Origin of the sequence: Microbacterium sp. 22195, assembly GCF_052056515.1 — a bacterium.
In the GTDB taxonomy this organism is placed as follows: Bacteria; Actinomycetota; Actinomycetes; order Actinomycetales; family Microbacteriaceae; genus Microbacterium.
Genome location: NZ_JBQEPE010000006.1, coordinates 1 through 56,055, shown reverse-complemented (window position 1 = coordinate 56,055; position 56,055 = coordinate 1). Strand labels below are relative to the sequence as shown.

The 56,055-nt window shown below is 70.4% G+C and carries 54 protein-coding genes (1 of these 54 only partly in view); 33 read left to right on the top strand and 21 right to left on the bottom strand.

Annotated elements, in window-relative coordinates:
• A protein-coding gene (locus ACTJJ4_RS15925; RefSeq protein ID WP_440944221.1) for a MarR family winged helix-turn-helix transcriptional regulator crosses the window boundary here: on the bottom strand, positions 1-238 show its start. It extends 287 nt beyond the left edge of the window; only the first 238 of its 525 coding nucleotides appear in the window; the start codon lies at positions 236-238; its stop codon lies off the left edge, out of view.
• 111 nt (positions 239-349) lie between these two features.
• Between ACTJJ4_RS15925 and idi the strand changes: the two genes are divergently transcribed.
• From idi to ACTJJ4_RS15885, 8 genes are read left to right on the top strand one after another with little or no spacing between them, the layout of a single operon-like run.
• Entirely contained in the window at positions 350-886 is a 537-nt protein-coding gene (gene idi, locus ACTJJ4_RS15920; protein ID WP_440944324.1) for an isopentenyl-diphosphate Delta-isomerase, read from the top strand.
• Positions 879-1,943 (top strand): polyprenyl synthetase family protein, encoded by a 1,065-nt coding sequence (locus ACTJJ4_RS15915; protein ID WP_440944220.1) that lies wholly within the window; start codon positions 879-881, stop codon positions 1,941-1,943. The genes idi and ACTJJ4_RS15915 overlap by 8 nt, the downstream gene beginning before the upstream one ends.
• A complete protein-coding gene (locus ACTJJ4_RS15910) occupies positions 1,940-2,818 on the top strand; it encodes a phytoene/squalene synthase family protein (RefSeq protein WP_440944219.1) in 879 nt (292 codons plus the stop codon). The genes ACTJJ4_RS15915 and ACTJJ4_RS15910 overlap by 4 nt, the downstream gene beginning before the upstream one ends.
• On the top strand, positions 2,815-4,383 hold the full coding sequence (gene crtI, locus ACTJJ4_RS15905; protein ID WP_440944218.1) for a phytoene desaturase family protein: 1,569 nt from the start codon (positions 2,815-2,817) through the stop codon (positions 4,381-4,383). Before ACTJJ4_RS15910 ends, crtI begins: the two co-directional genes overlap by 4 nt.
• Positions 4,380-4,703, top strand: a complete 324-nt coding sequence (locus ACTJJ4_RS15900) for a lycopene cyclase domain-containing protein (RefSeq protein ID WP_440944217.1) — start codon at positions 4,380-4,382, stop codon at positions 4,701-4,703. Before crtI ends, ACTJJ4_RS15900 begins: the two co-directional genes overlap by 4 nt.
• Entirely contained in the window at positions 4,700-5,035 is a 336-nt protein-coding gene (locus ACTJJ4_RS15895; protein WP_440944216.1) for a lycopene cyclase domain-containing protein, read from the top strand. Before ACTJJ4_RS15900 ends, ACTJJ4_RS15895 begins: the two co-directional genes overlap by 4 nt.
• Positions 5,028-5,918 carry a prenyltransferase gene (locus ACTJJ4_RS15890; RefSeq protein ID WP_440944215.1) on the top strand — a complete coding sequence of 297 codons (891 nt, stop codon included), beginning with the start codon at positions 5,028-5,030 and terminating at the stop codon, positions 5,916-5,918. Before ACTJJ4_RS15895 ends, ACTJJ4_RS15890 begins: the two co-directional genes overlap by 8 nt.
• The gene (locus tag ACTJJ4_RS15885; protein WP_440944214.1) at positions 5,915-7,405 is read left to right on the top strand and encodes an SDR family oxidoreductase; all 1,491 of its coding nucleotides are present in this window, start codon (positions 5,915-5,917) and stop codon (positions 7,403-7,405) included. The genes ACTJJ4_RS15890 and ACTJJ4_RS15885 overlap by 4 nt, the downstream gene beginning before the upstream one ends.
• Here ACTJJ4_RS15885 and ACTJJ4_RS15880 read toward each other — a convergent pair.
• From ACTJJ4_RS15880 to ACTJJ4_RS15840, 9 genes are all read right to left on the bottom strand, one after another.
• Positions 7,392-8,312 (bottom strand): N-acetylglucosamine kinase, encoded by a 921-nt coding sequence (locus ACTJJ4_RS15880; protein ID WP_440944213.1) that lies wholly within the window; start codon positions 8,310-8,312, stop codon positions 7,392-7,394. The genes ACTJJ4_RS15885 and ACTJJ4_RS15880 overlap by 14 nt on opposite strands.
• Positions 8,313-8,516: 204 nt before the next feature.
• Positions 8,517-9,647 carry a hypothetical protein gene (locus tag ACTJJ4_RS15875; protein ID WP_440944212.1) on the bottom strand — a complete coding sequence of 377 codons (1,131 nt, stop codon included), beginning with the start codon at positions 9,645-9,647 and terminating at the stop codon, positions 8,517-8,519.
• Complete coding sequence (locus ACTJJ4_RS15870) at positions 9,641-10,456, bottom strand: hypothetical protein (protein ID WP_440944211.1); 816 nt, start codon at positions 10,454-10,456, stop codon at positions 9,641-9,643. Before ACTJJ4_RS15870 ends, ACTJJ4_RS15875 begins: the two co-directional genes overlap by 7 nt.
• Positions 10,453-11,583 carry a VWA domain-containing protein gene (locus tag ACTJJ4_RS15865; protein WP_440944210.1) on the bottom strand — a complete coding sequence of 377 codons (1,131 nt, stop codon included), beginning with the start codon at positions 11,581-11,583 and terminating at the stop codon, positions 10,453-10,455. The genes ACTJJ4_RS15870 and ACTJJ4_RS15865 overlap by 4 nt, the downstream gene beginning before the upstream one ends.
• Complete coding sequence (locus tag ACTJJ4_RS15860) at positions 11,580-12,566, bottom strand: VWA domain-containing protein (RefSeq protein WP_440944209.1); 987 nt, start codon at positions 12,564-12,566, stop codon at positions 11,580-11,582. The genes ACTJJ4_RS15865 and ACTJJ4_RS15860 overlap by 4 nt, the downstream gene beginning before the upstream one ends.
• 11 nt (positions 12,567-12,577) lie before the next feature.
• The gene (locus tag ACTJJ4_RS15855) at positions 12,578-13,066 is read right to left on the bottom strand and encodes a hypothetical protein (RefSeq protein WP_440944208.1); all 489 of its coding nucleotides are present in this window, start codon (positions 13,064-13,066) and stop codon (positions 12,578-12,580) included.
• The gene (locus ACTJJ4_RS15850) at positions 13,053-13,970 is read right to left on the bottom strand and encodes a DUF58 domain-containing protein (protein WP_440944207.1); all 918 of its coding nucleotides are present in this window, start codon (positions 13,968-13,970) and stop codon (positions 13,053-13,055) included. Before ACTJJ4_RS15850 ends, ACTJJ4_RS15855 begins: the two co-directional genes overlap by 14 nt.
• A 49-nt stretch (positions 13,971-14,019) precedes the next feature.
• A complete protein-coding gene (locus ACTJJ4_RS15845; RefSeq protein ID WP_440944206.1) occupies positions 14,020-15,252 on the bottom strand; it encodes an AAA family ATPase in 1,233 nt (410 codons plus the stop codon).
• Between the two features lie 126 nt (positions 15,253-15,378).
• A complete protein-coding gene (locus ACTJJ4_RS15840; RefSeq protein ID WP_440944205.1) occupies positions 15,379-16,272 on the bottom strand; it encodes a hypothetical protein in 894 nt (297 codons plus the stop codon).
• Between the two features lie 78 nt (positions 16,273-16,350).
• On the opposite strand from ACTJJ4_RS15840, the gene ACTJJ4_RS15835 reads away from it, so the two are divergent.
• Entirely contained in the window at positions 16,351-17,373 is a 1,023-nt protein-coding gene (locus ACTJJ4_RS15835) for a DUF2804 domain-containing protein (RefSeq protein WP_440944204.1), read from the top strand.
• Positions 17,374-17,382: 9 nt separating this feature from the next.
• Here the strand turns inward: ACTJJ4_RS15835 and ACTJJ4_RS15830 are convergent, their stop codons facing one another.
• Positions 17,383-18,105, bottom strand: a complete 723-nt coding sequence (locus tag ACTJJ4_RS15830) for a Pr6Pr family membrane protein (RefSeq protein ID WP_440944203.1) — start codon at positions 18,103-18,105, stop codon at positions 17,383-17,385.
• A gap of 84 nt (positions 18,106-18,189) precedes the next feature.
• On the bottom strand, positions 18,190-19,128 hold the full coding sequence (locus tag ACTJJ4_RS15825; RefSeq protein WP_440944202.1) for a DMT family transporter: 939 nt from the start codon (positions 19,126-19,128) through the stop codon (positions 18,190-18,192).
• A 198-nt stretch (positions 19,129-19,326) separates the two neighbouring features.
• Between ACTJJ4_RS15825 and ACTJJ4_RS15820 the strand changes: the two genes are divergently transcribed.
• On the top strand, positions 19,327-21,489 hold the full coding sequence (locus ACTJJ4_RS15820; RefSeq protein WP_440944201.1) for an adenylate/guanylate cyclase domain-containing protein: 2,163 nt from the start codon (positions 19,327-19,329) through the stop codon (positions 21,487-21,489).
• Position 21,490: 1 nt separating this feature from the next.
• The gene (locus tag ACTJJ4_RS15815) at positions 21,491-22,912 is read left to right on the top strand and encodes a mechanosensitive ion channel domain-containing protein (RefSeq protein WP_440944200.1); all 1,422 of its coding nucleotides are present in this window, start codon (positions 21,491-21,493) and stop codon (positions 22,910-22,912) included.
• A gap of 42 nt (positions 22,913-22,954) precedes the next feature.
• On the opposite strand, the gene ACTJJ4_RS15810 is transcribed toward ACTJJ4_RS15815, so the two are convergent.
• Positions 22,955-24,418, bottom strand: a complete 1,464-nt coding sequence (locus ACTJJ4_RS15810; RefSeq protein WP_440944199.1) for an MSCRAMM family protein — start codon at positions 24,416-24,418, stop codon at positions 22,955-22,957.
• 156 nt (positions 24,419-24,574) lie between these two features.
• On the opposite strand from ACTJJ4_RS15810, the gene ACTJJ4_RS15805 reads away from it, so the two are divergent.
• The 8 genes from ACTJJ4_RS15805 (at position 24,575) to ACTJJ4_RS15770 (ending at position 32,498) form a co-directional block, all read left to right on the top strand.
• Entirely contained in the window at positions 24,575-25,861 is a 1,287-nt protein-coding gene (locus ACTJJ4_RS15805) for an adenylosuccinate synthase (protein ID WP_285631180.1), read from the top strand.
• 132 nt (positions 25,862-25,993) lie between these two features.
• Positions 25,994-27,094, top strand: coding sequence for a lactonase family protein (locus ACTJJ4_RS15800; protein ID WP_440944198.1), 1,101 nt, complete (start codon positions 25,994-25,996; stop codon positions 27,092-27,094).
• Positions 27,095-27,336: 242 nt separating this feature from the next.
• Positions 27,337-28,734 carry a dihydrolipoyl dehydrogenase family protein gene (locus tag ACTJJ4_RS15795; protein WP_440944197.1) on the top strand — a complete coding sequence of 466 codons (1,398 nt, stop codon included), beginning with the start codon at positions 27,337-27,339 and terminating at the stop codon, positions 28,732-28,734.
• A 227-nt stretch (positions 28,735-28,961) separates the two neighbouring features.
• A complete protein-coding gene (locus ACTJJ4_RS15790; protein ID WP_440944196.1) occupies positions 28,962-29,264 on the top strand; it encodes a DUF427 domain-containing protein in 303 nt (100 codons plus the stop codon).
• Between the two features lie 10 nt (positions 29,265-29,274).
• Positions 29,275-30,093: an ABC transporter ATP-binding protein gene (locus tag ACTJJ4_RS15785; protein WP_440944195.1), complete on the top strand. Its 819-nt coding sequence runs from the start codon at positions 29,275-29,277 to the stop codon at positions 30,091-30,093.
• Between the two features lies 1 nt (position 30,094).
• Complete coding sequence (locus ACTJJ4_RS15780; RefSeq protein ID WP_440944194.1) at positions 30,095-30,793, top strand: ABC transporter permease; 699 nt, start codon at positions 30,095-30,097, stop codon at positions 30,791-30,793.
• On the top strand, positions 30,790-31,530 hold the full coding sequence (locus ACTJJ4_RS15775; RefSeq protein WP_440944193.1) for an ABC transporter permease: 741 nt from the start codon (positions 30,790-30,792) through the stop codon (positions 31,528-31,530). Before ACTJJ4_RS15780 ends, ACTJJ4_RS15775 begins: the two co-directional genes overlap by 4 nt.
• Positions 31,531-31,577: 47 nt before the next feature.
• Complete coding sequence (locus ACTJJ4_RS15770; protein ID WP_440944192.1) at positions 31,578-32,498, top strand: ABC transporter substrate-binding protein; 921 nt, start codon at positions 31,578-31,580, stop codon at positions 32,496-32,498.
• Between the two features lie 24 nt (positions 32,499-32,522).
• Here the strand turns inward: ACTJJ4_RS15770 and ACTJJ4_RS15765 are convergent, their stop codons facing one another.
• Positions 32,523-33,701, bottom strand: coding sequence for an AI-2E family transporter (locus tag ACTJJ4_RS15765; protein WP_440944191.1), 1,179 nt, complete (start codon positions 33,699-33,701; stop codon positions 32,523-32,525).
• A 145-nt stretch (positions 33,702-33,846) separates the two neighbouring features.
• Between ACTJJ4_RS15765 and ACTJJ4_RS15760 the strand changes: the two genes are divergently transcribed.
• The 6 genes from ACTJJ4_RS15760 to ACTJJ4_RS15735 all read left to right on the top strand — a co-directional run bounded on the left by ACTJJ4_RS15760 (position 33,847) and on the right by ACTJJ4_RS15735 (position 39,204).
• On the top strand, positions 33,847-34,143 hold the full coding sequence (locus ACTJJ4_RS15760) for a chorismate mutase (protein ID WP_285631202.1): 297 nt from the start codon (positions 33,847-33,849) through the stop codon (positions 34,141-34,143).
• A 185-nt stretch (positions 34,144-34,328) separates the two neighbouring features.
• Complete coding sequence (locus ACTJJ4_RS15755) at positions 34,329-35,228, top strand: SIS domain-containing protein (RefSeq protein ID WP_440944190.1); 900 nt, start codon at positions 34,329-34,331, stop codon at positions 35,226-35,228.
• A gap of 8 nt (positions 35,229-35,236) precedes the next feature.
• Positions 35,237-36,223, top strand: a complete 987-nt coding sequence (locus ACTJJ4_RS15750) for an ROK family protein (RefSeq protein ID WP_440944189.1) — start codon at positions 35,237-35,239, stop codon at positions 36,221-36,223.
• Between the two features lie 121 nt (positions 36,224-36,344).
• Entirely contained in the window at positions 36,345-37,556 is a 1,212-nt protein-coding gene (locus tag ACTJJ4_RS15745; RefSeq protein ID WP_440944188.1) for a 1-phosphofructokinase family hexose kinase, read from the top strand.
• On the top strand, positions 37,553-38,422 hold the full coding sequence (locus tag ACTJJ4_RS15740) for a class II fructose-bisphosphate aldolase (protein WP_440944187.1): 870 nt from the start codon (positions 37,553-37,555) through the stop codon (positions 38,420-38,422). Before ACTJJ4_RS15745 ends, ACTJJ4_RS15740 begins: the two co-directional genes overlap by 4 nt.
• 5 nt (positions 38,423-38,427) lie before the next feature.
• Entirely contained in the window at positions 38,428-39,204 is a 777-nt protein-coding gene (locus ACTJJ4_RS15735; RefSeq protein WP_440944323.1) for a DeoR/GlpR family DNA-binding transcription regulator, read from the top strand.
• 46 nt (positions 39,205-39,250) lie between these two features.
• On the opposite strand, the gene ACTJJ4_RS15730 is transcribed toward ACTJJ4_RS15735, so the two are convergent.
• A complete protein-coding gene (locus ACTJJ4_RS15730; protein ID WP_440944186.1) occupies positions 39,251-39,751 on the bottom strand; it encodes an Lrp/AsnC family transcriptional regulator in 501 nt (166 codons plus the stop codon).
• Between the two features lie 172 nt (positions 39,752-39,923).
• Between ACTJJ4_RS15730 and ACTJJ4_RS15725 the strand changes: the two genes are divergently transcribed.
• Positions 39,924-41,147: an NAD(P)/FAD-dependent oxidoreductase gene (locus ACTJJ4_RS15725; RefSeq protein ID WP_440944185.1), complete on the top strand. Its 1,224-nt coding sequence runs from the start codon at positions 39,924-39,926 to the stop codon at positions 41,145-41,147.
• Positions 41,148-41,323: 176 nt separating this feature from the next.
• On the opposite strand, the gene ACTJJ4_RS15720 is transcribed toward ACTJJ4_RS15725, so the two are convergent.
• The 4 genes from ACTJJ4_RS15720 to ACTJJ4_RS15705 form a co-directional block, all read right to left on the bottom strand.
• A complete protein-coding gene (locus ACTJJ4_RS15720) occupies positions 41,324-43,756 on the bottom strand; it encodes a polysaccharide lyase 8 family protein (protein ID WP_440944184.1) in 2,433 nt (810 codons plus the stop codon).
• 149 nt (positions 43,757-43,905) lie between these two features.
• On the bottom strand, positions 43,906-44,709 hold the full coding sequence (locus ACTJJ4_RS15715; RefSeq protein ID WP_440944183.1) for a MerR family transcriptional regulator: 804 nt from the start codon (positions 44,707-44,709) through the stop codon (positions 43,906-43,908).
• A gap of 60 nt (positions 44,710-44,769) precedes the next feature.
• The gene (locus ACTJJ4_RS15710) at positions 44,770-45,918 is read right to left on the bottom strand and encodes an NERD domain-containing protein (RefSeq protein WP_440944182.1); all 1,149 of its coding nucleotides are present in this window, start codon (positions 45,916-45,918) and stop codon (positions 44,770-44,772) included.
• 49 nt (positions 45,919-45,967) lie between these two features.
• Positions 45,968-47,263 (bottom strand): MFS transporter, encoded by a 1,296-nt coding sequence (locus ACTJJ4_RS15705; RefSeq protein ID WP_440944181.1) that lies wholly within the window; start codon positions 47,261-47,263, stop codon positions 45,968-45,970.
• Between the two features lie 73 nt (positions 47,264-47,336).
• Here ACTJJ4_RS15705 and ACTJJ4_RS15700 point away from each other — a divergent pair, with 73 nt between their 5' ends.
• The gene (locus ACTJJ4_RS15700) at positions 47,337-47,951 is read left to right on the top strand and encodes an ArsR/SmtB family transcription factor (protein ID WP_440944180.1); all 615 of its coding nucleotides are present in this window, start codon (positions 47,337-47,339) and stop codon (positions 47,949-47,951) included.
• Positions 47,952-47,970: 19 nt separating this feature from the next.
• Here ACTJJ4_RS15700 and ACTJJ4_RS15695 read toward each other — a convergent pair whose 3' ends face one another.
• On the bottom strand, positions 47,971-48,432 hold the full coding sequence (locus tag ACTJJ4_RS15695) for an SRPBCC family protein (protein WP_440944179.1): 462 nt from the start codon (positions 48,430-48,432) through the stop codon (positions 47,971-47,973).
• A gap of 16 nt (positions 48,433-48,448) precedes the next feature.
• Here ACTJJ4_RS15695 and ACTJJ4_RS15690 point away from each other — a divergent pair, with 16 nt between their 5' ends.
• Positions 48,449-48,772, top strand: a complete 324-nt coding sequence (locus tag ACTJJ4_RS15690; protein WP_440944178.1) for an ArsR/SmtB family transcription factor — start codon at positions 48,449-48,451, stop codon at positions 48,770-48,772.
• Between the two features lie 175 nt (positions 48,773-48,947).
• On the opposite strand, the gene ACTJJ4_RS15685 is transcribed toward ACTJJ4_RS15690, so the two are convergent.
• A complete protein-coding gene (locus ACTJJ4_RS15685) occupies positions 48,948-50,843 on the bottom strand; it encodes a DUF5107 domain-containing protein (protein ID WP_440944177.1) in 1,896 nt (631 codons plus the stop codon).
• A 164-nt stretch (positions 50,844-51,007) separates the two neighbouring features.
• Between ACTJJ4_RS15685 and ACTJJ4_RS15680 the strand changes: the two genes are divergently transcribed.
• The 5 genes from ACTJJ4_RS15680 to ACTJJ4_RS15660 all read left to right on the top strand — a co-directional run bounded on the left by ACTJJ4_RS15680 (position 51,008) and on the right by ACTJJ4_RS15660 (position 55,952).
• On the top strand, positions 51,008-51,259 hold the full coding sequence (locus ACTJJ4_RS15680) for a DUF4242 domain-containing protein (protein ID WP_285631246.1): 252 nt from the start codon (positions 51,008-51,010) through the stop codon (positions 51,257-51,259).
• 22 nt (positions 51,260-51,281) lie between these two features.
• Positions 51,282-52,400: a class I SAM-dependent methyltransferase gene (locus tag ACTJJ4_RS15675; protein WP_440944176.1), complete on the top strand. Its 1,119-nt coding sequence runs from the start codon at positions 51,282-51,284 to the stop codon at positions 52,398-52,400.
• Positions 52,401-52,751: 351 nt separating this feature from the next.
• Positions 52,752-54,062, top strand: coding sequence for a quaternary amine ABC transporter ATP-binding protein (locus ACTJJ4_RS15670; RefSeq protein WP_440944175.1), 1,311 nt, complete (start codon positions 52,752-52,754; stop codon positions 54,060-54,062).
• The gene (locus tag ACTJJ4_RS15665) at positions 54,062-54,985 is read left to right on the top strand and encodes an ABC transporter permease (protein ID WP_440944174.1); all 924 of its coding nucleotides are present in this window, start codon (positions 54,062-54,064) and stop codon (positions 54,983-54,985) included. Before ACTJJ4_RS15670 ends, ACTJJ4_RS15665 begins: the two co-directional genes overlap by 1 nt.
• 49 nt (positions 54,986-55,034) lie before the next feature.
• Complete coding sequence (locus ACTJJ4_RS15660; protein WP_440944173.1) at positions 55,035-55,952, top strand: glycine betaine ABC transporter substrate-binding protein; 918 nt, start codon at positions 55,035-55,037, stop codon at positions 55,950-55,952.
• The last annotated feature ends 103 nt before the right edge of the window (positions 55,953-56,055 follow it).

The following is a 56,055-nucleotide window of genomic DNA, read 5'->3' as shown; positions in this document are numbered from 1 at the left end:
CGTGGGCGATGTCCTTGGGCGTGACGAGCATGCCCTGCTCGGTCGCGCGGATGATCATGCGGATCGCCCGCATGTCGCTCTCGTTGAGCTTCATGTAGCGCTTGGAGGCCTCGGACAGCTCCCGTGCGGCGGTCTGCCATCGTCGCAGCGCCTCGAGCACGCGGAAGCATGAGTCGACCTCGTCCTGCGACATGCCTGAGCGGTCGATCAGGTCGGAGTCCGGCGAGAAGTAGTGCATGAGTGCCATTCTGTGCGATTCCATCCCGGCGCGTGCGTCGGCTCAGCCTACCTGTTACGCTCGGCATAACTCTTTCCTGGCTAACGAAATCGAGGTGACGAGGTGGACGAGATGGTCGTGCTCGTGGACGCGAGCGGTGCGCCGGTCGGGGAGATGCCGAAGCGGAGCGTGCACGGAACGTCGACGCCGCGGCATCTGGCGTTCTCCTGCCACCTCATCGACGCGCGCGGCCGGCTGCTCGTCACTAGGCGCGCGCTGGTCAAGGGGACGTGGCCGGGCGTGTGGACCAACGCCCTGTGCGGGCACCCCCTCCCGGGCGAGGCGATGGAGGATGCCGTGCGCCGCCGCGCCTGGTTCGAGCTCGGAGCGGAGATCAGTGGCGTCACGTGCGTCCTGCCCGATTTCGGCTACACGGCCCGCGATGCGTCGGGCATCCAGGAGAACGAGCACTGCCCGGTCTTCATCGCCGAGGTGGTCAGCCCGCTCGTCCCGCATCCCGAGGAGGTGGACGAGGTGGCGTGGACGACGGCCGGCGAGCTGAGCGCCGCCACCTCCGCGGCGCCGTGGGCGTTCAGCCCCTGGCTGGTCGCTCATCTCCCCGCCCTCGCTCCGGACCTCGTCGAGGCCACGGGGAGGCGTCATGCCTGAGCCGGCCGCCGACATCGGCCGCCGCACCGACGTCTTCGAGGTGCGACTGAGCGAGATCCTCACGAGGCGCTCGGAGCGCTCGCACGCGTTCTCCGCTCCGTACGCGGAGCTGTGGGAGTCGCTCGCGAGGATGGCCGCCGGCGGCAAGCGGATCCGCCCGCGCATGCTGATGGACGCCCACGAGGCGCTCGGCGGCACCGACCGGCGAAGCGCGCTGGACGCGGCCTGCGCGATGGAGCTCCTGCACCTCGCCCTCGTCATCCACGACGACGTGATCGACCGCGACCTGGTGCGGCGCGGCGAGATGAACATCACCGGACGGTTCGCGGCCGACGCGGTCGTCCGCGGAGCATCGGCCGAGGCCGCACGCGCATGGGGCGAGGCGTCGTCGCTGCTCGCCGGAGACCTCGTCCTGACAGCGGCGCACTCCCTGCTCGCACGACTGGACATCGCTCAGGATCGGCGCGAGGCGATCCTGGACGTGTTCGACGACGCGGTGTTCGAGAGCGCGGCCGGCGAGCACGACGACGTCTGGCTGAGTCTGCACCTGGAGGAGATCTCGCCGCGGGAAGTGCTGGAGATGGCCGATCGGAAGACGGCGTCCTACTCCTTCGCCGCACCGCTGCTGATCGCGGCGATCCTCGCCGGTGCCGGCCGGGACCTGATCGCCGAGCTGAGCACCATCGCCCGGCGGATCGGCGTCGTCTATCAGCTGCGAGACGACGTGCTCGGCCTGTTCGGCGATGAGCGGCAGACGGGCAAGTCGGCGCTCAGCGACCTGCGCGCGGGCAAGGAGACGTTGCTGGTCGCCTATGCCAGGTCCGATCCGGCATGGGCCGCCGTCGGCGCGCTCTTCGGCGATGCCGACCTCAGCGTGGGCGACGCTCAGCTCATCCGGAGCGTGATCGAGGAGTCCGGGGCGCCCATCTTCGTCGAGTCGATGATCGCGGAGCGGTGCGACGAGGTGGACCGGCTGGTCCGGGCATCCGGCCTGCCCGAGGCACTCCGCGAACAGCTCCTCGACCTGACCAGGGCCTGCGTCTCGAGGAACTCGTGAACGGCCTGGACCTCTACAACGAGACGGCCCAGGCGAGCGCGGCCGTCGTCATCCGCCGCTACTCGACCTCGTTCAACTGGGCCAGCCGCCTCTTCGACGCGCCGGTGCGGGAGCACATCGCCCGGATCTACGCGCTGGTGCGCCTGGCGGACGAGCTCGTCGACGGCCCCGCCGAGACAGCCGGGCTGGACACCCGGATGCGGGGGACGCTGCTCGACGAGCTGGAGGCCGAGACCGGACGCGCGCTGCGGATCGGCTTCAGCGCGAACCTGGTGGTGCACGCTTTCGCCCTGACCGCGCGGGAGCACGGCTTCGGCACCGACCTGAGCGGTCCGTTCTTCGCGTCGATGCGGCGGGATCTCGGCGAGGGGACGTGGGATGCCGTCGCGCTGGACGAGTACATCCACGGCTCCGCCGAGGTCGTCGGGCTGATGTGCCTGGCGGTGTTCGAGTCGCGCCGCACCCGCGGAGGAGCCCCGTCCCGCAGCGACGAGGAGAACGGCATCCTGCAGGAGGGGGCTCGGCGGCTGGGGGCCGCGTTCCAGAAGGTCAACTTCCTGCGGGACTACGCCGACGACCGCGGAGAGCTCGGCCGCACGTACTTCGCGGAGACCGCCGACGGTCTCACCGAGGACGCCAAGCACCGGATCGTCGCGTCGATCAGAGCCGACCTTCGCGCCGCCGACCGGGCCGTGCCGTTGCTCGACCGCGCCGCACGCGCGTCGGTGTGGGCCGCGCAGGCCATGTTCCGAGAGCTCACGGACCGCATCGAGGCGACACCGGCGGAGGTGCTCGCGGTCACGCGCGTCCGCGTGCCCGACACGGTCAAGGCCGGCATCCTGGTGCGGGCGCTGGCCATGAAGGCATCACGATGAGTGCGTCCCGGGTCGTCGTCATCGGAGGGGGAGTGAGCGGACTCGCGACCGCGTGCCTGCTCGCCCGCGACGGGCACAGCGTCACGCTGCTCGAGAGGAGCGGAGAGCTCGGCGGACGTGCCGGGGCGTGGGAGCAGGACGGCTTCGCCTTCGACACGGGCCCGTCCTGGTACCTGATGCCGGAGGTGTTCGACCACTTCTACCGGATGATGGGCAGCGAGACCGCCGAGCAGCTCGACCTGGTGCCGCTCGAACCGGGGTACCGCGTCTACGGCGAGGCATCCGCCTCCCCGACCGCCGGCGTCACCGCGGCGATCGACGTCCCGGCGGGCGCCGACAGGATCGCGGCCCTGTTCGAGGGCCGCGAGCCCGGGTCGGGCGAACGGGTGCGCCGCTACCTGGCATCCGCGACGCGCACGTACCGCGCGGCGGTCTCCTCGTTCCTCTACAACCCGTTCTCCTCCTGGCGCAGCTTCACCTCGCCGGCGGTGCTGCGGGCGGCGCCCGCCGTGGCGCCGCTGCTGATCCGCTCGCTGTGGTCGTTCATCGCCCGACGGTTCCGCGATCCGATGCTGCGCAAGATCCTCGGCTACCCCGCCGTGTTCCTGGGCACATCGCCGTTCGACGCCCCGGCGCTCTACCACCTGATGAGCCACATGGATCTCGTCGACGGCGTGCGGTACCCGCTCGGCGGATTCCGCGCGTTCGTGACCTCGCTGACCGCGCTGGCGAGGGAGGCGGGCGTCGAGATCCGCACCGGCAGCGACGTCGTGCGGATCGTCAGCGAGCAGGGGCGTGCGCGCGCCGTCGAGTTCGAGCAGGAGGGCCGGAGGCAGCGGCTGGATGCCGACATCATCGTCTCCGCGATCGACGAGCACCACACCGAGACCGTGCTGCTCGCCCCCGAGGACCGGTCCTACCGTCCCGGTCGGTGGCGTCGGCAGGTGACCGGTCCGAGCGCCGTGCTGGTGCTGCTCGGCATCCGCGGCGAGCTGCCGCAGCTGCCCCACCACACGCTGCTCTTCTCGGACGACTGGCGCGAGAACTTCGATGCGATCTTCGGCGCCACCCCGCGCGTGCCCCGCCCGCCGTCGATCTACGTCTGCAGACCCAGCGCGACGGACGACTCAGTCGCGCCCGCCGATGCGGAGAACGTCTTCGTGCTGGTGCCGCTGCCGCCCGACCCGACGATCGGTCGTGGCGGGCTCGGTCGCGCGGGCGACGCGCAGGTGACTCGGATCGCGGATGCCGCGGTCGCGCAGATCGCTCGCTGGGCGGGCATCCCCGACCTCGAATCGCGGATCGTCGTCCGGCGCACGATCGGACCGGCCGACTTCGAGTCGGACTTCAACACGTTCCGAGGCAGTGCGCTGGGACCGGCCCACACACTGAGGCAGAGCGCGTTCCTGCGCGGCGTCACGCGCTCGCGCAAGGTGTCGGGTCTGTTCTACGCCGGCGCGACGTCGGTTCCCGGGGTCGGGCTGCCCATGTGCCTGATCAGCGCGGAGCTCGTGCTCAAGCACGTGCGGGGCGACCACTCGGCGGGCCCGTCGGAGGTGCGATGAGTCTCGTGTACGCGGCCGCGCTCGTGCTCAGCGGGGCATGCCTGGTGCTGCTCGACCTGCGCTTCGCGCTGGTGATGCGTCGGCGGCCCGCCGCCGCGGCGATCGCGCTCGTCGCGGGGCTGGCCTTCTTCATCGCCTGGGATGCCGCGGGGATCGCGCTCGGGGTGTTCCGCCACGTGGACTCGCACTGGGCGAGCGGGATGCTGCTGGCGCCGGAGTTCCCGGTCGAGGAGCTGCTGTTTCTGCTCTTCCTCAGTTATCTGACGCTGATCCTGCTGAGCGGGTGGCGGCGCTGGAGCGAGAGCAGGGCCCGGCGATGACCTATCTGCTCCTGTCTGCGCCCTTCGTCGTGGCGGCGCTCGTCCTGTTCGGGATCGGCGCTGCGCACGCGGGATACCGGCGCGATCTGCGGCGGTATCTGTCCGCGTGGGGTGCGAGCACGGCCGTGCTGCTGGTGCTCACGGCCGTGTTCGACAACATCATGATCGCGGCGGGGTTCTTCGACTATCGCGAAGGCGGGATCTCGGGCGTCCGCATCGTGCTGATGCCGGTCGAGGACCTGCTGTATCCGATCGCGGGAGCGCTGCTGCTCAGCGGCGTCTGGCAGCTGCTGGACGCCGCGCGCGAGCCGGGAGGACGCTCCGATGCCTGATCGCCCCTCCGCTGTGCGCACCCTGTTCGTGGCATCCCGGCCGCTGAGCTGGATCAACACCGCATTCCCGTTCGCCGCGGCCTACGTCCTCACCACCGGGCGGATCGACACCGCACTCGTGATCGGCACGCTGTTCTTCCTGGTGCCGTACAACCTCACGATGTACGGCGTGAACGACGTGTTCGACCATGAGTCCGATCTCGCCAACCCCCGCAAGGGCGGCGCCGAGGGCGCCAAGCTGCCTCTCGCGATGCATCCCCTCACCCTGTGGTCCTCGGCGGTGCTCACGGGGATCTTCGTCGTGGTGCTGGCAGTTCTCGGCGCCGAGCGCCCGCTGTCGTGGCTCGTGCTCGCGATCAGCGTCTTCGCGGTGCTGGCCTATTCGGTGCCGCGGCTGCGGTTCAAGGAGATCCCGGTCCTCGACTCCATCACCTCGAGCACGCACTTCGTCACCCCGGCGCTGTACGCCTTCGCTCTGGCCGGCACGACCATGACGCCGCCGCTGATCCTCACGATGGTCGCGTTCTTCTGCTGGGGCATGGCCAGTCACGCGTTCGGCGCCGTGCAGGACATCGTCCCCGACCGTGAGGCCGGGATCGGCTCCATCGCGACCGTGCTCGGCGCCGCACGCACGGTGCGGATCGCGATCCTGCTGTGGGTGCTCGCCGGGGTGCTCATGCTGTTCGCGCCGTGGCCGGCGTCGTTCGCGGCGCTCGCCGCCGTGCCGTACATCGTCATCGTCGCCCCCTTCGCGCGGGTGGACGACGCGCACTCCGGTTCGGCGAACCGGGCCTGGCGCCGGTTCCTCGCGATCAACTACGCGGTCGGCTTCGCGGTGACGATGCTGCTGATCCTGTGCGCCACGGAAGGGCTGTTCGCATGACCCGTGTACTCGTCACAGGCGCCACCGGCTACATCGGCGGTCGTCTGGTCCCCCAGCTGCTGGACGCCGGTCACGAGGTGAGCGTGTTCGTCCGCTCGGCGTGGAAGCTCCGCGATGTGCCGTGGCGCGCCCGGGTGAAGGTCTTCTCGGGCGACCTTGCGGATCCGATCGCGACCCGACGCGCCATGGCCGGCATCGAGGTCGCCTTCCACCTGGTGCACTCGATGAGCTCGGGGCGCGGGTTCCGTGCCGTGGAGAGGCAGGGCGCCGAGACGTTCGCGGATGCCGCCGCCGCATCCGGCGTGGGCCGCGTGGTCTACCTGGGCGGCCTGCACCCTCGCACCGGCGGCCTGTCCGAGCACCTCGCCTCGCGCGCGGAGGTGGGGAAGGTGCTGCTGGAGGCGCCGGTGCCCGCGATCGTCTTCCAGGCGGGGATCGTGATCGGCTCCGGCTCGGCGTCGTTCGAGATGATCCGGCACCTGACCGAGGTGCTGCCGTACATGCCCGCGCCCCGCTGGGTGCGGAACAGGGTGCAGCCGATCGCCGTGCGCGACGTGCTGCGGTACCTCGTGCGGTCGGTGGATGCGCCGGGGGATCTGAACCGGACGTTCGACATCGGCGGACCCGACATCCTGCGGTACGGGCAGATGATGAACGGGTATGCGGTCGAGGCGGGCCTGCCGCAGCGGCACATCGCCGCTCTGCCCGTGCTGACCCCCTGGCTCGCGTCGCAGTGGGTCAGTCTGGTCAGTCCCATCCCCCGCCAGATCGCCGTGCCGATCATCGCCTCGCTGCAGAACGACTGCGTCATGAGCGAGCACGACATCGACGACGTCATCCCGCCGCCCGCGGAGGGGCTGCTGCCGTACCGCACCGCCGTGCGTCTCGCCCTCCGGCGCGAGGCCGACGGCGAGGTGGAGACCAGCTGGCAGAGCGCGACGGTTCCCGGTGCACCGAGCGACCCCCTGCCGAGTGATCCGGATTGGGCGGGGCACACCGTCTTCACCGACCTTCGCGAACGCAGGAGCGGCAGCTCGCCGGAGGCCGTCTGGCGCGTGATCGAGGCGATCGGCGGGGAGAGGGGCTGGCACTCCTTCCCGTTGGCGTGGGCGGCCAGGGGCTGGATCGACCGCCTCGTCGGCGGGGTGGGCATGCGCCGCGGGCGCCGGCATCCGTCCCGCGTGAACAGCGGCGACGTCATCGACGTCTGGCGCGTGGAGTCGGTGGAGCGGGGACGGATGCTGCGACTGCGCGCGGAGATGAGGATGCCGGGGCGCGGCTGGCTGGAGCTGGGGGTCGAGCCGGATCCGGCCGGCGGCAGCGTGTACCGGCAGCGGGCGATCTACTTCCCGAAGGGGCTCAGCGGGCGGCTCTACTGGCTGGTGCTGCTGCCCTTCCACGGCATCATCTTCAACGGCATGGCGCGCAGCATCCTGCACGAGGCCGAACGCAGCGAAGCCGCCGCCCCGGGACTCAGCCCCGGCTGAGGTCCGCGAAGCGCTCGCGGAGCGGATGCTGCGCCCCGAGCCCCGCGAGCGAGACCGCGCCGTCGAGTCCCGAGCCGGCCGGCGGCACGAAACGGGCATCAGGGCGCTCGGCGCGCACCGCGTCGGCGAACGCCGCGCGGATCAGGTCCGAGCCGAACACGCCGCCGACGGCGCCGACGGCGGCGTCGTCCGGGGCATCGGTCACGCGCAGCGCGGTGGTGACGGCCAGGGCCAGTTCGGCCGCCGCCGCGCGGCAGATGCCGCCCGCGACCTCGTCGCCGGTGGCGGCGAGCAGCGCGGTGGGAGCGGCGAAGGATGCCACGGTGCGCACGCGGTCCTCGGATGCCTGCAGTGCCGTGTACGCGGAGTCGAGGTCGGGCCAGCGGTCCTGCACCACGGCGGTCAGCGCGGTGGCGGGACCGCGCCCGTCGTAGGCGCGCATCACAGCATCCAATGCCGAGCGCCCGATCCAGTACCCGCTGCCGGCGTCTCCCATGATGTAGCCCCAACCGTCGACGCGGGTGGAGTGCTCGGGGCCGACGCCCAGGGTGACGACGCCCGTGCCGGCCGCGACCACCGCGCCGTACCTGTCGCCGAGCACGCCCAGGAACGAGGTGACCGAATCGTGGGTCACGACCACGCGGCGCACGCCGCCGAGGGCGGGGTGCGCGAGCAGGGCGGATGCCTCGGCATCCGCGTCCGTGAGTCCGGAGACCCCGAAGGTGATGGTGTCGGCGGAACCGCCGGCGGACGCCACGACCTCGGCCAGCTGCGGCAGCAGCGGGCGGTCGGTGAGCACGCCGGGGAACAGCGCATCCGTCGCCGTGCCGTCGGCGCGGATCAGCCGGGTCTTGATGCCGGTCTGCCCGGCGTCGATCGCGAGCAGCGCGCGATGTTCCTGTGACAAGACGTGTCCTCTCGTGGCGGGTCCCGTGCCAGCGTAGGACATCGGCTGGGTGGGATGTCCGCCGAAGTCAAGCCCCGCTGATCGACGTGATGCCGTCACATTCCGCAGTGCTTGTCCCGATCCGCTGCCGTTCAGCACGAATGCCTCCGCAGATCGGGACACCCTCCGCAGATCGGGACCCCTCGGTTCGCCGCCGCGCCGCGCTCAGAACCCGGGGTAGTCCTTCAGCTTCTGCTCGTACGCGGCGCGGTCCTTCTCCTGCAGCACCTGGCGCGCGAAGACGACCAGCTGCACGCCCTCGAGGGGCTCGCCGCTCTGCTGCTTGAAGGCCTCGCGCTGGGTGCGGAAGTCCCCGGTCTGGTCCTTCGACAGGTCGTACACGTAGGTGTAGAACCGCAGCGGATCCGGATAGGTGTCGGAGTAGTACTCCCAGGTGTGCTGGCGCTCGGGGTCGTCGGACCCGTAGAGCTTGGTGAGCATGTCGTTCGAGATGCCCATCACGCCCGGCTCGTTCAGTGCGTACAGATCCGACATGCTGTTCTCGGCGAGAACCTGGTTCACGACCCGCATCACGTCGCGCTTGCGACGGGTGTCCTGCACGGGCTGCTCGGTGGTCCACACCGTGGAGGTGTACTTCTGCAGCATCGACTCTCCGCCGTAGCCGTTGCGCTCCGGGCTCACGTCGACCTCGCCGGTCTGCACCCAGGTGAACCCGAACTGCTGCGTGAGACGCTCGCGCACCTCGGCCATGAGCTGGTCGCCCTGCGCCTGCACCTCCTCCAGCGACGGGTTGTCCAGAGCCTGCCGCTCGGGCACGCCCTTGATGCCGGGGTACGCCTCCTCGTGCTTCTGCTTGTCCGACTTCGTGCCGCCGTAGGCGTGTGTGGCCGCCGAGCGCAGAGCGCCCATCGCGCCGACCGTCGCGACGTTGAAGACCAGCGTCACCGCCAGGGCGACGACGCCCAGCGTCCGTCCGCGCGCGGTGAACAGCGCGGCGACGATCACGCCGAGCACCACGAACTGCACCACGATCATGGACGCCCCGTACAGGGCATCCGTGCCGCCGGCGCCCATCATCAGCAGCATGACCAGCACGAACAGACCCGTCGCCGTGATCGCGACCAGGCCCAGGGCGTTCACGCCCTTCTTCCCGGCCGGCGGTGACGCCGTGTAGACCACGTCGCCGGATGCTGCGTTCGAGCCAGCAGAGTTCAGACCGGCCGCGGCGTCCAGCCCGGTCGACGTGCGGCGCGCGCCGTGATAGCCGCCGGGCGGTGGCAGCGGCGGTGCGCCCTCGGCGCCGCCGGTGTACCTGCTGCGCTGCTGCTCTACCACGGCTTGTCCGTCCCGTTGCCGGAGCCCTCTTGGTCGCCGCCGGTCTGGTTCTCGCGGTCCTGGGCGCCCTCGTTGAGCTTCTTCTCGATCTCGTCGAGGTCCCCCTGCGAGGGCTGGTCCTGCGGCTGCTCGCTCTCTTCGGGCTGCGGCTGCGGGTCCTGATCCGGCTTCTGCTGCTGCTGGCTCTGCTGCTGCTTCTCCTGCTGACGCTGCTGGTTCTGATCCAGCGTGTCCTTCATGTCGCGGTTCTGGTCGGGCGACTGGTTCTGCGCCTCGTCGCTGCTGCACTCCTTCGGGGTCTCCGCCGTGATCTGCAGCGCCTCGCCGTAGAACTGCGCGGCCTTCGCGGCGTCGCCCTTCGCCTGCGCGGCGTCGCCCTGCCGCTCCACCACCAGCGACAGGTTGATCCGCACGTAGCAGACGTCCAGCCCCTGGGCGAGGGGAAGCGCGCGCTCCAGCTCGGTGCGGGCCTGGGGCAGCTTCTCGGCGCCGGCCAGCGCGGTGCCGATGTTGTACGGCGCCTTGAACTGCTCGAACCAGTTCAGGAAGTCCTGCCCGCGTGCGGCCGACTCCGACTCCGCGTATCCGCCGGTGACGAACGCGCTGATCGACTGGTGCGCGAACGCGTACATGCTCAGCAGCTTGCCGACGAACAGCAGCGCGGCGAGTGTGAGCGGCAGGGTGCCGATCGTGACCCAGCGGCGGATGCTGCGCCTGCGGCGGTTCGCGGCCAGGAGCGCCGCCGCGGCATCGGCGGGCGTCGGGTTCGCGGGGGTCTCCGCCGGAGCCTCAACTGTGAGAGCGGTCATGAGGCTCCCTCCTCTGCAGGCCCTTCGTCTCGCTTCGCTCGCTCAGGAGCCGATGAAGCACGCGGCGGGACGGATGCTCCGGTTCCTGAGCGAGGAGCGGAGCGACGAGACGAAGGGCGCGCGGGCCGATCCGCCAGCCCGCGCAGGCGGGTGACCAGCATCGTCGCGCGGGCGAGCTCGACGCCGATCAGCGCGACCAGCACGAGCGCGAGCACCCAGTACAGCTCGATCACGTTCCCCACCTCGCCGGAGGCGGCGTAGTCGGTCGTGGTGGTCGGCGCCTTCGGCAGGGCGATCTCGGCATCCGCCGTGCGGTGCTGGTACTCCACGCCCAGCTGCTCGCCGATCCGACGCAGGTTGGCCTCGTCGATCACCGACTTGGCGCGCTCACCCTGGTACTCGATGTAGTCGCCGCCCTGGCCGTTCGCGCCCGCCCGGCCGGTGGTCTTCTTCATCGGCCCGCCCTCGGCGGTGCCGTAGCCGAGCACGGCGCCGCCGTCGACGTACTTCGCGCTGCTCGCGAAGGACTCCGGATCGCTGGATGTCGTCTGCTCGCCGTCGCCGAGGTAGAAGACCATGCGGCTGCGGTCGGGCGACGACTTCGCCGCCGCCGAGAGGGTGTCGGCCAGCATCCGGTTCGCGATGCTGATCGACGAGCCCCGGGACTGGTCGGTGATCTCGGGGAGCATGACGTCGAGCGAGGACATCAGCGCGGTGGCATCCGTCGTCAGCGGCAGGCGCAGCTGCGCCGCCGCGTCGAAGCTGATCAGGGAGAACCGCGCGCCCGGGTACTCGGAGACGATCGACTGCACGTCGGCCCGCACGCCGGTCAGGCGCGGCTTGTCGCCGTCCCAGTCCTCGGCGATGATGCTGGCCGTGGTGTCGACGACGATCACGATGTCGGTGTCCGTCGCCAGGGTCTGCGAGGTGCCGCCGGGGATGCCGGGGCGCAGCAGCATGGCGAACACGACGACGATCATGCCCAGGCGCAATGCCCAGATCGGGCGGCCGGGGGTGCCCGGAGCGCCCTTCTTGGGACCCTTGATGAGGGCACGGATGACGAGCGCCGCCGGCGCTGCGAGCAGCAGCACGAGCAGGACCGGATGCAGGACGGGCTGGAGGATCACAGGCGCACCCTCCACAGCAGCACGAGGAAGCCGAGGATCGAGACCAGCGTGAGCGCGATCGCCAGGTTGGGGCTGTCCACGCGCACCACCTGCGCCTGGCCCTTCAGCGCCGTCGCCTCCTGCTTCTGGATCTCGGCGATGATGTCGCCGACCGTGGTCGTGTCGCGCAGCGCGTAGGACCTGCCGCCGGTCAGCGCCGCGGCGTTCTCCAGCTGCGCGCTGACCTCGGCATCCTTGCCCTGCACCGGGTTGAGGGCGAACACGCGCACCTTCTTCGACTTCGCGTACTGCGCGGCCTCCTCGATGGTGAGGATCGACGCGCCGGCCAGCTCGTTGTCGGTGGCGAGGATCACCGAACGGCTGCGGTCGTCCTCGGCGTGGTCGAAGCGCATGGTGCAGGCGGCGAGCCCGTCGCCGATCAGCGAGGCGCCGGGCCCGTTCAGCGTTCCCACCCAGTGCTCGGGCGTCTCGTCGTTGTAGTCGAAGCTGGTGCGGATGCGCTGCAGCTGCTCCTTCACGAACGGGTAGTCGTCGGTGAGGGGGAACACCTGCACGGGCGAGCTGTTGAAGATCGTCAGCCCGATGCGCTCGCCCTTGAAGCCCTTCAGCAACTCCTCGAACACGCTCAGCACCTCGACGTCGACGTCCGACATCGAGCCGGAGACGTCGAGGCACAGCATGATGTCACGGCTGTTGTTGATGGGCTGGATGGTCTTGGCGGCCATGGGCCGCGCGGCGACCACCCCGCCCAGCAGCACGGCGATCGCGCCGACGATGAGAATGCCCGAGAGCAGGCTCATGCGACGGCGGACGGATGCCCGGAACGACGGCAGGCTGCGCAGCCGCTCCGCGCGGGAGACCAGCGCGGCCGGTGCGCTCTCGGCGCGCTCCCGGCCGCGAAGGCCGAGCAGCACGCCCACGGCGGCGGCGACGAGCAGCACGCCGAGCGCGACGAGGATCATCCACGGTGTGTTCAGTTCCATGTCTGAACCTCTCAGTGCCAGCTTCTGACGACTTTGCGCGCCGCCTCGGCGCCGTACCGCGGATCGATCGCCGGCCCGCGCTGGAAGATGCTCGGGTAGTAGTGCCGGCGGATGGCATCGATCAGTGCCGGATCGACCCCGCGGGCGACCAGATCGTCGAGCGCGAGCACGGGGGCTTCCAGGCCGGAGTAGTCGTTCACGAAGCCTCGCACGAGCCGGCTCAGCTCGAGGTTCGCCTGCTTCGGAGGCATATTCCCGGACCGGTATGCATCTTCGATGCGCTGCACTTCGGCGAGGTACTCGGTGCGCAGCTGCGTGAGCACGTCGGCCGTCGGAGGCGTGTAGGAGGGGGCACCGTGCAGTGTGATGCTGTGCTTCGGCCGGGTGAGGAACCACAGCAGCCAGGCGGCGACACCGAGCAGAAGCAGGATGCCGATCGCGAGCAGGATCCAGCCCCAGCCGTACTGCACGGGCGGATAGAGGTCGTCAGGCGCGGGCATGCGACCTCCTGTTCAGCATCGTCAGCAGGGTCGCGACCGCGGTGTCCTGCCCGCCGAACTCGGCGTGCGTGATCTCGTGGCGGCGCAGCACCTCGTCGCGGTGCGCGGTGTCCGCCTCCTCGAGGGCTGCCAGCTCCGCCATCACCTCGGCGTCGCCGTGCACGAAGTCGGGGATGCCCCAGCCGCTGTCCACATCGCGACGGTGACCGGGAGCCGTGCGGGCGAGGCTCGGATCGACGGCGCGGTCGAACGCGCTCGCGCGCCCGCTGCCGGCGACCACGATCTCGGCATCCCGCACCGTCAGCCACAGCACGTCGTGCTGCACCTTGAGCCGGCGCAGCAGCCGGTCGGTGTCATCCGACATCGGCGTCTCATCGGTGACGATCACGACGATGGAGCGTCGCGAGATGTTGCGCGCCGTGTAGCGGAGCAGGGCGTCCCGGTCGCTCGGGGCGTCGCTGTCGTCGATGGCCTGGCGGATGGTGCGCAGGGCGTGCTCGAGCGCCCCCTCGGTGCCGCCAGGGGGCAGCCGGCGCACGCGGGCCGAGTCGCCGTAGATGATCGAGAAGTCATCGCCGTGGCGAACGGTGAGGAAGCCGAGGGCGCCGGTCAGCAGCACCACCAGATCGCGCTTGGACCGCTCGTCCTCGGCGAGGGCCTTCATGCCGCGACCGGAATCCACCAGGAACAGCACGGTGTGCATGCGCGTCGCCTTGGTGCGCTTGATGAGCGGCTCGCCCTGCTTGGCCGTGGCACGCCAGTCGATGTCGCGCACCTGATCGCCGAACTCGTACGGACGCAGGTCCTCGAAGTCGAGGCTGCGCCCGCGCAGCAGCGATGCGTATGCGCCGTCGAGCGCGTGCATCGACTTCTGCGATGAGCGGATGAAGAGCTTGCTCTTCACCTGGGTGATCAGACTGGCCAAAGCTTGGGTCCCTGAGCGTGACGAGCGGTTAGGGGGTGGGCACCGACGCGAAGATCTGGTCGATGATCTCCTCGCTGCGGATGCCCTCGGCATCCGCTTCGAAGGTGAGCAGCACGCGGTGACGCAGCACCAGGTGGCGCAGGGCGCGGATGTCCTCGGGCAGCACGTGCGTGCGGCCGTTCAGCAGCGCCAGCGCGCGGGATGCCTGCAGGAACGCGATGCTCGCGCGGGGGCTCGCACCGTACTTGATGAACCGGGCGCGCTCCTCGCCGATGTACGGCCCCGGGTTCCGCGTGACGTACGCGAGCTGCACGATGTAGTTGCGGATCGCCGGGTCGATGTAGACCCGCGAGGCGATGTCCTGCAGGTCCTGCACGTCCTCGAGCGAGATCACGCCGGGCACGTGCCGGTCGGGGTTGAGCACGCCGGAGTCGATGCGTCCGAGGATCTCGAACTCCTCGGCCGGGCTCGGGTACTCCACGATCTCCTTGAGCAGGAAGCGGTCCATCTGCGCCTCGGGCAGCTCGTAGGTGCCCTCCTGCTCGATGGGGTTCTGCGTCGCGATCACGAGGAACGGCTTCGGCAGTGCGTGGATCTCACCGCCGATGGTGGTCTGCCGCTCCTGCATCGCCTCGAGCATGGCCGACTGGGTCTTGGCGCTGGAGCGGTTGATCTCGTCGAGCAGTACGAAGTTGGCGTGCACCGGTCCCAGCACGGTGCGGAAGGTGCCGGTCGCGGCGTCGTAGATCTGGCTGCCGGTGATGTCGCTGGGCAGCAGGTCGGGGGTGCACTGGATGCGCTTGAAGCTGGCCTTCACGGTGTCGGCGAGCGTGCTGGCCGCCGTGGTCTTGGCGAGTCCGGGCACGGACTCCAGCAGGATGTGCCCGCCCGCGATCAGCGAGATGAGCAGGCTGCTGCGCAGCCGGTCCTGGCCGACCATCTTGGTGGAGTACGAGTCGGAGATGACCTTCAGGATGCGCTGCGCCCGGGCGAGCTCCTCGGGGGTCGCGTTCGCCTGGGGGGCCTGCGCTGCCGAGCCGGGGCGGTCCCCCGAAGGCACGGGGGCTCCCGAGTCCGTCGACGGGGTGGGGAGCGGCGGCCGCGGCGGGGCGGATGGACGCGTCGCGTCGACGGCATCCGCGTCCCAGTGCGCATCAGCGGAGCCCGCCGAGGCGGTCGGCGCGGATGCGATCGGCGCAGCCGGCGCGGGCGGAGGCGGGGGCGCGGACGAAGCGGCGCCGGGAACCGGGAAGTCGGTCATCTGTCATCTCCTCGTGCGTCGAGAGATCGACGACGACCGCTGATCCCCCCGGTACAGGGTAACCGGCGACGGCGACGTCGTCTGTGCGCCTGCTCCGACCGAGACCCGCATCGAGGCCCCGCCGCCTCAGATCGAGTCGCGGCGGGCCTGGATCGCGGCGCCAGCGGTGCCGTCGGAGTACGACGCGCCGATCATCGGGTTGCTCAGACCCAGCAGCGAGGCGCCGACGACGAGCGATGCGCGGCCTCCGCTGTCGAAGGTGACCGTTCCGGCGGGCAGGCCCCCGTAGGTCACGGCCGCCTTCGCCCCGGGCTGGCCGGACAGCGAGAGCGTGTAGCTCGCCAGCAGCTTGAGGCCCAGGATGTTCAGGGCGTAGTTCGGGGTGATCCCGGTGAACGCCAGCGGCTTCGGCGCCGCAGGGGGCACCGGGGCGGGCGGGGTCGGGTCCGACGGAACCGGGTTGGTCGGTATCGTCGGGCCGGGGTTCGTCGGGCCCGGATTCGCGGGGCCAGGATCGGCCGGCCCGGGGTCGGATGCACCCGGACCGGGGGCGGACGAGCCGGGGCCGGATGCCGGAGGAGCCCCGCCCGCGTCGACCGGCGCGCCCGCGGAGCCGTCAGCCGGGGCATCCGGGTCCGTCGGCGTGCTCGGGTCAGCGGCCGCGCCCGCATCCGCGGCATCCGCCTGACCTTCGTGCTCGTCGTCGGCGACGGCGGGAACGCCTCGCTCGGCGAGCAGGGAGGTCGTGCCGTGCCTGTTCGCGGCGGCATCCGCCGTGACGTTCGCGCCGACCCCGGAGGTGAGGATCCCGACGGTCGTGGCGGCCAGGCCGATCACGGCGATGAACGCGAAACCGGCGATCAGCAGGCCGCGGTGCACCGTCGCGCCCTCCTGGGGCGCGTGCGCGATCGGCGTCGCGGCGGGCAGACCCGCGGGAGCGGCGGCACGCGCATCGCGGCGGAGCGGATGGGCGGCACGGGCCCACAGCTCGGCCGTCGCCTCACTCCAGTCGTCCGTCATCGCTCACCCCCCGACCACTCCGGTCGACTTCCAGTATGCCTGCTGGCATCCTGGGATCACAGGACAGAAGGGGGCGCCGTGCCCGGGAACCGCCTCGATGAGCGCGAGCTCACCGCACCCGTCGTGCTCACCCGCCCGGACGGGACGCTGAACCCGGATGCCGTGGGATGGGCGCGCTCGCCCCTCGTGGACACCTCGGGCATCGCGCGGGACGGCATCCGCTTCGCGGGCCGCAACAAGCGCTGGGAGTACTGGGGCATCACCACCCCGACGCATGTGATCGGCATGACGGTGTCGTCCATCGACTACGCCGCCGTGCACGAGGTGTGGGTGCTCGACCGGGCCACCGAGCGCACCTGGCATCGGTCCGTCACCGCCATCCCTGCGCGTGGCGTGACCCTTCCGCCGAGCGCCGAGCAGGGCCCGAGCCGGGCCCGCGCGAAGGACCTCTCGATCGACATCGACGAGCTGCCGGAGGGCACCCGGCTGCACGCCCGCATCCCCGGCGTCGAGATCGACGTGATCGCCCAGCTGCCCGAAGGCCATGAGCGTCTGGCCGTGGTGGTGCCGTGGAGCAGCACCCGGTTCCAGTACACAGTCAAGGACGTCGCGCGGCCGGCATCGGGAACCCTCACGATCGACGGCGCGGAGCACGTGCTCCCCGAGGGCGAGTCCTGGGCCGTGCTCGACCACGGGCGCGGCCGCTGGCCGTACGACATCCGCTGGAACTGGGGAGCCGGCTCCGGCAGGTCCGGCGATCGTGTGATCGGCATCCAGGTCGGAGCGAAGTGGACCGACGGCACCGGGTCGACCGAGAACGCCTTCGTCGTCGACGGACGGCTGCACAAGATCAGCGTCGAGCTCGACTGGCAGTACGACATCGCGGACTGGCATCGCCCCTGGCGGATCACCGGCGGCGGGCTGGATGCCGTGTTCGCACCCGCCTACGACAAGCAGACGCGCACGAACCTCGGCATCCTCTCCTCCTCCACCGACCAGTGCTTCGGCGACTGGTCGGGAACTTTCCGCACCGACGACGGCGAGGTCATCGCGTTCGAGGGGATCTTCGGCTGGGCCGAAGAGGTGCACAACCGCTGGTGAGCGGGGGCCTCAGACCGTGGCCGACTCCGGCTCGGACTCGACGACGGATGCAGCGCGCTTCCGCGCGACCCACACCACGCCCGCGCCCACCGCGATGATCGCGACCGCGATGCCGACGATGTAGCCCGCCACGCCCAGATAGCCGCCCGGGGTGACGTTCGGGTTCAGGAACGGATAGGGGTACCAGTACGGGTCGCCGGTGGCGGGCGCGATGATCAGGTTCGCGCGCACCAGCGTGTAGATCGCCCACGCGATCGGGAACGCGGCGATGGTCCAGAGCGTGCCCCAGGACAGCATCCGGCGCTTCGGCGCGAACAGCACGTCGACCAGCAGGAACAGCGGGATGACGACGTGCAGCACCTCGTTCGACCAGCCCAGGGTCGAGCCCTGCGGAAGGGGGATGCCTCGCAGCAGCAGGTTGTAGACGATGCCGGTGACGATCATGTACGTCGCGACGCATGCGAGGGTCACGGCCAGCCAGCGCGGTTCCTGCGCGGCGTCGCGGCCCTTCGTCCACGCCCAGATCGCGGCGATTGCGAGGAGGACGGCGGCTCCCAGGTTGGAGAGGATGGTGAAGAAGCTGAAGAAGTTCACGGCGACCGTCGGCAGGTGCCCGCCCCACTCGGTCTTCGCGTTCACCGCGATGCTCAGCGTCAGCGCGAGCTGTCCGATGATCGCAGCGAAGCCCAGGGCGGACGCCGCGATGCGGGCCCACGGCCACCAGGTCGTCATTGCTCCTGCGGTGCGCATTGTTCCTCCGAGGCTCTCGATCCCCCGACGCTCACTGTAGCGACGGGAAGCGGAAAGACGCGGTCATCAGCTCACGCGCCGCCGCCACCTCATCCGGGTCACGAGGACGCCGAGCAGGCACAGCGCGCCGCCGAGCAGCATGAGCGGCGTCGGCACCTCGCCGAGGATCAGCCAGGAGAGCAGGATCGCGATCGCCGGGACGACGTAGGTGGTGGCGGAGGTCTGCCCGGCGGTGCTGCGCTGCAGCACGTACGCCCAGGTGGTGAAGGCGACCGCGGTGGGGAAGATGCCGAGATAGACGACCCAGAGAGTGGCGTCGAGCGGCGCGGTCTGCACGGCGTGGATCATGCTCCCGGTCCACGGCAGCAGAGCGACCGTGCCCGCGGCCGCACCGAAGAAGGTGAGCGTGGTGGAGTCCGCCCCCGCGCTGAGCAGGTGCTTCTGCAGCAGGGTGCATCCGGCGTACATGACGGCGGCGAGCAGGGCCAGCAGCAGCCCGGTGACGTCGAGACCGGCGTCCGTGTGCGAGGTCATGCCGATCAGCACCACGCCCAGGAACGCGAGCGGCGCGCCGATGATCAGCGGCTTCGGGAAGCCCTCGCGCAGGAACAGTCCGCTGAAGACGACCACCATGAGCGGGGCGAGGTTCACGACCATCGCGGCGGTGCCGGCGTCGAGCGTGCGCTCCGCGGCGTTCAGGGCGAGGTTGTAGACGCAGAACCAGCCCACGCCCCAGACGGCCACGAGGAGAAGGTGCCTGCGGGCGGGGACGCGGATGCCACGTCGCAACGCGATCACGCCGAGCGCGAGCGTGCCGACGGCCATCCGCAGCAGGGCCAGCGCGCCCGGATCGAAGTGCGGGCCCGCGCCGCGGATGCCGATGAAGGCCGACGCCCACAGCACGACAGTGACCAGCGCTGCGAGCAGGACGAGCGGCCCGTTCGGGCGCGCGGCCGGGGCCTGACCCGCGGTCTGCTCGAGCGCGGGGTCCGGAGAAGATGGCATCCTCCGATCGTCGCAGGTGCCACGGACATCGGTCGACCGCGACGGCGGCCAGGCATCGTGCGTTTCCCGCCAGTGCGTGTCGGTGACCGTTGGCGAAGCAGATATTTTCCTCGATCTTCGGACCGGTATACCGATATGTTGATGCCCAGGCGGGGATTCCATGGGGGTGGAGCCGTTCACGGAGGGTGGGAGAAGACGGTGTCGCAGGCGACCTCGGACATGACCAGGGCCAGAAGAGGGAAGCGGGCCGGACGCGGAGCTCGACCGGGGCTCAGCATCCAGTCCAAGCTGCTGATCATGCTGCTGGGGGTGAGTCTCGTCTCATCGGTCATCGTCGGCGCGATCGGATTCGTCAATGGGCGGCAGGGGCTGCACGACGCCGCGGTCGACCAGCTCATCACGATCCGCTCGATGCGTGCCGCCGAGATCACCGACGCGATCGAGCAGGTCAAGGACTCGGCGTCGCTGAACTCCCGTAACCTCAGCGCACAGACGCTCTCGCGTGAGCTGAACGCCGCGTTCGACGAGCTCCAGCAGCGCGAACTCAGCCCCGAGCAGAGCGAACGGCTCGAGAAGTACTACGCCGACACGTTCATCCCGGAGCTCGAGAAGCGGGCATCCGAGGAGTACGGCGACTCGGCCTTCATCCCCGAGTCGAACGCAGGGCGGTACCTGCAGGCGCAGTACACGGTGCGCAACGAGGACTTCGACGCCGACTACGACGAACTGCTGCAGTTCAACGACGCGGGTGACGGCACGGCGTACTCGGCGGCCGCCGAACGCTATGGCGACTACTTCACGCGGCTCATCACGCGCGCCGGGTACGAGGATGCCCTGCTGCTGAACCTCGAGGGCGACGTGGTGTTCTCCGCCTACAAGGGAGTCGATCTCGGCACGAACCTCAACACCGGCCCGTACCGCGACACGGCGTTCGCGCAGACCTATCGCGACACGATCGCGACGAACTCGGTCGACTCGGTTGGCATGACCGATTTCGAACGCTGGATCCCCTCGATGAACGTGCCCAGCATCTGGGTCGTCTCGCCGGTGGGCAACGAGTCGCGCATCACCGGGGCCATCGCGTTCCAGGTGCCGCTGAGTCAGATCAACGACGTCATGACGGGCAGGGAGGGGTGGAAGCAGCAGGGGCTCGGCGACACCGGCGAGGTCTACCTGGTCGGTCGCGACGACACCATGCGCAGCACATCGCGACGTCTCGTCGAGGATCCGAAGGACTACGTCGAACGCCTCATCGCGGGCGGTATCGCTCCGACCGTCGCCAAGCGCATCGGCGAGGTGAAGGGGACGGTGCTGCTGCAACCCGTGGACACGTTCGCCGTCGCCCAGGCGCAGGCCGGCAGGAGCGGGACCGTCATCGGGCGCGACTACATCGGCGGCGACAGCGTCACCGCCTATGCGCCGCTCGACGTCGAAGGGCTCGACTGGGTGATCATCGCGCGGATCGACAGTGCCGAGGCCTTCGCCCCGGTCGCCGAGTTCACCCGCAACGTGCTGCTTTCGCTGCTGGGCATCCTGCTGGGGGTCTCGCTGCTGTCCCTGCTTCTCGCGCAGGTCTTCACCCGTCCCATCCACCGACTGGTCGGCGCTGTGCACCGCGTCGCCGAGGGCGACCTCGACGTGCAGGTCCCTCAGGGCTCACGGGACGAGTTCGGCGATCTGGGGAGCGCCTTCAACGACATGGCGTCCAGCCTGCGGGTCAAACAGCAGCTGATCGACGAGCAGCGCGCGGAGAACGACAAGCTGCTGCACACGCTGATGCCCGAGCGCGTCGCCGCGCGCTACCGCCAGGGCGACGAGGCGATCAGCGAGGCGCACGAGAACGTCGCCGTGGTGTACGCCGAGCTGGTGGGCTTCGACGACCATGCCGCGGGCCTCGGGCCTGAGGAGGAGATCAGCCGGCTCAACGCGCTCATGCGCGGATTCGACGAGGCGGCGGAGAAGGCCGGGGTCGAGAAGGTGCGCACACTGCACGGCGGCTACCTGGCCTCCTCTGGTCTGGCCGTACCCCGGGTGGACAGCGTGCGTCGCAGCGTCGAGTTCGCGACCGGTCTGCTCGGCGTGATAGAGCGCTTCAACGCGCAGTACGGCGCCTCGATCGCGCTGCGCGCCGGGATCGACTCCGGGACGGTGACCAGCGGTCTGGTCGCGCGCACGAGTCTCGCGTACGACCTGTGGGGCGATGCGGTGAGTCTCGCCTACCGGGTGCGCTCCGTCAGCGGGGAGCCGGGAGTGTACGTCAGCCAGACCGTCTACGACCGCACTCGTGAGCTCGTCGAATACGTGCAGGCGGGCACGGTCGAGGCCGATGGCAGAACCGAGACCGTCTGGAAGGTGGCCTGAGATGGCCGAGGCATTCGCCGACGGCTGGGGCTGGTGGGTGCTCGCCCTCGCGGTGGGGGTGCCGGTCGTGCTCGTGGTGCTCACCGAGGTGATCGGGATGCTGCGCCGCCGCGGCAATCCCCTGGAGGGGCCGCTGCGCTTGCTGCGCAACGGCGTCATCCCGGCGGGTGCGCTGTTCGCGCTGCTCGCGTTCGCCGTGCAGTCGGATGCCGAGAACGTGTGGGTGCGGGTCGTGGCGACCGTCTTCGGGTTCCTGCTGATCCTGCTGGTGCTCTCGGCGTTCAATGTGGCGGTGTTCGCCAACGCGTCCCCCGGGTCCTGGCAGGAGCGGATCCCGACGATCTTCATCGAGATCGCGCGGCTGGTGCTCGTCGCGGTGGGCCTGGGCATCCTGTTCTCGTGGGTGTGGGGCACCGACGTCGGGGCCGTGTTCACCGCCCTCGGAGTCGGCTCGATCGTGATCGGCCTGGCACTGCAGAATGCCATCGGAGGGGTGGTGTCCGGCCTGCTGCTGCTCTTCGAGCAGCCGTTCAAGATCGGTGACTGGCTGGACACCGGCGGAGTGCGGGGACGCGTGGTGGAGGTCAACTGGCGTGCGGTGCACATCGACACGGGCTCGGGCATCCAGATCGTGCCGAACTCGACGCTGTCCGGAGCGTCCTTCACGAACCTCAGTGAGCCGGCGGGCCCTCACAGCGCCACGGCGACGCTGAAGTTCTCGACCGACGATCCTCCGCACGAGGTCATGGCGCTGCTGGTGGAGGTGGCCGACGGGCTGCCGACGCGGATCCCCGGGGAGCGCGCGAGCGTGGAGTACGCCGGTGCCGCCGCGTACACGGTGTCGATTCCCGTGCCGGCGCCGCCGGACGCGTCACCGGCGCTCACGGTCTACCTCTCCTGGCTCTGGTACGCCGCGCGGCGCCGGGGGTTCGCGCTGGACGGCGACGCGACCGACCCGGTGGCGGAGCCCGCCAGGCTGGACGAGGCGATCGACGCCGTCGGGGCGACGCTGCATCTGAGAGAAGAGGACCGCGACGACGTGCGCGCCGCAGCGCGCCTGGAGCGGTACGGCGTCGGCGAGACGGTGCTGCCCGTGGGCGTGGTGCCGGACGAGGTGCGGATCGTGGTCAGCGGACGCGCCTCGATCCTGGTCGAAGCGGACGGCGGCCGGGTCGAGGTCGGCGTCACGGACCCCGGCGAGCTGATCGGACAGACCGCGTTGACGCGTGAGCGCACACAGGCCCTCACGATCGCGGCGGAGATCCTGACCGTCGTCGTGCTGCCGCTGGCGACAGTCGACCAGCTCGTGCGCTCCCGCCCGCGGCTCGCCCAGGAGATCGGGCGCTCGCTCGAGCTCAAACGCGTGCAGGCTGCGGAGGTCCTCGCCCGTCAGGGCGTGAGCGCAGAGCTCCCGCCGCGCTGAGCGACGCCTCCCGGGGGGCTCGGTCGGCGGGTGCGCGTCGCGTCAGCGGCGTGCGGAGCGCAGGCGCCCCAGGGCCAGGACGGCGGCGCCGGCTCCGAGCAGCAGACCCGCGAGGGTCAGCGGCCCCGTGGAGTCCGCACCTGTCGCGGGGAGCATCCCCGTGCCGGGGCGCTGGCCACCGGGAGGGGTCGAACCGTCATCCGGACTCTCCGGATCCACCGGGTCGACGGGGCCGACCGCGTCCAGCGTGATCACGAAGTCGACATCCTCCACTGCGGCCTCCGACCCCACGGGGATCGTGAACGGCGGCGGAGCGGTCGTCACGGTGTACCCCTCCGGGATGCCCTTGAGGGTCGCCGCGTACTGGCCCGCCGGCACGTCGGGGAACTGATACGCGCCGTCGGGTCCCGTGACCGCGTCGCCGACGCCGGGGATCGTGACCGTCACGCCCGGGATGCCCATGCCCTCGGCGTCCCGCACCGAACCGCTCACCGTGACGGGAGCGAGATCCCGGATCCGGAAGTCGGCGACGCCGTCCGACGCGGTGAGATCGACCGGACGCTGACCGGGGCCGTCCAGGGCGCGTCCGGAGGGCGGCGTCGCCGTGACGGTGTAGCCCGACGTGGCCTGGATCCCGGGGAACGCGTAGGCGCCGGTCGCATCGGTGGCCGTGGTCCCGATCACGGTGCCGCCGGCATCCGTGAGGGTCAGTTCGACACCGCCGACGGGGCCGGCAGCATCCGTGACGGAGCCGGTGATATCGCGAGACAGTGCGGCGAACCAGGTCTGGTACACCGGGAAGCCCGCCCGCTGCGTGAACGAGAAGGTCAGGGTCTCGATCGGCGCCGTCGGCTCGAACCAGGCGGCGGCGCCGTCGGTGTCGGCGGCCGCGGCGTTGCCCGTCAGCGTGAGCGTCGCGGGATCCCAGCTGGGCACATCGGTGGCGTCCCCCGTGCAGGAGGGCTTGCCGGTCAGATCGCCGGCGCAGTAGTTGAACCCGCCGCGGAAGCCGAGATCGGATGCCGTCAGGGCTGCTCCGCCGGGACCCGTGGCGCTGATCCGGACGCTGTCCGCGTCGATGTCGCCGAGCACGAAGGTCCAGCCGGATACCGGAGTGGCGCGCGAGAACGTGTAGGTCGTCGTGGACGGTGAGGTCGCGTTGTCAGCCAGCGGGCGCAGGTTCAGATACGGCTGGTTCCTGCTCGACCCGTACTTCTGCCCGACAGGGGTGTCGCCGGAGAGCCAGTTGGATGCTCCGGAGATGCGTCCTGTGCCGGAGCCGGCGCGGGAGTCCGAGGTGACGATGGCGCTCAGCGCGGGAGCATCCGCGATGCGCACGGCGGTCGTGTACGCGCCGGCCGTGCCGGACAGCTCATCCCAGTCAGCCCAGTGCGCGACCGTCGCGGCGTTCGCGGGGGCCGCGATCAGTGTGGTGAGCACGCCGAAGAGCGTGCCGAGAGCGAGGACGGGCGCCGCGAGACGACGGCGTGGGGGAAGCGCCTTCATGGCCCCCACCGTAGGGCATATCGGAATATCGGTCATCCCCGGATCCGAGCCCGTGGGTCGTCCGACCCCCTCCGGTAGGATGGACACGCCCGTTCGGGCCAGCTCATCTGCCGGTGCAAACCCGGCGAACAGCGTGCAGTACCAGGGGGTACACCCATGCCAGGAATCGTTATCGTCGGCGTCCAGTGGGGCGATGAGGGCAAGGGCAAGGCGACAGACCTGCTCGGCGAGCGCACCGACTGGGTCGTCAAGTTCAACGGCGGCAACAACGCCGGGCACACCGTCGTCGTCGGCGACGAGAAGTACGCCCTGCACCTGCTGCCCTCCGGCATCCTGACCCCCGGTGTCACGCCGGTGATCGGCAACGGCGTCGTGGTCGACCTGGAGGTGCTGTTCCAGGAGCTCGAGGCGCTCTCCGCCCGCGGTGTCGACGTCTCCAAGCTCAAGGTCAGCGCCAACGCGCACATCATCACGCAGTACCACCGCACGCTCGACAAGGTCACCGAGCGCTTCCTCGGCAAGCGCAACATCGGCACCACCGGCCGCGGCATCGGCCCCGCCTACGCCGACAAGATCAACCGCGTCGGCATCCGCGTGCAGGATCTGTTCGACGAGAACATCCTGCGGCAGAAGGTGGAGGGCGCGCTCGACCAGAAGAACCACCTGCTGGTGAAGATCTTCAACCGCCGCGCGATCACCTGCGACGAGATCGTCGACGAGCTGCTCACCTACGCCGACCGGCTGCGCCCGATGGTCGCCGACACCGGCCACCTGGTCGCCGAGGCGCTCGACCGCGGCGAGGTCGTCGTGTTCGAGGGCGGTCAGGCCACCATGCTCGACGTCGACCACGGCACCTACCCGTTCGTGACCTCGTCCACCGCGACCTCCGCGGGTGCGGCGGCCGGTTCCGGCGTGGGCCCGAACCGCCTGGACCGCATCGTCGGCATCGTGAAGGCGTACACGACCCGCGTCGGCTCGGGTCCGTTCCCCACCGAGCTGCTCGACGAGATGGGCGAGTGGCTGCGCAAGACCGGCTTCGAATACGGCACCACCACGGGCCGCCTGCGGCGCACCGGCTGGTACGACGCACCCATCACCCGCTATGCCACGCGCGTGAACGGCATCACCGACCTGGTGCTCACCAAGCTCGACGTGCTGACCGGCCTGGAGCAGATCCCGGTGTGCGTCGCCTACGACGTCGACGGCGTGCGCTTCGACGACGTGCCGGTCAACCAGACCGATTTCCACCACGCCAAGCCGATCTACGAGTACTTCCCGGGCTGGAGCGAGGACATCTCGAAGGCGCGCTCCTTCGAGGACCTGCCGCAGACCGCCCAGGACTACGTGCTGGCGCTGGAGAAGATGAGCAACACGCGCATCTCGGTGATCGGCGTGGGACCCGAGCGCGAGCAGGTCATCGTGCGCCACGACCTGGTCGACTGACGCCTCGGCCCATGCTCCCCCTCTCACCCGTCGAGTGCACGGCATCTCGCCGAGTGCACGGGTTCTTCGCGTTATCGTCCCGTGCGCTCGGCGACGTCCCGTGCTCTCGACGTGCAAGGGCAGGTGCGTGAAGTGACGCGGTTCTGGGTCGGCGGGTACGGCGACGACATGGACGGGGATGCCGAGGGCATCGGCTTCCTCTCCGTCGATGAGGGGCGCGGCGCATCGACGCTGACCTACCGCGGCACCGCTGCGCCGGTCTCCTCGCCGTCGTGGCTGGCGCAGCATCCCACCCTCGACATCGTGTACTCGGCGCTGGAGGGCTCGGCCGCCGTCCAGGCCTTCGCGCGCAGCGGCGAGGCGACGCTGCGTCCGCTCGGTCCCGCGGTCGACGCCGGTGAGTACGTCTGCCACCTCGCCGTCTCCCCGGACGGACGGATGCTGATCGCCAGCTGCTACGGCGACGGACGCGTCATCCGCTACGGCCTCGGCGCTGACGGGAGCATCGTGCCGGCCGCGCCCGACAAGGCCGCGGCCCTGCGCGCGGCGCTCTTCGGGGAGGCGGAGCCCGAGGACGACACCGATCCCGCCGCGGCGACGGACCCGTACCCGACCCCGACCGGTGAGGAGCCGCGCGTCTCGCACGCGCACGCCGCCGCGTTCCTGCCCGACGGTCGCATCGCCACCACCGACCTGGGCTTCGATCTGGTGCGGATCTGGCGCCCTTCGGGCACCGGACTCGTGCTGGACCACGAGGTCGTGCTGCCGCGCGGCACCGGTCCGCGGCATATGGTCATGCACCCCAGCGGCCACCTGCACGTCGTGACCGAGTACTCCTGCGAGGTGTTCACCCTGGCATCCGCCCGCGACGGCAGCTGGGGGCTGGCGTCCGCCACCACCGCCTCGCCGATCGCGCAGGTCGGGTTCGACACCCCCGCCGAGCTCGCCGTCTCCCGCGACGGGCACACGCTGTACACGGCGCTGCGCGGCAGCAACACGATCTCGGCGCTGCGGGTGCGCGGCTCCGGCGAGGCGGTCGAGCCCCTCGCGCTCGCCGACTCCGGCGTCGACTGGCCGCGTCACCACCTCGTGCACGAGGGCGTGCTGCTGGTCGCCGGACAGCGCTCGGGCACGATCAGCGCGATCGACCTCGACGAGCGCACCGGCGCTCCGCGCGACGTGCGTCACACGACATCGGCACCGACGCCGACGGTCATCCTCCCGGCGCGCTGAGCGCAGCCGCGCGTTTCTCCCACCGCCTGCAGCGCGGATCAGAAACGGATCGGAACAGCCGCGGAGCGGGGCGTTTCTGATCCAGGCCATCTGTCCGTCAGCAGCCCGGATCAGAATTGCACCGGAACAGCGCCCCTCGGACGCGTTTCTGATCCACTCCGGACGGACGGCCGTGCGAGTGCTTTTCCGATCCGGACGCGCCGGTGCCCCCTGCCGGGCGGATGCTGAGCAAGACTGAGGCAATGAGCGACGAATACGACCTGATCGTGCTGGGTGGCGGACCTGTCGGGGAGAACGTGGCCGATCGGGCCGTGCAGGGCGGCCTGACCGCCGTGATCGTGGAGAGCGAGCTGGTCGGCGGCGAATGCTCGTACTGGGCGTGCATGCCGTCGAAGGCGCTGCTGCGCCCGATCCAGGCGCTGCGCGCGGCGCAGCATGTCAAGGGAGTGAACGGCGGAACGCTGAGCCCTGCGGACGTCCTCGCCCGCCGCGACTCCTTCACCTCGAACTGGAAGGACGACGGCCAGGTCGACTGGCTGAACGGCGCCGGCATCGACCTGGTGCGCGGACACGGCCGCCTCAGCGGGGAACGCGAGGTCACGGTCGGCGACCGGGTGCTGCGCGCCAGTCAGGCGGTCGCGATCAGCACCGGCACGGATGCGACGATCCCCGGCATCCCCGGGCTCGCGGATGCGAAGCCGTGGACCAGCCGCGAGGCGACCAGTGCCGATCACGTGCCGGAGTCCCTGGCGATCATCGGAGGCGGTGTCGTGGCGGTGGAGATGGCCACCGCGTACGCCGGGCTCGGGGCATCCGTCACCCTCATCGCGCGGAGCGGACTGCTCGGCGGCATGGAGCCGTTCGCCGGTGAGCGGGTCGCCGAAGGCCTGCGCGGCATGGGCGTGGACGTGCGGCTGAACACCGCCACCTCGGCGGTGCGCCGTGACGGCGATCACGTCGTCGTCACGGTCGGCGACGGCGAGGAGATCACGGCATCCGAGGTGCTCGCCGCCACCGGGCGCACCCCGCGCAGCGGGGACATCGGCCTGGAGACCGTAGGGCTGGAGCCCGGGCGCTACATCGAGGTCGACGACACCCTGCGCGTGCCGGGGAGCGACTGGCTGTACGCGGTCGGGGACGTGAACGGCCGGGTGCTGCTCACCCATCAGGGCAAGTACCAGGCGCGCGCCGCGGGCGACGTGATCGCGGCGCGCTCGCGCGGCGAGGTGGTCGCCGACCAGCCCTGGGGCCGACACGTCGCGACCGCCGATCACGCGGCCGTGCCGCAGGTGGTCTTCTCCGAGCCCGAGGTCGCCTCGGTGGGCCTCACGGCGGATGCCGCCCGCGCGGCCGGCCACGAGATCGAGGTCGTCGACTACGACCTCGGCTGGGTGGCGGGCTCGGGCCTGCACGCGGACGGCTACCAGGGGCAGGCGCGCATGATCGTCGACACCGAGCGCGAGGTGCTGCTGGGCGTCACGTTCGTCGGCGCCGACGTCGCCGAGCTGCTCCAGGCCGCCACGATCGCGGTCACCGGCGAGGTACCGATCAGCCGGCTCTGGCACGCGGTGCCGGCCTATCCGACCATGAACGAGGTGTGGCTGCGGCTGCTGGAGGCGTACGGCCGCCAGTCGGCCTGATCCGGGCATCCGGCCACCCCGATTCCGGGCATCATTTCGGAGATGTGCAGAATCTCGGAGGTTCTCGCGCCGGATCGTCCGGAATTCCGCACATCTCCGCGAGAGCGGATGCGGCGGATGCCGCGGATGCCGCGAGAACGGATGCCGGGAATCCGGGAAGTTCCCGCGACTCCTGCGCGTTGTCGGAGGTGTCGCCTACGCTCGAAAGGACGCCAGGAGGTACGCACATGAAGGCAGTACTCGAAGGAACCGTGATCGCTGAGGCGGATGACGCCGAGACGATCGTGATCGAAGGCAACCACTACTTCCCCGCCACCGCGCTGCGGCAGGGCGAGCTCGTCGAGAGCCCCACGCCGTACACCTGTCCGTGGAAGGGCGTGTGCCAGTACTACTCGCTGGTGCTCGACGGGACGACGCACAAGGACCTGGTCTGGGCGTACCCGACCCCGTACCCCACCGCGATCGAGAAGGTGGGTCGCGACTTCTCCGGCTACCTCGCATTCGATCCGAGCGTGCAGGTCGGCCGGTAGGCCGCGGCGGATGATCGAGTTCACTTCGGTCTCGAAGCGCTTCCCCGACGGCACGCTGGCCGTCGAGGACTTCAGCCTCGTGCTGCCCTCCCGCAAGACGACCGTCTTCGTCGGGTCGTCCGGATGCGGCAAGACCACACTGCTGCGCATGATCAACCGGATGGTCGACCCGACCGCGGGGACGATCGCGATCGACGGCGAGAGCGTGCTCGACCGCGACCCGGTGCAGCTGCGGCGCAGCATCGGGTACGTGATGCAGAACTCCGGGCTCATGCCGCACTTCACGGTGATCGACAACGTGTCGACCGTGCTGCGGCTGAACGGCGTGAGCCGCGCCGAGGCGCATGGCCGGGCGCGGGAGCTGCTGAGCACGGTGGGCCTGGATGCCGCACTCGCCGAGCGGTATCCCAGCCAGCTCTCCGGAGGCCAGCAGCAGCGCGTGGGCGTCGCCCGCGGACTCGCGGCCGACCCGAACATCCTGCTGATGGACGAGCCCTTCGGCGCCGTCGACCCGATCGTGCGCGCCGACCTGCAGCAGGAGCTCATCCGCCTGCAGGTCGAGCTCGACAAGACGGTCGTGTTCGTCACGCACGACATCGACGAGGCGTTCCTGCTCGGCGACCAGGTGGTCATCCTCGACAAGGGCGCGCGGATCGTGCAGGTCGGCAGCCCCAGCGAGATCATCGAGAACCCGGCGGATGCCTTCGTCGAGGCGTTCATCGGCGCCGAGCGCGGCCGCCGCGCGCTCTCGCTCAAGCAGACCCCGCGCGGCACGGTCGTCGTGGACTCCGAGGGACGCACCCAGGGCGTGCTGAGGGACGGGACCTGACGTGAACTGGGTCGGCGACAACCTGGACCTGATCCTCGGGCTCACGCTCGTGCACCTCAAGCAGAGCGCGACGCCGATCGTGCTGGGACTGCTCCTGTCAGTCCCGCTGGGCTGGGTGGCCTGGCGGTACCGGCTGGTGCGCGGCCCGGTCATCGTGCTCACCGGTCTGCTGTACACGATCCCCTCGCTCGCGCTGCTGATCCTCCTGCCTGCCGTCTTCGGGTATTCGGCCACTGATGAGCCGAATCTGATCATCGCGCTGACCATCTACGCGGTCGCGATCCTCGTGCGTGCGGTCGCCGACGGCCTCGACTCGGTCGACCCCGATGTGCGGCAGGCGGCCACGGCCATGGGCTACGCCGCCCCGCGCAGGTTCTTCACGGTCGAGCTGCCGCTCGCCGGTCCGGTGATCCTCGCGGGTCTGCGCGTCGCGGCGGTCAGCACCATCTCGCTGGCGACCGTCGGCATCCTGATCGGCGTCGAGAACCTGGGCTATCTGTTCACCAACGGCCTGCAGCGGCGCATCATCGCCGAGGTGCTCGCCGGCGTGGTCGCGGTGGTCGTGATCGCGCTCGTCATCGACGTGCTCCTGGTGCTGCTGGGACGGATGCTGATGCCGTGGACGCGGGCGTCCGCGACGGGCGGAGGCGCCCTCAGCCCGTCGAAAGCCCGGCGCGCCGTGGTGAGGTCGGCCGCATGAACCTCTTCACCGATGCGATCGCCTGGCTGCTCGACCCCGCGCAGTGGCAGGGGCAGTACGCCCTGCCCACCCTGCTCGGACAGCACCTCCTCTACACCGCGATCTCCGTGCTGGTGGCAGCGGCCATCGCGCTCCCCGCCGGCTGGCTGATCGGGCACACCGGTAAGGGGCGGGAGATCGCCGTGGCCATCTCGGGCGCAGCACGCGCCGTGCCGTCGTTCGGGCTCCTCATCCTGCTGGTGCTGCTGCTGGGCGTGCTGCAGACACCGCTGGCCGCCGTCATCACCTTCGTGCTGCTCGCCATCCCCTCGCTGCTGGCCGGCGCCTACACGGGCTTCGAGGCCATCGACCGCCGGGTGATCGACGCCGCGCGCGCCGTCGGCATGACCGAGTGGCAGATCTTCACGAAGGTCGAGCTCCCGCTCGGCATGCCTCTGCTGGTCGGCGGCATCCGCTCCGCCCTGCTGCAGGTCATCGCCACCGTCACGATCGGCGCGTACGTGAACCTCGGCGGCCTCGGCTGGCCGATCATCCAGGGCATCCCGCTGCGGCGATTCGACCAGGTGCTCGCGGGGGCGCTTCTCGTCGCCGTGCTGGCGCTCCTGGTCGACCTGCTGCTGGCTGCGCTGCAGCGCGCGGCTGTGCCGACCGGCATCCGCTCCCCGTCGTCCGACCGCACGTCTTCGTCCGACCGCACCGGGCGGTCCGCGCGCCGCGCGGCATCCGTCACGGCCTGAACCGCTCGAACACTCGGCAGCTCAACCACTCCACAGAGAGGCACATCATGATCACCGCACGGAAGTCCCGACTCGCACTCGCCGTCGGGGTCGCGCTCGCCGCGACCCTCGCGCTCGCCGGATGCGGCAGCGGCAACCCCCTCGACGAGCCCTCCGCCACCGGCGGGTCCGACAAGGGCGGCGAGACCATCGTCGTCGGCTCGCAGGCGTACTACTCCAACGAGATCATCGCCGAGATCTACGCGCAGGCGCTCGAGAAGGCCGGATTCACGGTCGAGAAGAAGTTCAACGTCGGCCAGCGCGACGCCTACATGCCCGACGTGGAATCGGGCAAGATCAACCTCTTCCCGGAGTACACCGGCAACCTGCTGGAGTACCTCGACAAGAGTGCCACCGCCACCAGCCCCGACGACGTGTATGCGGCACTGCAGAAGGCGCTACCGAAGACCCTGAAGGCACTGGACTACTCCAAGGCCAGCGACCAGGACACCTACACGGTCACGAAGAAGTTCGCGCAGGACAACGGCCTCGAGTCGATCGCCGACCTGGCCAAGCTGAAGACGAAGCCCGTGCTCGGCGGCGCGCCCGAGCTGGAGCAGCGTCCGTACGGCCCCGCCGGTGCGAAGAAGATCTACGACGTCGACCTCGGCTTCTCGGCCACGGCTCAGAGCACGCTCGAGTCGCTGCTGGCGGGTCAGGTGCAGGTGGCCGACATCTACACCGCCGACCCCGCCTTCCAGACCAAGGACATCGTGGCGCTGAAGGACCCGAAGAACATGATCCTGGCCTCGAACGTCGTGCCGATCGCATCCAGCGACATCGCCGACAAGATCGCCAAGGTCATCAACCCGATCAGCGCCGCGCTCGGCGCCGAGGACCTCGTCTCGATGAACGTGCAGTCGACGGTGGATCAGGCCTCGGCCGAGGACATCGCCGCCAAGTGGCTCAAGGAGAAGGGGCTCGACTGAGTCCCCCTCCCCGCGGCGGGATGCTCAGACCCGGGCATCCTGCCGCGGCAGCCAGACCTGATTGATGATGATGAGGATGGATGCCGTGACCGGCACCGCCACGAGGGCGCCCAGCAGGCCGAGCAGCGTGCCGCCGGCTAGCGCGCCGATCACCACGAGGGCTCCCGGCACCGCGACCGCCTTGTTCATCACACGCGGCGTGAGGAAGTACGCCTCGACCTGCATGTAGACCAGGTAGACGGCGGCGAAGATCAGCGCGTGCCACGGGTCGGCGAACAGGGCGATCACCGAGCCGATGGCCCAGAACAGCACCGATCCGACCAGCGGGATCAGCGTGACCAGGAACGCGACCGTCGCCATCAGAGGCGGGAACGGCAGGCCCAGCGCCAGGTACAGCACGAGCGCGACGATGGCGTTCGCGAACGCCAGGATCACCATGCCCTGCACGTAGCCGCCGACGGAGTCCGTGATCTGGTCGGTGATGCCGCGGGCCCGCTCCCGGTCGCGGGCGGGCGCGAAGCGCAGCATCGCGGTCTTGATCGTGGGCAGGCCTGCGACGAAGTACAGCGTCAGCACCAGCACCACGATGAAGCCCGAGATGCCGGTCGCGATCGAGCTGCCCACCTGCAGGGCGCCGCCGCCCACGGCCTGCCACGTCTTGCCGTCGGTGAGGAACTTCTGCGCGTCCTCGACGAGCTGCTGGAACTGGTCGCCGAACTGCTTCTCCAGGAACGCGTACACATCGCTGTGCATGAAGTCGGTGATCAGGTGCGGCACGGACTTGACGAACAGCGTGACCTGCTCGACCACCACCGGGATGATCATCCACAGGATCAGCGCCAGCACCACGACGAGGCCCAGGATCACCGCGAGCACACTGAGGCCGCGCGAGAGCCCGCGCCGCTCGAGGAATCGCACGGCGGGGTCCAGGCCGAGCGCCGCGAACATCGCGAACGCGATGTAGATCAGCACGGTGGACAGGTTCGAGAGGGTCAGGGCGAGCAGGATCGCGGCGAGGCCGCCCAGGGCGACCAGGAACCCGAAAGCGAACGGCTTGTCGATGCGCGTCCAGAACGAGCGGCTCGGCAGCGGCGGCTCGACCACCGGCGGGGCGGGGGAGGACGCGGCATCCTCGACGACGACGGCCTGCACCGTCGCCGACTCTGCGGCGGGCTCTGACTTCACGGACTCGTCGGCGCTCATGCCGAACACTCTATGTGCGCTCGCAGCCCTCGAATCGCGTGACGTGCGCGAATCCGTCACCGGATGCCGCAATTCACGCGATTCGAGCAGAGCCCGCCGACTATCGTCGAACTGTCGCACCCGCGCCGCACCACTGAGGAGGATCATGTCCGACGAAGCCGCCCGCGCCGAGCTGCTGCGCCTGCGAGCCAGCATCGACAACATCGATGCCGCCCTGATCTTCCTGCTGGCCGAGCGCTTCCGCGCGACCCAGCAGGTCGGTCATCTGAAGGCCGACCACGAGATGCCCGCTTCCGACCCGAAGCGCGAGGAGCAGCAGGTGGCGCGCCTGCGCGCGCTCGCCGAGGAGGCCCATCTCGACCCGGAGTTCGCGGAGAAGTGGTTCAACTTCGTCGTCGCCGAGGTCATCCGCCACCACACGGAGGCCGCCGAGGGGCGCTGAGCCGGGGCCGGCTGCACATCTCCGCAGTTCTGCACAACTCCGCATCCGGATAGGGTTCCGGCTGCGGAGTCCTGCGTTTCTGCGGGATTATGCAGGGGAGTCTCGACAATCCTCCCTCTCGGATGCCATAATGTGAGCGTTACATGCGTATATCGCTCACAAACTTGCATCCTCGGGAGTCGGACATGACCAACGCCGCCGGCGCGCACATGCGCGCGGAGCTCACCTCGCAGCCGGAGACCTGGGCCCGCGCGGCCGGGATGCGCGCCGAGCAGGCGCAGCTGCCCGCATCCGGCGCACGCATCGCCGTCGTCGGCTGCGGCACCTCCTGGTTCATGGCTCAGTCCTACGCCGCCCTGCGCGAGGCCGCCGGTCACGGCGAGACCGACGCGTTCACGGCATCCGAGTTCCCGTACGGTCGCGGCTACGACGCGATCGTCGCGCTGACCCGCTCCGGCACCACCACCGAGGTCCTCGAGCTCACCGAGCGCGTCAAGGGCAGGACCCCGGTCGTGGCGGTGCTCGGTGACGACACCTCCCCGCTGGTCGACCTGGCCGACACCGTCATCGCGCTCCCGTTCGCCGACGAGCAGTCGGTGGTGCAGACCCGCTTCGCCACCACGGCGCTCGCCCTGTTCCGGGCATCCCTCGGCGAGGATCTGGATGCGGCGATCGCCGACGCGCAGGCCGTGCTCGACGGCCAGGCATCCGACGATCCCGCGCTCGCCGACGCCGAGCAGTACAGCTTCCTCGGCATGGGATGGACCTTCGGGCTCGCGCACGAGGCGGGTCTGAAGATGCGCGAGTCCTCGCAGTCGTGGACCGAGTCGTACAGCTCGATGGAGTACCGGCACGGCCCGATCGCGATCGCCGCGCCCGGCCGCATCACCTGGCAGTTCGGCGCCGCCCCCGAGGGGCTGCAGGCGCAGGTCGAGGCGACCGGAGCGCGCTTCGTGCAGCATCCGATCGACCCGATGGCCGAGCTGGTGCGGGTGCACCGCGTGGCCCTCGACCGTGCCGTGGGCAAGGGCCTCGACCCCGACCAGCCGCGCAACCTGACCCGCTCCGTGATCCTCGACGACTGAGACGCACCATGACCGAGCACGACCGCATCCCCGACGTCGTCAAGGACGAGTCGGGCGAGCGGCTCGCCGCGGCGGCGACGATCGGCGCGGGCGCGCCCGTGCTGGCCTTCGACGTGGGCGGCACCGACATCAAGTCGGCGCTGTTCGACGCCACCGGCGCGGCCGTCGGACTGCGGCGAACGCCCACTCCGGTCGGCGGTGACGACCCGGTGGGGTCGCTGATCGACCGGCTCGCCGAACTGGCCGACGAGCTGCGCGAGCAGCATCCGGAGATCGTGCCCGAGGCGGTCGGCCTGGTGGTGCCCGGCATCGTCGACGCCGACAGCGGCATCGCCGTGTTCAGCAGCAACCTCGGCTGGCGGGATGCCCCGATCCGGGACCTGGCGGCCGCGAGGTTCGGCCTTCCCGTCGGGTTCGACCACGATGTGCGCTCGGCGAGCTGGGCGGAGCGCGTGCTCGGCGGTGCGCGGGACTACGCCGACGCGGTCGTGCTGATCATCGGCACCGGGATCGCCGGCGCGCTGCTCGTCGGCGGGCAGCCGTACACCGCGGGCGGCTACGCCGGCGAGATCGGCCATTCGCCGATCGGCGAGTGGCCCTGCCCCTGCGGCGCTCGTGGATGCCTGGAGGCCAGAGCCTCCGCCGGGGCGATCTCGCGGCGCTATGCGGAGGAGACCGGCACGGTCGTCGACGGCGCACGCGAGGTGATCGCCCTGGCATCCGCGGGCGACGAGACCGCCGCGCGGATCTGGAACGAGGCCCTCGACGCGCTCACCATGTCGATCGCGCAGCTGACCGCCGTCATGGCGCCGCAGGCCGTGGTCATCGGCGGCGGCCTGTCGCGCGCGGGCGGTGCGCTGTTCGACGAGCTGCGGACGCGACTGGCCGACCGGCTGAGCTTCCACCGCATCCCGGTGCTGGTCCCCGCCGAGCTCTCCGGCAACGCCGGCATCCTGGGCTCCGCGCTTCGTGCTCGCGAGGCGGCGCACGCATGACCTCCGCACTGCCGGGCACGGATGCACGATCCGGGAACAGCCGCACGATCGGATCGCCGGATGCGTCGTGCATCCGTTCCCGGATCGTGCAGGCGTCCCCTGCTGAGTCGGCGGTGGCCGCATGATCATCACCGTCACGCCGAACCCCGCCCTCGACCTCACCTGGCACGTCGCCGCGCTGGAGATCGGCGGGGTGCACCGAGCGGATGCCGGGAGGTCGCGCGCCGGGGGCAAGGGCCTGAACGTCGCCCGGGTCGCGCACGCGCAGGGTGCGTCCGCCGTGGCGATCACGACCTCGGGCGGGGCGACGGGCGCGGAGTTCGCCGCGGAGCTGGAAGCCTCGGGTGTGCCGCACGTGCTGGTGCCCGTGACCGCTGCCACACGCCGCAGCATCGCGCTGGTCGACGAGGCGCTGGGCGACACGACGATCGTGAACGAGCGCGGCGAGGCCCCGACGGATGCCGAGTGGGCTGCGCTGAAGGATGCTGTGGTGCGCGCGCTCGCCCGGGCGGATTCCAGCGGCCACGACGTGCTCGTGATCTCGGGCAGCCTGCCGCCCGGCACGCCCGACGACCTGCTGCCATCGCTCATCCGCCTCGGGCGGGACGCCGGGGCGACCGTGATCGTCGACACCTCCGGGCCGGCGATGCTCACGGCGGCGGATGCCGGGGCATCCGTCCTCAAGCCCAACCAGCACGAGCTCCGCGACGCCACCGGCCTGGACGACCCCATCGACGGTGCGCGTGAGCTGCTGCGCCGCGGCGTCGAACTGGTGCTGCTCTCGCTCGGCGCCGACGGGATGCTGGCGGTGTCCGCCGCGCCTTCCGTGCCCGCGGCATCCGGGGCGGCCGCCGTAGCCGGTCACACACAGGGGGCCGACACGCCAGATTTCGGACCGATTCGCGGGAGACGTCCGCTTTCTGGCGTGTCGGCCCCCGATGTGGAACAGGACCACGACGGCGAGCTGCGCGGCGCGGATGCTGCACCGGACGCCGTCCGCATCCTGCACGCCCGGCTCGACACGGCGCTCGCGGGCAACCCCACGGGCGCAGGCGATGCAGGCGTGGCCGCCTGCGCCGTGCTGATGGCCGCCGGCGTGCGCGAGCCGGAGGCGATCCTGCGCCGGGCGACGGCCTGGTCCGCCGCCGCCGTGCTGATGCCTCTCGCCGGCGACATCCACCCCTCTTGGCCCGAGCTCGAGCGCGCCCTCACCGTCACCGCCCGACCCGACCTCGCGGATGCGCACGCGGGCTCTCAGAGACAGCTTCCCGAACGAGAATCCCGCGCGTCCGCCCCCGGCACCGCAGTATCCGACCCGAAGGAAACCCGATGACCCTCGTCTCAGCACGCGACCTGATGCGCGCGTCCGCCGCCGCCGGCACCGGCCTCGGCGCCTTCAATGTGATCCACCTCGAGACCGCCGAGGCGCTGGCCTCGGCATCCGAGCGGGCTCAGCTGCCCGTGATCCTGCAGATCTCGCAGAACTGCGCCGACTACCACGGCGGGCTCGAGCCGATCGGCTGGGCGACCCTCGCCATCGCCCGCAGGGCCAAGACCCCGATCGCTGTGCACCTCGACCATGCCGAGCGCCCCGAGCTCGTCGACGAGGCCATCGAGCTCGGCTTCGGATCGGTGATGTTCGACGGCGGCAAGCTCGACTACGAGGAGAACGTCGAGCTCACCGCCGACATCGCCGGTCGCGCCCGTGCCGCCGGCGTGTACATCGAGGCCGAACTGGGGGAGGTCGGCGGCAAGGACGGAGCTCATGCGCCCGGCGTCCGCACCGACCCCGATGAGGCGCGCGCCTTCGTCGAGGCCACGGGCGTCGACTCGCTCGCCGTCGCGGTCGGATCATCGCATGCGATGCTGGACCGCTCCGCATCGCTCGACATCGACCTGATCGGACGCCTGAAGAGCGCCCTGCGCGGCATCGGCCGCAACGGCGGCGACGTGCCGCTCGTGCTGCACGGATCGTCCGGCGTCGCCGACGACGTGATCGTGCGCGCCGTGCAGGCCGGGATGACGAAGATCAACGTCTCCACGCACCTGAACGGGTTCTTCACGCGCGCGATCCGCGAGACGCTCGCCGCCGACGAGAAGCTCGTCGACTCGCGCAAGTACGTCGCTCCCGGCCGCGAGGCCGTGGCTGAGGAAGCCGCGCGGATGCTGCGCTTGTTCGCCCTCGCCGAGCGGGCGTGATGAGCATGAACCGCGCCGCTCGCCTGACCGCCATCCTCGACCTGCTCGCCGCACAGGGCGAGGTGTCGGTCGAGCAGCTCGTCGACCGCTTCGGGGCATCCGCCGCGACCACCCGCCGCGACCTGGACAGTCTCGCCGAGCGACGCCTGCTCACCCGCACGCACGGCGGCGCCGTGGCGCAGTCGGTCGCCTACGAGCTGCCGATCCGGTACAAGAGCCACCTGGGCACCGGCGCGAAGGAGCAGATCGCGGTTCTGGCGGCTGAACTGGTGTCCCCCGGTGACGTGGTCGGGCTCTCCGGCGGGACCACGACGACCGCGATCGCCACCGCGCTCGCCGCGCGCGACGACCTCGGGGCCGAGGGGCTGACGGTCGTGACGAATGCCGTGAACATCGCCGCTCAGCTCGCGATGCGGCCCGAGTTCAAGGTGGTCGTCACGGGCGGTGCGATCCACGCCCGCAGCTTCGAGCTGGTCGGCCCGTTCGCCGAGCAGCTGCTCGGCGGCATCCGCCTGGACATCGCCTTCATCGGCGTGAACGGGCTGTCGGCCGCGGAGGGCGCGACCACCCACGACGAGGCCGAGGCCGCCGTGAACCGGATGATGGCCGAGCGCGCCGCGCGCGCCGTGGTCGTCGCTGACGCGTCCAAACTCGGCCGCGCGTCCTTCGCGCACGTGGGCGGACCGGCGCTGTTCCCGCTGGTGCTCACGGATGCCGGTGTCGCCGACGCCGATCGCACGGCGCTGGCGGATGCCGGCTTCGAGGTGCGCACCGCGGGCTGAGACCGCGCTGCGCGGTCCAGGTCGCGAAGGCGTCGCGAGCCGGGGCTCAGAGCACCTGCGAGCCGGCGGCGTGCGCGAAGATCAGGCTCGTCGAGGTCGACGCCACCTCCGGCCGAAGGCTGAGCGTGTCCGACACCAGCTCGCGCAGCGCGGCAGCATCCGGAACCGCGACGTGCACCAGGAAGTCCCGGTCGCCGGCGAGGAAGTACACCCGCTGCGTGGCGGGCAGGTCCTCCACGTACGCCTGGAAGCGGCGCAGATCGCCGCGGGCGTGCGCGTGCAGCCGGATCGTGATCAGCGCCTCGAGGTGCAGGCCGATCGCCGCCGGTGAGATCTCGGCGTGGAAGCCCACGATCACCCCGTTCGTCTGCAGGGCGCGCACGCGCTTGAGGCAGGTCGATTCGGCGATCCCCGCGCGCGCCGCGAGCTCGGTGTTGGACAGCCGCCCGTTGCGGCTGAGCTCGGCGATGATCGTGCGATCGACGGCGTCGAGCCCGGCATCCGCCATCGCCGTGCGGTGGGCCGTCGAAGAATCGGATGCCGACATGCTCGCTTCCCCATTCGGAGTGAAGATTCTGCGGTGTATCCGTCGATCTTACGCAGGAGCTTTCGAGTTGCCCCATCCGCACGAGTGAGATCTGCATAATCGTGGATGAGCGGGGCTTCGTCGTGCCTCGGCTCCTCTTCCAGTCAAACGACGTGTTCTTCAGGAGGACGCAATGACGCGCACGATCGTCGTCGGGGCCGGAATGGTCGGTCTCGCCACGGCTTGGCACCTGCAGGAGCGCGGGGTCGAGGTGACGGTCATCGACCGGGTCGGCGTGGCGGCCGGCTCGTCGTGGGGCAACGCCGGCTGGCTGACCCCGGGCAAGACCATCCCGCTGGCCGACACCGGCCTGTGGACCTACGGGCCGAAGGCTCTGCTCGACCCGGATGCCGCCCTGCACGTGCCGTTCCGCGTGGACGCCGGCCTGTGGTCGTTCCTGGCGCAGTTCGCCGCGCACGGCACGAACAAGGCGTGGGACCGAACCATGGCATCCCTCACCCCGATCGACAAGATGGCGCTGGAGTGCTTCGACGAGCTGCTCGACGGCGGCGTGGATTCGTGGACCCGCGAGGGGCCGTTCGTGATCGGCTTCAAGCAGGAGGCCGACTCGAAGGGCTTCCTGCACGAGATCGAGGGCGTCGTCCGGCACGGGCAGGAGGTGCCGTTCGAGCGCCTGGAGAACCCGCGTGAGCTCGCGCCGGTGCTGTCGGATGCCGTCACGCACGTCTACCGGCTGGACGGCCAGCGCTTCTTCGAGCCGGCGCCCTTCGTCGAGGCGCTCGGCGAGGCGGTCGTCGCCCGCGGTGCCGAGCTGATCACCGGACTGGAGGTCACCGACGTGTCCTCGACGCGCCGCCCGGTCGTGGCGCTGTCCAACGGCGAGCGGATGGAGGCCGACTCGGTCGTCATCGCGACCGGCGCGTGGATGCCCAAGCTCGCCCGCAGGCTCGGGGTGCGCACCCGCGTGCAGGCCGGCCGCGGCTACTCGTTCACGGTCGCGACCGCGCAGCCGCAGGAGCATCCGGTGTACTTCCCGTTCCAGCGCATCGCCTGCACTCCGTACCAGGGGCGTTTCCGCATCGCCGGCACCATGGAGTTCCGCGGGCCGGACGAGCCGTTCCAGCCGCGCCGCATCCAGGCGATCATCGCCCAGGCACGGGAGATGTTCCAGGGCATCGACTTCGAGGAGCGCCAGGACGAGTGGATGGGCTCGCGCCCGGTCACGCCCGACGGCCTGCCGCTGGTCGGCGCGACTCAGGCTCCGAACGTGTACGTCGCCGGCGGGCACGGCATGTGGGGCATCGTGCTCGGCCCCGCCACGGGCAAGCTGCTCGCCGAGCAGATCACGACCGGCCGCATCGACCCCGCGATCGAGCCCTTCGACCCGCTGCGCTGAGCCGCGCCGGGCCCTCCGGCGCCCGGCATCCGACGCCCGGCATCCGCAGAAGAGATCAGAAACGCCTCGGAGACGCGAGTTCCCGAGGCGTTTCTGATCCGGCCTGGTGCGGATGCCGGCATTCGACGTCCTGCGGACCGGCCCCTCAAGGAACAGGACCGCAGGAGCGCGAGGCGTCAGGCGCCGAGGACGACCCGCTTCGCGTGGCCGTGGCCGTCCAGGTCGAACTCCAGGGTCAGCGGCGCCGTCGAGACGACCCGCACACCGGCATCCGCCTCCACGATCGATGCGCCCGCCGCGTTCGGGACCGTCACCCGCGCGACCGTCTGCGTGCGGCTCGGGTCGGAGAGCGCGACCGTCGTGCGTCCGGCATCCGTCCGCACCGCGACCGAGCACGGACCGCTCGTCTGAATGCCGTCGGCCGACGAAGCGGCGAAGAAGTTCGCCAGCGTCAGGCCGGAGCCCGCCACCCGGATCATCTGCGTCTGGGCGTTGTTGGCGACCACCTCGACGGTCGGCGTCTCGGACTCGTCGAACGTGGTCGAGTGCCCGACGTTCGGCAGCACGATGTACGCATAGCCGCCGCCGGACGGGTTCGTGCCGTGGTGGTGGGTGATGGTGACGTAGTCGCGGGTCTTCGTCTCGTCAGTGCCGCCGGTGTCGGAGCCGGAGTTGATGGTCTTCCAGTCGCCGGTGCGCCGCACGACCTGCACGTCGATCGCGCCGCTGACGTTCTCGCCCTTCAGGAACACGTATCCGCCGTGCCCGTCGATGTGCACGTTGCGACGCACGGGGATCGCCGGGCTGCCCGCGGCCACGGTGCGATAGCGGTTGTCGGTGCGCAGCGTCGGCACCGAGTCCGGCGCGAAGGATCGGTTGTCGATGGTCGTGAACACCTCGTGGCCGGATGCCGAGGTGACCGCTGCTCCCAGGCACACGACCTTGTCGTCGAGGAAGAACCACGACTTGCGCGCGCTGAGCGTCTTGTTGAAGTTCAGGTGATCCATGCCCTGGATGCCCCAGCGGTCGTCCAGGGCGAGGCCGCCGCCGAAGGCCTGGTACGCCCGCGGGATGCCCGTGCCGTCGTTCGCGCCGTTGGCGCGGGGCTCGGCCGTGACCGTGGTGCCCGGCAGGCGGTACGGGTCGACGGTGGGCCAGAAGTCCGCGCTGAACTGGTCGGGGGCGACCGGGGTGTAGAAGTAGGTCAGGCCGTCGCCCTGGTACCAGCCCAGGTTGTTCTCGCGGTTGCCCCACTCGTAGCGGCCGATCCGCTTGGACGACACGTTCACGACCGCGCTGAAGTTCGGGCGGTGGTGCACCAGGCGGTCCTGGTCGCCGAACGCCTTCGTGTAGACGGGGGCGGATGCCGGGACCACCGAGTCGTCGCCGAGCACGGAGGTGACCAGCAGCGACTTCGCCACGGTCTGCGACGGCAGTCCGTACTGCTTCTCGCTGCTGCGCAGCAGCCACCCCTTCACGAGCGACAGGTAGCGGCTGCGATACGGCTCGCCCGCGCCCTGCGCCAGCAGCAGGATGGCGGTGATGGCGCCGGCGCCGTCCACGTAGTCCGGGGCCTTCTGGCGCGACACCGCGCGTCCGCGGACCGTGTCCATCATGCGGCCGTTCCAGATGAACGGCGCGTAGGCGCCTTCCACGGCATCCAGGACCACGGACTTCTTCGGATCGACGACGTCCCACTCGCTGCCGCCGAGCAGTCCGAGGATCTCGGCGATGCCTCCGAGCGTGACCACGCCGTACGTGCCGACGTAGGGCAGGTAGGTGTGCTGGACGAACGAGCCGTCGGTGTAGAAGCCGTCGCCGCTGGTGACGTACCCGAACACGCTGTTGCGGCCGTTGCGCACGACGTCGCTGAGCGCGTCGCGGGCGAGTGCGATCTCATCGGGGCGGGAGTCGAGGATGCCGCGCAGCGCGCAGGAGAGCGCCTTGTCGGTGCGGTTCGCGCCGGTCTCGGCGAAGCTGGTGCCGCGTCCGCGCCAGTTCGGGTCGGGGGTGAAGTAGCGGGCGGCCGCCAGCAGCGAGGTGCGCACCTCGGCGGGGACGACGTCGTGCAGCAGGACGAGGATGTCGGCGGCCTTGCGCGGCACGCCGATCTCCCAGAACCACCAGTTGCCGACCGGCGAGCGGCCGGCCACGTAGACGTTCGCCGCCATGTACGCGAGCGCATCGACGAGGTCGGCCGCCAGCGCAGCATCCTGGTACTGCGCGCAGCCCGCGGTCGCGTACGCGAGCGACAGGCTGAACAGGCGGTCGAACGTGACGCCCATGTTGCCGGAGAGCGTGGTGCCGGTGACGCCGGAGACCGGCAGGTCGGCCCAGATCCCCGGGGCTGCCGCCGGGCGCACCATCGCGCTCCAGCTCGCCGAGGCGGCGCTGCTCATGTCGCTGAGCACGCCGGCGAGTTCGGGGACGGATGCTGCGCTGCCGTCGCCGGCGAGCATGATCCGGCGCTTGGCGATGAGCGCGGCGAGCGGATCGTCCGTGGCCGTGCGCACGGTCGACGCGTTGGCGGGTGCGCCGGTCAGGGTGACCAGCGCACCCGCGCCGAGCACGGCGAGGAAGGAACGGCGGTTCAGTTCACGAGGGGACATCATCGGCCTCCAAAGGGGTGGGAAGAGGGGTTGGAGGCCAAGGTATACGCTTTCCCGCCGGATTAGTAGAGACTATGGACTAATTCCGTCATCCGTCCGGCCACGTCGCGCGGGGTGCGTGCCGCGCGACGTGGATCCGGGCGGGCGATTCAGCCCTGCGCGACGGGCTGCTGCAGCTCGGTGACCCAGTCGGACTGATCCTCCGAGACCGCGCGCACGTACAGCTCGCGGCACGGGCCGGAGGGCACGAAGCCGCGGGCGATGATCTCCTCGTGCAGCGCCGCCCAGCTGTCGGGGATGCGCTCCATCGAGCCCAGGTGCACGCCGCAGATCGCCGTCTCGGCGGCGGGGAGCTCGACGATCTCGACGCCTTCGACGTCGGGGCCGGAGTACTCGTAGCCGACGGTCAGCAGCATCCCGTCCTCGGCGGACGAATACTGCGAGATCGGCGTCGCCAGCGAGGCGCCGACCCTGCCGAGCGCTTCGGCCACGGCGCCGAAGGCCGGCCCGACGATGGTGCCGATCTCCGCCTGCTCGGCGGCGACGGCCGTGCGGGCGGCGAGCCGGACGGCAGGCAGCGGCTTCTCGATGATCTCGATGCGGGACATGTGCATCTCCTTCTGGATGAGATGGAGCCGCCGTTCCACGTCGACGAGTCTCGCGGCCGCGATCCGGTGCTCGCGCTCCACGCGGGATCGGTGGGTGCGCAGCAGCGCTTCGATGCGTTCGGCATCCAGCCCCTCCTCGAGGATGGTGCCGATCTCGTCGAGACCGAACCCCAGCTGCCGCAGCGCCACGATCCGGTGCAGCCGGTCGAGCTGCGAAGGGTCGTACGAGCGGTAGCCGTTGAACTCGTCCACGTGGGCGGGCACGAGCAGCCCGGCCGTGTCCCAATGCCGCAGCATGCGGTGGGTCACCTGGCCGATCTGCGCGAACGCTCCGATGGACAACATGGTTCAGTTCTCCCGTCTCACACCGTGTCAGGGTCAAGTCTGCGGGACAGTGGATGCTGTTCAGGGGAGGACGGCGAGCAGGGCGCGCGAGATGAGCGCGCCGATCGACGCCAGGTTCTGCAAGGCGACCAATGCGGACGCGACGACCGCAGCGACGACGCCGAGGCCCCATGCTCGGCGGCGGCGGTCGGCGGATGCTCGTGATGCGCGCAGCTCGCCGAAAGCAGCGAGGTCCGTCTCCGCCGGCTCGGATGCTCCCCAGGTCGCGGGGTCCGCGGCGCGCGACGCGAGCTCCCTGACCTCCGGCGGGGTCAGGACGGGTGCCGAACGGGTCAACCATCGCACGAGGTCCCCCGACCGGAGCACGACGACCTTCTCCGGTCGATCCCTGACTGCGAAGGTGCGGGCGCCGACGACCACTATGAGCGGCGTCACCGGCGCCGACAGGATCCTCGCCACGCGCTTCCCCTCGTGCTCGGCATTGCGCAGGTGATGTGTGCGCTGCCCATTGACCATCAGCATCCGATTCGCGACCCACACCTTCCCCGAGTGCCGTTTCGTGTTGATCGTGAAGACTCCCGCCGGGCCGATCACCAGGTGGTCGATGTCGCTGCCGTGCGTGCCGATCGGGATCGCGTGGAACGTCTGCCACTCCTCCCCGAGGCGACCGAGCACGCGAGCCACCTCGAGCTCGCCGAGCGCTCCCTGGTACCAGGGCTCGGCGTCCGGAGAGAGCGGGTCCCTTCCGAAGAGACGTGCCGTGCGCGAGCGCGGCGGATGCTGCGCCTGGATGCGGAGGGTCTCTGCGATGACCGCGGATGCCGGTGCGCGCAGTCGCAGCCAGTCTCGCGGCGCGGCGTCGTCGGGTGCCGAAGGGACCGGAGATGCACTGGACATCGGTGCTGGCCCCGACCGGTTCAGGCCCGCTCGATCCGTTTCCGGGCGAGTCGCCGCAGGCAGTGCGGCGGGCGACGAGCTGCCAGGCTCGCCGGGAACCTCGGTGCTCGGCGTGGTGGCGAGCTCATCGGCCGCCGTTGGTGTTGCGCTGAGTTGCTGATCCGGCGCGCACTCCACGCAGCGCACGGTCCGTCGCGAGCGCTCGTACACGGCATCCGCTCCTGCGGCGAGAGATGTGCCGCACAGCCGGCATCGTCCGGCGTAGCGCAGCCGCATCCGCCTGTCGTCCGAGCGCTCCCCGGCATCCGTCATGGCATCCGCTCCCCAGCAGTCGGCCCCGCTCGGAGCCTAGCGCCGCAGGTCAGCCGACGGGAACCTCGGCATCGTCGAACTGCTTCGCGTGCTCCGCCCAGCGGGCCTCGGCGGGGATCGAGCGCAACGGGCGGCTGAGCAGCGCCATCACCAGGGCGATGGCGCAGAGGGTCAGACTGGACAGAAGCGTCGAGGAGCGTCCGGCCCACGCCAGGCCGAAGCCGGCGACCAGCGGCGAGAGGGGCATGGCGCCCATCGCCAGAACCGCGCCGACGCTGTTGACCCGCCCGATCAGCGCCGTCGGGGTGGCGACCATGGTGTACCCGCTGAAGGCGGCGTTCAGCGCCGGGAGCAGGAACACGGCGCCGCTCACCAGCAGCGCGATTCCCCACGGCGTCTCGACGAACACGCCGCCGGCGATGGCGGCGGTGCAGACGGCGATGCCCAGCACCATCAGCGTCCCGGCACCGATGCGCGGCACGAGGGTCGGCGCGACCAGTGCTCCGACGAGCATCGACGCGCCGGAGGCGGCCATCATCCAGCCGATCGTCGCCTCGGAGTGGCCGGCCTGCAGCACGGCGTAGATCATCGTGGTGATCCCGGCGTTCAGACCGAGGTTGATCACGGTGGCCACCACGGTGCCGGTGCTCAGGTCGGGGCGACGGAACAGCCAGCGCACGCCTTCGCGCAGCTCGCGCAGCGCGTTGGCGGGCGCGGCTTCGGCCTGCGGTGCGTCCGCGTCCGCGGCCTCAGGACGCCCCCAGCCGACACGCCTGCCGAGAGCCCAGCCGGCGACGGCCGAGACCAGGGCGCCGACGAACATCGCCGCGCCGATCAGCCACCCGCCGACCGCCAGCAGCATCCCGCCGATCGGTCCTCCGGCGAGCTGGAGTGCCGCATCCCGCCCCTGGTTGGCCGCCTGCGCGCGCCCCATCATGCTCTCCGGCACGATGTCCTTCAGTGCGGCCTCGCCCGCCGGGTTGAACAGGCCGCCCAGTGCGGCGAGCAGCACCTCGAAGACCAGCAGCATCGCGAAGTCGACGCGGCCGGCCAGAGCGGCGACGGTGAACGCTCCCGCCGCGACGGCGCCGAGCGCGGCGCCGAGCGTCATCATCACGATGCGTCGGTGGCGGTCTGCCAGCACGCCGCCGGCCAGCGTGGTGAGCAGCCGGACGACGGTTCCCACGGCCGCGATGATGCCGGCCTGTGCCGGGTCGCCCGTGACGACGAGCGCGAGCAGCGGGACGGCGAAGTTGAAGAGAGTGGATGCCAGTCCCTTCCCGGTGTCGGAGGTGAGCCACAGCAGGTACGGAGCCTGGCGCCAGAGTCGCGGCGAGGATGTCATGGCGATCACGCTAGTCCCGCAGGATTAATTGCGCAAGTAGAATTGCGCAAGTAATCCTGACTAGACTGTGCGCATGGCTGAGAAACCGGACGCGGACGCGGCGTCGGAAGGCGAGGCGGGGCGCGCGACGGCGGCGACCACCACGATGCTCAAGGCGTTCACGCATCCGCTGCGCCGTCAGATCCTGCGGTTGTTCCCCAAGCACGAGTACCTGCGTGCGGCCGACATCGCCGAACTGCTCGACGTTCCGGCGAACAAGGTGAGCTTCCATCTGCGTGCGCTCGCCGACGCCGGTCTGATCGTCGAAGCGCCCGAACGCGCCCGCGACCGGCGGGATCGCGTGTGGAGGGGAAGCCGTGAGGCGGTGAGCATAGGCGGGCCCGAGAACCCGATCGAGGACGCGGTGCTCGGCAACGCGGCCCTCCAGGTGCTCATCGACGAGCACTACGACGTCGTGCGCAGGATGCTGGCCTGGACCCCCGACTACATGGCGGGCCGGACCGCCGAGGTGCACGCCGAGTTCTCGCAGGGCACCATGCGGCTGACCGAGGCCGAGTTCCTCGCGATGATGAAGCGGATGGGCGCGGTCTCGAAGGAGGCCGCGGAGGCGCACGACCGCGACAATCCCGACGACCCCGCCACGCGGGTCTGGAACATCGATATCATCGCCGCCGACGACACGATTTGACGGTGCTCCGCGCGCGGGTCTACTTGTAGAAGCCCTCGCGCAGGTTGATGCCGTGCTCGACCCAGGCCTTCAGGGCCGCGAGCATGCCCGTCCAGCCCTCGCAGTTGCCGAAGGCGCTCTTCGCGCCGGCGTCCGTCGCGCGCCACGAGCTCTCGGTGATCGTCACCAGGGTGCGCGCGCCGTCGTCGATCGACGCGAACTCGAAGACGACGCGGGTGCGGTCGCCGACCGTCTCGTTGCCGTCCCACTCGATCACGATCCGGCTCGGGGCCTCGGCCTCGACGACGGTCACCGGAAATCGGCCCGGGAAGTCCGCGAAGTCCCAGCTGACCTCGGCGCCGGGCTCGAGCCGGCCCCGGGCGCCGCCGGTGGTGAAGTACTTCGAGAGGCGATCCGGATCGGCGACCGCCTCGTAGACGTCTGCGACAGGACGGGAGACGCGCCCCGACACGGTGAACGACAGTTCGGTGAGCTCAGACATGTTATAAGATTACAACATGTCATCGAGAGATCAAGCCCCCGACGATGACGACCTCGTGTTCAAGGCGCTCGCGGCGCCCGTCAGAAGGCGGATGCTCGACGCGCTGCGCCCCGCGGAGCTGACCACCGGCGAGCTGTGCTCCCGCTTCCCCGAGCTCGACCGCACGACGGTGCTGCAGCACCTGCGCGTGCTCGAGCGCGCCGACCTCGTGATCGGCCGTCGCGTCGGGCGGGAGCGGCGGCTGTCGCTGGCGCCCCTGCCGATCAAGCGCATCCACGACCGGTGGATCGGCGACTACGCCCGTGCCGCCGTGGAGCTGCTCGAGGACCTCGACGGCTGAGCTGATCCGCATCCGCTCGCCGACCTCCAGGTCGCATTTCGTGCTGGAACCGACGGTCGCCCGCTGTCCAGGTCGCACTTCGTGCCGGAAAGTCCGCCGGAAAGCGGCACGAACTGCGACCTGAAACGCCGGTGGACCCGCGGAACGGCACGAACTGCGACCCGAGCGCCCGCGCTCAGCTCATCGAGTAGTCGTACCGCTGCGGCACCGGGCGGTCGGGGAACGCCTGCCGCCACAGCTCCGACATGCTCAGCTCGCCCTCTCGGATGTCGGGCACCTCGATGCCCTCCTCGAGCAGGCGGCCGGCCTCGGCGAGGTCGGCGGATGCCAGCGCTGCGCGCACGGCCAGCACGCGGAACCGCCCCAGCTCCCGCATCGACAGGGGCAGCGAGGCGACCAGGTCGCGGGCATCCTCTGCCCGCCCTGCGGCGAGCAGCGCCTCGCCGAGCTCCAGCGCGAGCGGTGCGACCTCGGGGGCCAGCATCCGGGCATCCACGAGGTCGGCGAGGCCGGCATCCGTCTCGCCCGAGGCGATCTTCACCAGGCCGAGTCCGCGCAGCGCCCACGCGGAGCGGCGCAGCCTCAGCGACGCCTCGTACCCGGCCGCGGCAGCACGGAGTTCGCCGCGCGCGTGCGCCATCACGGCCCGATGGTAGTGCGTGAGCCAGCTCGCCGGCGCCTCGGCCAGCAGCCGGTCCCAGAGCTCGCCCGTCACATACGACGACGGCGCCGCAGACGCGTCGTCAACCGCATCCGCCAGCCCGAGCAGTGAGCGCCAGTACGCGGCATCCGCTCCGGCATCCGCGTCGAAACGCGCCCCGGGAAGACCATCGAACGCGACCCCGTATCGGGCCGACAGTGCCTGCTCCAGCGCTCCCCACGGCGACCCGGTCTGCAGAACGCGCCGCGGTGCGAGATCGGCGACGGCCTCCAGCCGAGCGGGACCGTCGGACGCCCGCGATGCCGCTGCGCGCACCGCCGAAGCGACCCGGTCGCTCGCCGCAGCCCACGCTCCGGACGGATCGCCGGCGTGCACGGGAAGGAAGGTCTCCTGCCACTCCCAGGTCGCGCCGCCCGGCATCCGCAGGTGCTCGTACTGCGTGGTCGCCAGCCCGCCCTGGATCTCGAAGTAGTCGCCGCCCAGCCAGTCCTGCCAGTGCCGTCCTCCCGCGTTGTCGCCCCAGACGAACAGCTTGCGCCCCTTCAACCGGGCGGTCGAGACGTGGCCGAGACCGTCGCCCGACCCGTCAAGCGCTGCGATCCACGGCAGCTCGCCCGCCGGGAGCGCGTGGAACCAGTCGGCGGCCACGGGGGCGGATGCCGGATACGACACGTCGTCGCTGACGAGGTCGACCAGCGACAGACGGCCGTCGTAGTCGGTGCGGTACGCCTGCGTCGCGCTGGTGAACACACGCGACTCGGCGGTCTGCGCCACGGCGATGTTCGTCCACCAGTACATGCCCGTCTCGGCCGGGTGGGGATTGCGCACCCGCACCTGCACGTGCAGCGCGGGAGCATGCGCGTCCAGGGTCGCGTCGAGCTGCACGATCAGTCCGCGGACGCGCTCGTACTCCCACATCCGCAGCACCGGCTCGCCGTCGGGCCCGGTCACCTCGGCCGCGTACAGCGGATCGCAGGTGAGGGGCCAGTGGCCCCTCATCCCGATGTTCCACTCCACGCCGCCCGAGAACCAGGCGTTGCGCAGCGCGAGGTTCGCGGGCTGGAACACGTCGTTGCGGTAGACGAGGTCGCGTCCGTCCGCCTTGTCCAGCAGTCGCACCAGCCGGCCGCCGAGATCGAGCGCGAACTCCGCTCGCATGTGCTCGTTCTCCAGCACGGCCAGCCGCATCGGTGCGGTGCGGCGCTCGCGGCCGTACTGGTCCTGCAGCAGATACGGGTGGATGCTGTCGACCCGCCCGTAGGCGATGTTCGACGCGATCTCGGCCGGAAGCCCTTCGGTCGATGCCTCGTACGGAGCCTGCGGCATCGTCGCCACCGCGGGCAGCGGATTCACCTCGCCGACGGGTGCGGAGGGAAGCGAGACCGAGGCGATCGTGAGCGTTGCAGTCATGATGCTGCTCACGCTAGCCAATGCGCGTCCCTGTGCCCAGCATCCGGTGGAAGCGGCTCTGTCGCCGGAGTTCGCACCGGCGTAGCATCTCCTCATCACGAGCCGTTGGGGGCGCACCCCGACCACCGGCCGAGGCGGCGGCGATCACAGATGGGGATTCGATCATGCCGCTCTACATGGATGTCCATTCGCTCGGCGACGCCGTCAGCCTCGACGATGTCGCCAAGGCGCATGCCGCCGATCTGGCCCTGCAGGACCAGCACGGCGTGCAGTACCTGCGCTACTGGGTCGACGAGGCGGGCGGGAAGATCTTCTGCCTGGTCGACGCGCCCGACCCCGAGGCCGCGAACACGGTGCACCGCGAGGCGCACGGCCTGGTGGCCGACGAGATCCACCTGGTCAGGGAGGGCGCCTAGCCGGTGTCGGTAGGGTGAGCGGGTGCCCGACTTCGACTTCCGCGCGCTGCGCCGATTCCCCGACGTCGAGGCACCGAACCTGCAGGCCTGGGATGCCACCGATGAGCTGCTCGTGCGATGGGCCCTCGACTCCGGCATCCCGGGCGATGAGGTCGCCGTCATCGGCGACGAGTACGGCGCGATCACGCTCGCGCTGGCGGATGCCGGGATCTCCGGCATCCGCGTGCATCAGGACCTGGTCACCGGACGCAGGGCGCTGGCGCGCAACGCCACCGCACTGGGGATCTCCGGCTGGGCGTCGCACGACCTCGGCGCCGAGCTGCTCGCCGGTGCTCGCCTGGTGCTGCTGCAGCTGCCGAAGGCGCTCGCCGAGCTCGAGGAGATCGCGGATGCCGTGGCCCGCTCGGCCGCGCCGGACGTGACGCTGGTCGCCGGCGGGCGCGTCAAGCACATGACGCTCGCGCAGAACGAGGTGCTCGCGCGCCGCTTCGGCGTCGTCCAGCCGCAGCGGGCGGAGCGCAAATCGCGGCTGGTCGTGGCATCCGAGCCTCTCGCCGTCCCGGCGGACCCGCCGTTCCCGGTCCGCCAGGTGCACGACGGCCTCACGCTGTGCGCGTTCGGCGGCGCGTTCGCCGGCGCGCGGATCGACATCGGCACGCGCGTGCTGCTGAACGCGATGGAGGGGCTCTCCGTCCCGGTCGTCCATCCGAACGTGATCGACCTCGGCTGCGGGACCGGCGCACTCGCCGCGGCGTTCGCCCTGCGGCATCCGGATGCCGTGGTGATCGCGACCGACCGGTCGGCCTCAGCCGTGCGATCAGCCGAGGCCACGATGCGAGCCAACGGCATCGAGGGCCGCGTGCAGGTCACGCTGGACGATGCCGGCTCCGAACTGCCGGATGCCTCAGCAGACCTGGTCCTGCTGAACCCGCCCTTCCACCTCGGCGCGAGCGTGCACGAGGGCGCCGGGCAGCGCCTGATCCAGGCCGCGGCGCGGCTGCTGAAGCCCGGCGGCGAGGTGTGGACGGTGTTCAATTCGCACCTCGATCATCGCCGTGCGCTCAGCCGTGAGGTCGGGGCCACGGAGCAGGTCGTCCGCACCCCGAAGTTCACCGTCACCCGCAGCATCCGCCGGGGCTGAAACCCGTCGATTCGTCACCGGAAACCTCACGACGATCGATTCTCCGACACGCGCATAACCCCCGGTGAGGCCGCGAAACCGAAGCGCGGATTTGCCACCCGATCAGCCATTCGTTAGCGTGGAAAGGTGGTCGAGGGACCACAAACACCAGTCCGCGGCCGCGTCCTTCTTTCGACTCGAGCTGTACACGAAGAGGCGCGGGCGTACGGTCGATGTTCTTTGCGGGGATCCGAAATCCCCGACCGCGCCGCCAGTACAGCGATTGTCGAAACGGCCCTGTGATCATCACCCGGGCGTTACCGAAGCCGGCTCACATGCACCCTGGCAACAGGTGAGCCGCGCGGGGGAAACGTGTCCGAAATCGCTCTTGAAGCGCACCATCTCTACAAGGTCTTCGGCCGCAATCCGCAGCAGGCGGTCAAGCGGCTCAAGACCGGGGAATCCCGAACCGACGTGCTGGACGCCGGCACCGCAGCCGTGATCGACGCGAGCTTCACCGTGAACCGCGGTGAGATCTTCGTGATCATGGGGCTGTCCGGATCCGGCAAGTCCACGATCATCCGCATGCTCAACGGCCTGCACGACATCACCTCCGGCGAGGTGGTCATCGGCGGCGACGACATCGCCAAGGCGAACCCGGCCGCCCTGCGCGAGATCCGCCGCGACCGTGTCTCGATGGTCTTCCAGCACTTCGCGCTGCTGCCGCACCGCACGGTGGCCGCCAACGTGGCGTACCCCCTCGAGCTCAAGGGCGTCGGCAAAGCTGAAAGGCTCGCCAAGGCCGAGGAGATCCTCGCGCTGGTCGGGCTGGAGGGCTGGGGCGACAAGCTGCCCAGCGAGCTGTCCGGCGGCATGCAGCAGCGCGTCGGCATCGCCCGCGCGCTCGCCGCGGACACCGACATCCTGCTGATGGACGAGGCCTTCAGCGCACTCGACCCGCTGATCCGCCGCGAGATGCAGGAGCAGCTCGTCGAGCTGCAGGCCAAGCTGCAGAAGACCATCGTGTTCATCACGCACGACCTCAACGAGGCCATGTTCCTCGGCGACCGGATCGCCGTGATGCGCGACGGCCGCATCGTGCAGATCGGCACACCCGAGGACATCCTCACCGACCCCGCCAACGACTACGTCGAGCAGTTCGTGCAGGACGTCGACCGCGCCCGCGTGCTCACCGCGTCCAACGTCATGGAGCGTCCGCGTCCTGTGGTCGCCGAGACCGCCGGCCCGCGCACGGCGCTGCGCCAGATGCGCGACGCCTACATGTCGGCCACCTACGTGGTCGGCCGCGACCGCAAGCTGATCGGGATCGTCACCGACCGGGATGCCGTGAAGCTCGTCCGCAAGGGCGAGACGTCGCTGTCGAGCATCCTCAAGCCGGTGCCGCAGGCGGTCGACGTCGACGAGGTGCTGATGAACCTGTTCATCCCCTCGGTCGAGTCGCCGCTGCCCCTCGCGGTGACGGATGCTGCGGGCCGCCTGGTCGGCGTCATCCCGCGCGTGACCCTGCTCGCCGCGCTCGGCCCCGGCCCGGGCGCCACCGGTGAACTGACCCTTCCGCTGAATCCGATGCCGCAGGCGGTGATCGACGAGGTCCTGGCCGAGGCTCAGGATGCCGTGGAGTCGGCCGCCTCGGAGACCGACCACACCGAGGAGGTGCGCTGATGCCCCGCATTCCACTCGGCGACTGGGTCGAGACCGTCGTCTCATGGATCCAGATCAACCTCGAGGGCGTCCTCGACTTCATCTCGATGGTCGTCGGCGCTCTGGTGAACGGCCTGATCGGCGCTCTGCTGTCGGTGCACTTCGTCGGCATCATCGCGATCCTCGCGCTGATCGCCTGGCTGCTGCGCTCCTGGCAGCTCGCCGTCGGCACGATCGTGTCGTTCGTGCTGATCCTGGGCCTCGGCCTGTGGGTGCCGACCATGCAGACGCTGGCGCTGGTGCTGGTCGCCGCCGCCCTGGCCGTGCTGATCGCGGTGCCGCTGGGCATCTGGTCGGCCCGGAACGCCACCGTGCGCGCCGTGCTCAAGCCCGTGCTCGACTTCATGCAGACCATGCCGGCGTTCGTGTACCTGATCCCGGCGATCGTGTTCTTCAGCATCGGCTACGTGCCCGGTCTCATCGCGACGGTGATCTTCGCGCTGCCCCCGGGAGTGCGGCTCACCGAGCTCGGCATCCGCGGAGTCGACTCCGAGACGGTCGAGGCCGGCCACGCCTTCGGTGCGACACCGGGGCAGATCCTGCGCGGCGTGCAGCTGCCGCTCGCGATGCCGACCATCATGGCCGGCGTCAACCAGGTGATCATGCTCGCCCTGTCGATGGCGGTCATCGCCGGTATGGCGGGCGCCGACGGCCTGGGCAAGATCGTCGTCGAGGCGATCGCGAACGTGCGGATCGGTCAGGGCGTCGAGGCGGGCCTCGCCGTGGTGCTGATCGCCATGTTCCTCGACCGCGTGACCGCGGCGATGGGCGCACCGGCCGGCAACCGTTCGTCGCTGCTCGGCATGATCGCGCGCCGTCGTGATCAGCGGCGCCGCGCCGCGGCATCCGCTGTGCCGGCGGATGCCGCGCTGCAGCCCGCCTGACCCACCTGCGTCATACCTGCATTCACACATACGGAACCGGAGAAGCATCATGAAGAAGAAGTTCACAGCACTCGCGGCGCTCGGCGTCGCATCCGCTCTCGCCCTGACCGGATGCGCGGGCGACGCGTCCGGCGGAACCGGCGCCCCCGGCGCGGAAGGCCCGTCGTCGGGCGGCGACAAGGGCACGATCACGCTCGGCTTCCTGCCGTCGTGGACCGACGGCCTGAGCACGGCGTACCTGCTCGAGAACAAGCTCGAGGAGATGGGCTACAACGTCGAGATGAAGACGCTCACCGAGGCGGGCCCGCTGTACGCCGGCCTGGCCAAGGGCGACGTCGACATCTACCCCTCGGCATGGCCCGAGCTCACGCACAAGTCCTACATGGACAAGTACGGCGACAAGATCGAAGATCTCGGCGCCTACTACGACAACGCCAAGCTCACGATCGCCGTGCCGGAGTACTCCGAGCTCACCTCGATCGAGGACCTCAAGGGCAAGGCCGCGCAGTTCGACGGCAAGATCATCGGCATCGAGCCGGGCGCGGGCCTCACCGAGCAGACGAAGAAGATGCTGCCGGAGTACGGGCTCGACAGCGAGTACGAGCTCGTCACCTCGTCGACCGCCGCGATGCTCACCGAGCTCAAGAAGGCCACGGAGGCTCAGAAGGACATCGTCGTCACGCTGTGGCGTCCGTTCTGGGCCAACGACGCCTTCCCCGTGAAGGACCTCGAGGACCCGAAGGGCGCGATGGGCGAGCCCGAGGGACTGCACTTCCTGGCCACTGAGGGCTTCACCGAGAAGTACCCCGAGGCCGCGGAGTTCATCGAGAAGATCAAGCTGGACGACGAGCAGTACGGCGCCCTCGAGGGCCTGGTCACCTCCGACGAGTACAAGGACAAGTCCGCCGAGGCCGTGAAGAAGTGGATCTCGGAGTACTCCGACAAGATCGACTGGCTGAAGAAGTAGGTCTCCGCAGAGACCCCTCTTCACGTCGAGGCCCCCTCCGAGCCACACGGCGGTTTCAAGGGGTCGTCGCAACACCGAAACGAACTAGGCAAGTTCTAGCAGG

Coding starts and splice junctions, on each gene's coding strand:
- ACTJJ4_RS15895 (WP_440944216.1), top strand. CDS start 4,700: ATGACCTATCTGCTCCTGTCTGCGCCCTTCGTCGTGGCGGCGCTCGTC.
- ACTJJ4_RS15690 (WP_440944178.1), top strand. CDS start 48,449: ATGTCATCGAGAGATCAAGCCCCCGACGATGACGACCTCGTGTTCAAG.
- ACTJJ4_RS15830 (WP_440944203.1), bottom strand. CDS start 18,105: ATGACGACCTGGTGGCCGTGGGCCCGCATCGCGGCGTCCGCCCTGGGC.
- ACTJJ4_RS15805 (WP_285631180.1), top strand. CDS start 24,575: ATGCCAGGAATCGTTATCGTCGGCGTCCAGTGGGGCGATGAGGGCAAG.
- ACTJJ4_RS15735 (WP_440944323.1), top strand. CDS start 38,428: ATGAACCGCGCCGCTCGCCTGACCGCCATCCTCGACCTGCTCGCCGCA.
- ACTJJ4_RS15700 (WP_440944180.1), top strand. CDS start 47,337: ATGGCTGAGAAACCGGACGCGGACGCGGCGTCGGAAGGCGAGGCGGGG.
- crtI (WP_440944218.1), top strand. CDS start 2,815: ATGAGTGCGTCCCGGGTCGTCGTCATCGGAGGGGGAGTGAGCGGACTC.
- ACTJJ4_RS15765 (WP_440944191.1), bottom strand. CDS start 33,701: ATGAGCGCCGACGAGTCCGTGAAGTCAGAGCCCGCCGCAGAGTCGGCG.
- ACTJJ4_RS15710 (WP_440944182.1), bottom strand. CDS start 45,918: ATGACGGATGCCGGGGAGCGCTCGGACGACAGGCGGATGCGGCTGCGC.
- ACTJJ4_RS15885 (WP_440944214.1), top strand. CDS start 5,915: ATGACCCGTGTACTCGTCACAGGCGCCACCGGCTACATCGGCGGTCGT.
- ACTJJ4_RS15660 (WP_440944173.1), top strand. CDS start 55,035: ATGAAGAAGAAGTTCACAGCACTCGCGGCGCTCGGCGTCGCATCCGCT.
- ACTJJ4_RS15840 (WP_440944205.1), bottom strand. CDS start 16,272: ATGACGGACGACTGGAGTGAGGCGACGGCCGAGCTGTGGGCCCGTGCC.
- ACTJJ4_RS15810 (WP_440944199.1), bottom strand. CDS start 24,418: ATGAAGGCGCTTCCCCCACGCCGTCGTCTCGCGGCGCCCGTCCTCGCT.
- ACTJJ4_RS15890 (WP_440944215.1), top strand. CDS start 5,028: ATGCCTGATCGCCCCTCCGCTGTGCGCACCCTGTTCGTGGCATCCCGG.
- ACTJJ4_RS15770 (WP_440944192.1), top strand. CDS start 31,578: ATGATCACCGCACGGAAGTCCCGACTCGCACTCGCCGTCGGGGTCGCG.
- ACTJJ4_RS15915 (WP_440944220.1), top strand. CDS start 879: ATGCCTGAGCCGGCCGCCGACATCGGCCGCCGCACCGACGTCTTCGAG.
- ACTJJ4_RS15685 (WP_440944177.1), bottom strand. CDS start 50,843: ATGACTGCAACGCTCACGATCGCCTCGGTCTCGCTTCCCTCCGCACCC.
- ACTJJ4_RS15715 (WP_440944183.1), bottom strand. CDS start 44,709: ATGTTGTCCATCGGAGCGTTCGCGCAGATCGGCCAGGTGACCCACCGC.
- ACTJJ4_RS15790 (WP_440944196.1), top strand. CDS start 28,962: ATGAAGGCAGTACTCGAAGGAACCGTGATCGCTGAGGCGGATGACGCC.
- ACTJJ4_RS15795 (WP_440944197.1), top strand. CDS start 27,337: ATGAGCGACGAATACGACCTGATCGTGCTGGGTGGCGGACCTGTCGGG.
- ACTJJ4_RS15665 (WP_440944174.1), top strand. CDS start 54,062: ATGCCCCGCATTCCACTCGGCGACTGGGTCGAGACCGTCGTCTCATGG.
- ACTJJ4_RS15740 (WP_440944187.1), top strand. CDS start 37,553: ATGACCCTCGTCTCAGCACGCGACCTGATGCGCGCGTCCGCCGCCGCC.
- ACTJJ4_RS15845 (WP_440944206.1), bottom strand. CDS start 15,252: ATGACCGACTTCCCGGTTCCCGGCGCCGCTTCGTCCGCGCCCCCGCCT.
- idi (WP_440944324.1), top strand. CDS start 350: ATGGTCGTGCTCGTGGACGCGAGCGGTGCGCCGGTCGGGGAGATGCCG.
- ACTJJ4_RS15695 (WP_440944179.1), bottom strand. CDS start 48,432: ATGTCTGAGCTCACCGAACTGTCGTTCACCGTGTCGGGGCGCGTCTCC.
- ACTJJ4_RS15755 (WP_440944190.1), top strand. CDS start 34,329: ATGACCAACGCCGCCGGCGCGCACATGCGCGCGGAGCTCACCTCGCAG.
- ACTJJ4_RS15730 (WP_440944186.1), bottom strand. CDS start 39,751: ATGTCGGCATCCGATTCTTCGACGGCCCACCGCACGGCGATGGCGGAT.
- ACTJJ4_RS15705 (WP_440944181.1), bottom strand. CDS start 47,263: ATGACATCCTCGCCGCGACTCTGGCGCCAGGCTCCGTACCTGCTGTGG.
- ACTJJ4_RS15860 (WP_440944209.1), bottom strand. CDS start 12,566: ATGGAACTGAACACACCGTGGATGATCCTCGTCGCGCTCGGCGTGCTG.
- ACTJJ4_RS15785 (WP_440944195.1), top strand. CDS start 29,275: ATGATCGAGTTCACTTCGGTCTCGAAGCGCTTCCCCGACGGCACGCTG.
- ACTJJ4_RS15775 (WP_440944193.1), top strand. CDS start 30,790: ATGAACCTCTTCACCGATGCGATCGCCTGGCTGCTCGACCCCGCGCAG.
- ACTJJ4_RS15750 (WP_440944189.1), top strand. CDS start 35,237: ATGACCGAGCACGACCGCATCCCCGACGTCGTCAAGGACGAGTCGGGC.
- ACTJJ4_RS15825 (WP_440944202.1), bottom strand. CDS start 19,128: ATGCCATCTTCTCCGGACCCCGCGCTCGAGCAGACCGCGGGTCAGGCC.
- ACTJJ4_RS15870 (WP_440944211.1), bottom strand. CDS start 10,456: ATGACCGCTCTCACAGTTGAGGCTCCGGCGGAGACCCCCGCGAACCCG.
- ACTJJ4_RS15815 (WP_440944200.1), top strand. CDS start 21,491: ATGGCCGAGGCATTCGCCGACGGCTGGGGCTGGTGGGTGCTCGCCCTC.
- ACTJJ4_RS15760 (WP_285631202.1), top strand. CDS start 33,847: ATGTCCGACGAAGCCGCCCGCGCCGAGCTGCTGCGCCTGCGAGCCAGC.
- ACTJJ4_RS15720 (WP_440944184.1), bottom strand. CDS start 43,756: ATGTCCCCTCGTGAACTGAACCGCCGTTCCTTCCTCGCCGTGCTCGGC.
- ACTJJ4_RS15725 (WP_440944185.1), top strand. CDS start 39,924: ATGACGCGCACGATCGTCGTCGGGGCCGGAATGGTCGGTCTCGCCACG.
- ACTJJ4_RS15680 (WP_285631246.1), top strand. CDS start 51,008: ATGCCGCTCTACATGGATGTCCATTCGCTCGGCGACGCCGTCAGCCTC.
- ACTJJ4_RS15900 (WP_440944217.1), top strand. CDS start 4,380: ATGAGTCTCGTGTACGCGGCCGCGCTCGTGCTCAGCGGGGCATGCCTG.
- ACTJJ4_RS15855 (WP_440944208.1), bottom strand. CDS start 13,066: ATGCCCGCGCCTGACGACCTCTATCCGCCCGTGCAGTACGGCTGGGGC.
- ACTJJ4_RS15745 (WP_440944188.1), top strand. CDS start 36,345: ATGATCATCACCGTCACGCCGAACCCCGCCCTCGACCTCACCTGGCAC.